50 protein-coding genes, 3 pseudogenes, 3 riboswitches and 1 other annotated feature (2 of these 57 cut by a window edge) are annotated in these 57,671 nt (G+C 35.4%); of the genes and pseudogenes, 38 read left to right on the top strand and 15 right to left on the bottom strand.

The window, feature by feature from the left end; translation table 11 throughout:
• Positions 1 to 200: pseudogene (locus DN393_RS32625) on the top strand (methyl-accepting chemotaxis protein) (its annotated part extends 373 nt beyond the left edge of the window); the annotation flags it as partial.
• A 31-nt stretch (positions 201 to 231) separates the two neighbouring features.
• Here the strand turns inward: DN393_RS32625 and DN393_RS23965 are convergent.
• Positions 232 to 1,566, bottom strand: coding sequence for an FAD-binding oxidoreductase (locus tag DN393_RS23965; RefSeq protein WP_064477215.1), 1,335 nt, complete (start codon positions 1,564 to 1,566; stop codon positions 232 to 234).
• Positions 1,567 to 1,810: 244 nt separating this feature from the next.
• Here DN393_RS23965 and DN393_RS23960 point away from each other — a divergent pair, with 244 nt between their 5' ends.
• The 4 genes from DN393_RS23960 (at position 1,811) to DN393_RS23940 (ending at position 9,246) form a co-directional block, all read left to right on the top strand.
• The gene (locus tag DN393_RS23960) at positions 1,811 to 3,475 is read left to right on the top strand and encodes a glycoside hydrolase family 13 protein (protein ID WP_141537826.1); all 1,665 of its coding nucleotides are present in this window, start codon (positions 1,811 to 1,813) and stop codon (positions 3,473 to 3,475) included.
• A 205-nt stretch (positions 3,476 to 3,680) separates the two neighbouring features.
• The gene (locus DN393_RS23955) at positions 3,681 to 5,318 is read left to right on the top strand and encodes a PTS transporter subunit IIBC (RefSeq protein ID WP_064477217.1); all 1,638 of its coding nucleotides are present in this window, start codon (positions 3,681 to 3,683) and stop codon (positions 5,316 to 5,318) included.
• Positions 5,319 to 5,322: 4 nt separating this feature from the next.
• On the top strand, positions 5,323 to 6,114 hold the full coding sequence (locus DN393_RS23950; RefSeq protein ID WP_064477218.1) for an endonuclease/exonuclease/phosphatase family protein: 792 nt from the start codon (positions 5,323 to 5,325) through the stop codon (positions 6,112 to 6,114).
• Positions 6,115 to 6,420: 306 nt separating this feature from the next.
• Positions 6,421 to 9,246, top strand: a complete 2,826-nt coding sequence (locus tag DN393_RS23940) for a YhgE/Pip domain-containing protein (protein WP_098111292.1) — start codon at positions 6,421 to 6,423, stop codon at positions 9,244 to 9,246.
• 40 nt (positions 9,247 to 9,286) lie between these two features.
• On the opposite strand, the gene topB is transcribed toward DN393_RS23940, so the two are convergent.
• Positions 9,287 to 11,476 carry a DNA topoisomerase III gene (topB, locus tag DN393_RS23935; RefSeq protein ID WP_064477220.1) on the bottom strand — a complete coding sequence of 730 codons (2,190 nt, stop codon included), beginning with the start codon at positions 11,474 to 11,476 and terminating at the stop codon, positions 9,287 to 9,289.
• Between the two features lie 276 nt (positions 11,477 to 11,752).
• Positions 11,753 to 11,862, top strand: a riboswitch (TPP riboswitch).
• A gap of 63 nt (positions 11,863 to 11,925) precedes the next feature.
• Between topB and thiM the strand changes: the two genes are divergently transcribed.
• Positions 11,926 to 12,741 carry a hydroxyethylthiazole kinase gene (gene thiM / locus DN393_RS23925; RefSeq protein ID WP_339328658.1) on the top strand — a complete coding sequence of 272 codons (816 nt, stop codon included), beginning with the start codon at positions 11,926 to 11,928 and terminating at the stop codon, positions 12,739 to 12,741.
• A 16-nt stretch (positions 12,742 to 12,757) separates the two neighbouring features.
• Positions 12,758 to 13,417, top strand: coding sequence for a thiamine phosphate synthase (gene thiE / locus DN393_RS23920; protein ID WP_064477222.1), 660 nt, complete (start codon positions 12,758 to 12,760; stop codon positions 13,415 to 13,417).
• Between the two features lie 115 nt (positions 13,418 to 13,532).
• On the opposite strand, the gene DN393_RS23915 is transcribed toward thiE, so the two are convergent.
• Complete coding sequence (locus DN393_RS23915) at positions 13,533 to 14,846, bottom strand: anaerobic C4-dicarboxylate transporter family protein (RefSeq protein ID WP_088046926.1); 1,314 nt, start codon at positions 14,844 to 14,846, stop codon at positions 13,533 to 13,535.
• A gap of 283 nt (positions 14,847 to 15,129) precedes the next feature.
• Positions 15,130 to 15,214: riboswitch (cyclic di-GMP riboswitch) on the top strand.
• 143 nt (positions 15,215 to 15,357) lie between these two features.
• On the opposite strand from DN393_RS23915, the gene DN393_RS23910 reads away from it, so the two are divergent.
• From DN393_RS23910 to DN393_RS23880, 7 genes are all read left to right on the top strand, one after another.
• A complete protein-coding gene (locus DN393_RS23910) occupies positions 15,358 to 17,097 on the top strand; it encodes a methyl-accepting chemotaxis protein (protein WP_064477223.1) in 1,740 nt (579 codons plus the stop codon).
• A 61-nt stretch (positions 17,098 to 17,158) separates the two neighbouring features.
• Positions 17,159 to 17,260: riboswitch (TPP riboswitch) on the top strand.
• Positions 17,261 to 17,360: 100 nt separating this feature from the next.
• Entirely contained in the window at positions 17,361 to 17,681 is a 321-nt protein-coding gene (locus DN393_RS23905) for an MTH1187 family thiamine-binding protein (RefSeq protein WP_000082897.1), read from the top strand.
• Positions 17,653 to 18,426, top strand: coding sequence for an ABC transporter permease (locus DN393_RS23900; RefSeq protein WP_001057159.1), 774 nt, complete (start codon positions 17,653 to 17,655; stop codon positions 18,424 to 18,426). The genes DN393_RS23905 and DN393_RS23900 overlap by 29 nt, the downstream gene beginning before the upstream one ends.
• Positions 18,423 to 19,421 carry an ABC transporter substrate-binding protein gene (locus DN393_RS23895; RefSeq protein ID WP_046958852.1) on the top strand — a complete coding sequence of 333 codons (999 nt, stop codon included), beginning with the start codon at positions 18,423 to 18,425 and terminating at the stop codon, positions 19,419 to 19,421. Before DN393_RS23900 ends, DN393_RS23895 begins: the two co-directional genes overlap by 4 nt.
• Positions 19,418 to 20,167, top strand: a complete 750-nt coding sequence (locus DN393_RS23890) for an ABC transporter ATP-binding protein (protein ID WP_098110763.1) — start codon at positions 19,418 to 19,420, stop codon at positions 20,165 to 20,167. Before DN393_RS23895 ends, DN393_RS23890 begins: the two co-directional genes overlap by 4 nt.
• A gap of 66 nt (positions 20,168 to 20,233) precedes the next feature.
• Positions 20,234 to 21,007: a hypothetical protein gene (locus tag DN393_RS23885; protein ID WP_088046928.1), complete on the top strand. Its 774-nt coding sequence runs from the start codon at positions 20,234 to 20,236 to the stop codon at positions 21,005 to 21,007.
• Positions 21,008 to 21,312: 305 nt separating this feature from the next.
• Positions 21,313 to 22,857 (top strand): ABC-F family ATP-binding cassette domain-containing protein, encoded by a 1,545-nt coding sequence (locus DN393_RS23880; protein WP_098110762.1) that lies wholly within the window; start codon positions 21,313 to 21,315, stop codon positions 22,855 to 22,857.
• A 446-nt stretch (positions 22,858 to 23,303) separates the two neighbouring features.
• On the opposite strand, the gene DN393_RS23875 is transcribed toward DN393_RS23880, so the two are convergent.
• The gene (locus tag DN393_RS23875; RefSeq protein WP_098110761.1) at positions 23,304 to 25,328 is read right to left on the bottom strand and encodes a glycosyl hydrolase family 18 protein; all 2,025 of its coding nucleotides are present in this window, start codon (positions 25,326 to 25,328) and stop codon (positions 23,304 to 23,306) included.
• Positions 25,329 to 25,700: 372 nt separating this feature from the next.
• Here DN393_RS23875 and DN393_RS23870 point away from each other — a divergent pair, with 372 nt between their 5' ends.
• From DN393_RS23870 to DN393_RS23835, 8 genes are all read left to right on the top strand, one after another.
• Complete coding sequence (locus tag DN393_RS23870; RefSeq protein ID WP_088046931.1) at positions 25,701 to 26,072, top strand: DnaJ family domain-containing protein; 372 nt, start codon at positions 25,701 to 25,703, stop codon at positions 26,070 to 26,072.
• A 10-nt stretch (positions 26,073 to 26,082) separates the two neighbouring features.
• Positions 26,083 to 26,397 carry a thioredoxin family protein gene (locus DN393_RS23865; protein WP_064477227.1) on the top strand — a complete coding sequence of 105 codons (315 nt, stop codon included), beginning with the start codon at positions 26,083 to 26,085 and terminating at the stop codon, positions 26,395 to 26,397.
• A gap of 13 nt (positions 26,398 to 26,410) precedes the next feature.
• Positions 26,411 to 26,662 carry a hypothetical protein gene (locus DN393_RS23860; RefSeq protein ID WP_064477228.1) on the top strand — a complete coding sequence of 84 codons (252 nt, stop codon included), beginning with the start codon at positions 26,411 to 26,413 and terminating at the stop codon, positions 26,660 to 26,662.
• A gap of 127 nt (positions 26,663 to 26,789) precedes the next feature.
• A complete protein-coding gene (locus tag DN393_RS23855) occupies positions 26,790 to 26,933 on the top strand; it encodes a hypothetical protein (RefSeq protein WP_000817976.1) in 144 nt (47 codons plus the stop codon).
• An 80-nt stretch (positions 26,934 to 27,013) separates the two neighbouring features.
• A complete protein-coding gene (locus tag DN393_RS23850) occupies positions 27,014 to 27,595 on the top strand; it encodes a TetR/AcrR family transcriptional regulator (protein WP_064477229.1) in 582 nt (193 codons plus the stop codon).
• A 67-nt stretch (positions 27,596 to 27,662) separates the two neighbouring features.
• On the top strand, positions 27,663 to 28,880 hold the full coding sequence (locus tag DN393_RS23845; protein ID WP_149173996.1) for an MFS transporter: 1,218 nt from the start codon (positions 27,663 to 27,665) through the stop codon (positions 28,878 to 28,880).
• Positions 28,881 to 28,951: 71 nt separating this feature from the next.
• The gene (locus tag DN393_RS23840; RefSeq protein ID WP_002070345.1) at positions 28,952 to 29,203 is read left to right on the top strand and encodes a helix-turn-helix transcriptional regulator; all 252 of its coding nucleotides are present in this window, start codon (positions 28,952 to 28,954) and stop codon (positions 29,201 to 29,203) included.
• 12 nt (positions 29,204 to 29,215) lie between these two features.
• Complete coding sequence (locus tag DN393_RS23835; protein WP_064477231.1) at positions 29,216 to 29,488, top strand: hypothetical protein; 273 nt, start codon at positions 29,216 to 29,218, stop codon at positions 29,486 to 29,488.
• Between the two features lie 44 nt (positions 29,489 to 29,532).
• Here the strand turns inward: DN393_RS23835 and DN393_RS23830 are convergent, their stop codons facing one another.
• Both DN393_RS23830 and DN393_RS23825 read right to left on the bottom strand, forming a co-directional pair.
• Entirely contained in the window at positions 29,533 to 30,816 is a 1,284-nt protein-coding gene (locus DN393_RS23830; RefSeq protein WP_000738835.1) for an MFS transporter, read from the bottom strand.
• A gap of 108 nt (positions 30,817 to 30,924) precedes the next feature.
• Positions 30,925 to 32,238, bottom strand: coding sequence for an alkaline phosphatase family protein (locus DN393_RS23825; RefSeq protein WP_098110757.1), 1,314 nt, complete (start codon positions 32,236 to 32,238; stop codon positions 30,925 to 30,927).
• A 154-nt stretch (positions 32,239 to 32,392) separates the two neighbouring features.
• On the opposite strand from DN393_RS23825, the gene DN393_RS23820 reads away from it, so the two are divergent.
• Positions 32,393 to 32,686, top strand: coding sequence for a YesK-like family protein (locus tag DN393_RS23820; protein ID WP_064477233.1), 294 nt, complete (start codon positions 32,393 to 32,395; stop codon positions 32,684 to 32,686).
• A gap of 93 nt (positions 32,687 to 32,779) precedes the next feature.
• Positions 32,780 to 32,986, top strand: a binding site (T-box leader).
• A 46-nt stretch (positions 32,987 to 33,032) separates the two neighbouring features.
• On the top strand, positions 33,033 to 34,463 hold the full coding sequence (gene proS / locus DN393_RS23815; protein WP_098110756.1) for a proline--tRNA ligase: 1,431 nt from the start codon (positions 33,033 to 33,035) through the stop codon (positions 34,461 to 34,463).
• Between the two features lie 114 nt (positions 34,464 to 34,577).
• Here the strand turns inward: proS and DN393_RS23810 are convergent.
• Positions 34,578 to 35,346: pseudogene (locus tag DN393_RS23810) on the bottom strand (LPXTG cell wall anchor domain-containing protein).
• A 307-nt stretch (positions 35,347 to 35,653) separates the two neighbouring features.
• Between DN393_RS23810 and DN393_RS23805 the strand changes: the two are divergent.
• From DN393_RS23805 to DN393_RS23775, 7 genes are all read left to right on the top strand, one after another.
• Entirely contained in the window at positions 35,654 to 36,523 is an 870-nt protein-coding gene (locus DN393_RS23805) for an ROK family protein (protein WP_064477236.1), read from the top strand.
• A 137-nt stretch (positions 36,524 to 36,660) separates the two neighbouring features.
• Positions 36,661 to 37,257 carry a TerD family protein gene (locus tag DN393_RS23800; protein WP_064477237.1) on the top strand — a complete coding sequence of 199 codons (597 nt, stop codon included), beginning with the start codon at positions 36,661 to 36,663 and terminating at the stop codon, positions 37,255 to 37,257.
• Between the two features lie 23 nt (positions 37,258 to 37,280).
• A complete protein-coding gene (locus tag DN393_RS23795) occupies positions 37,281 to 37,865 on the top strand; it encodes a TerD family protein (RefSeq protein ID WP_000146727.1) in 585 nt (194 codons plus the stop codon).
• Positions 37,866 to 37,947: 82 nt separating this feature from the next.
• Positions 37,948 to 38,526 carry a TerD family protein gene (locus DN393_RS23790; protein ID WP_048559725.1) on the top strand — a complete coding sequence of 193 codons (579 nt, stop codon included), beginning with the start codon at positions 37,948 to 37,950 and terminating at the stop codon, positions 38,524 to 38,526.
• Between the two features lie 73 nt (positions 38,527 to 38,599).
• Positions 38,600 to 39,391 carry a TerC family protein gene (locus DN393_RS23785; RefSeq protein WP_064477238.1) on the top strand — a complete coding sequence of 264 codons (792 nt, stop codon included), beginning with the start codon at positions 38,600 to 38,602 and terminating at the stop codon, positions 39,389 to 39,391.
• A gap of 111 nt (positions 39,392 to 39,502) precedes the next feature.
• A complete protein-coding gene (locus DN393_RS23780; RefSeq protein WP_064477239.1) occupies positions 39,503 to 41,134 on the top strand; it encodes a YceG family protein in 1,632 nt (543 codons plus the stop codon).
• 18 nt (positions 41,135 to 41,152) lie between these two features.
• On the top strand, positions 41,153 to 42,235 hold the full coding sequence (locus DN393_RS23775; protein ID WP_001064414.1) for a toxic anion resistance protein: 1,083 nt from the start codon (positions 41,153 to 41,155) through the stop codon (positions 42,233 to 42,235).
• An 82-nt stretch (positions 42,236 to 42,317) separates the two neighbouring features.
• Here DN393_RS23775 and DN393_RS23770 read toward each other — a convergent pair whose 3' ends face one another.
• A complete protein-coding gene (locus DN393_RS23770; RefSeq protein ID WP_064477240.1) occupies positions 42,318 to 44,984 on the bottom strand; it encodes a cation-translocating P-type ATPase in 2,667 nt (888 codons plus the stop codon).
• Between the two features lie 192 nt (positions 44,985 to 45,176).
• Positions 45,177 to 45,401, bottom strand: a complete 225-nt coding sequence (locus DN393_RS23765) for a DUF1128 domain-containing protein (protein ID WP_000366197.1) — start codon at positions 45,399 to 45,401, stop codon at positions 45,177 to 45,179.
• Positions 45,402 to 45,575: 174 nt separating this feature from the next.
• Here DN393_RS23765 and DN393_RS23760 point away from each other — a divergent pair, with 174 nt between their 5' ends.
• Genes DN393_RS23760 through DN393_RS23750 form a run of 3 tightly spaced genes read left to right on the top strand, consistent with a single transcriptional unit; the run spans position 45,576 to position 47,485 of the window.
• Positions 45,576 to 46,040, top strand: coding sequence for a low molecular weight protein-tyrosine-phosphatase (locus DN393_RS23760; RefSeq protein ID WP_000250910.1), 465 nt, complete (start codon positions 45,576 to 45,578; stop codon positions 46,038 to 46,040).
• A gap of 53 nt (positions 46,041 to 46,093) precedes the next feature.
• The gene (locus tag DN393_RS23755; RefSeq protein ID WP_016133535.1) at positions 46,094 to 46,609 is read left to right on the top strand and encodes a DUF4075 domain-containing protein; all 516 of its coding nucleotides are present in this window, start codon (positions 46,094 to 46,096) and stop codon (positions 46,607 to 46,609) included.
• 6 nt (positions 46,610 to 46,615) lie between these two features.
• On the top strand, positions 46,616 to 47,485 hold the full coding sequence (locus tag DN393_RS23750; protein ID WP_001226522.1) for a YihY/virulence factor BrkB family protein: 870 nt from the start codon (positions 46,616 to 46,618) through the stop codon (positions 47,483 to 47,485).
• A gap of 184 nt (positions 47,486 to 47,669) precedes the next feature.
• Here the strand turns inward: DN393_RS23750 and DN393_RS23745 are convergent, their stop codons facing one another.
• Positions 47,670 to 49,595: a heavy metal translocating P-type ATPase gene (locus tag DN393_RS23745; RefSeq protein WP_088046939.1), complete on the bottom strand. Its 1,926-nt coding sequence runs from the start codon at positions 49,593 to 49,595 to the stop codon at positions 47,670 to 47,672.
• Between the two features lie 269 nt (positions 49,596 to 49,864).
• On the opposite strand from DN393_RS23745, the gene DN393_RS23740 reads away from it, so the two are divergent.
• Positions 49,865 to 50,815, top strand: coding sequence for a DMT family transporter (locus DN393_RS23740; protein ID WP_064477242.1), 951 nt, complete (start codon positions 49,865 to 49,867; stop codon positions 50,813 to 50,815).
• Positions 50,816 to 50,937: 122 nt separating this feature from the next.
• Entirely contained in the window at positions 50,938 to 51,618 is a 681-nt protein-coding gene (locus DN393_RS23735; RefSeq protein ID WP_064477243.1) for a lysoplasmalogenase, read from the top strand.
• Positions 51,619 to 51,673: 55 nt separating this feature from the next.
• Here the strand turns inward: DN393_RS23735 and DN393_RS23730 are convergent.
• A pseudogene (locus tag DN393_RS23730) lies at positions 51,674 to 51,958 on the bottom strand (hypothetical protein).
• A 188-nt stretch (positions 51,959 to 52,146) separates the two neighbouring features.
• On the opposite strand from DN393_RS23730, the gene lepB reads away from it, so the two are divergent.
• Positions 52,147 to 52,683 carry a signal peptidase I gene (gene lepB / locus DN393_RS23725; RefSeq protein WP_064477244.1) on the top strand — a complete coding sequence of 179 codons (537 nt, stop codon included), beginning with the start codon at positions 52,147 to 52,149 and terminating at the stop codon, positions 52,681 to 52,683.
• A 41-nt stretch (positions 52,684 to 52,724) separates the two neighbouring features.
• On the opposite strand, the gene DN393_RS23720 is transcribed toward lepB, so the two are convergent.
• The gene (locus DN393_RS23720; RefSeq protein WP_064477245.1) at positions 52,725 to 55,487 is read right to left on the bottom strand and encodes a tetratricopeptide repeat protein; all 2,763 of its coding nucleotides are present in this window, start codon (positions 55,485 to 55,487) and stop codon (positions 52,725 to 52,727) included.
• A 429-nt stretch (positions 55,488 to 55,916) separates the two neighbouring features.
• Here DN393_RS23720 and DN393_RS23715 point away from each other — a divergent pair, with 429 nt between their 5' ends.
• On the top strand, positions 55,917 to 56,510 hold the full coding sequence (locus DN393_RS23715; protein WP_048559737.1) for a DedA family protein: 594 nt from the start codon (positions 55,917 to 55,919) through the stop codon (positions 56,508 to 56,510).
• An 11-nt stretch (positions 56,511 to 56,521) separates the two neighbouring features.
• On the opposite strand, the gene DN393_RS23710 is transcribed toward DN393_RS23715, so the two are convergent.
• From DN393_RS23710 to DN393_RS23700, 3 genes are all read right to left on the bottom strand, one after another.
• Positions 56,522 to 56,950, bottom strand: a complete 429-nt coding sequence (locus DN393_RS23710) for an EamA family transporter (RefSeq protein WP_000100307.1) — start codon at positions 56,948 to 56,950, stop codon at positions 56,522 to 56,524.
• A 156-nt stretch (positions 56,951 to 57,106) separates the two neighbouring features.
• Positions 57,107 to 57,253, bottom strand: a complete 147-nt coding sequence (locus tag DN393_RS23705) for a BH0509 family protein (protein WP_064477246.1) — start codon at positions 57,251 to 57,253, stop codon at positions 57,107 to 57,109.
• Positions 57,254 to 57,407: 154 nt separating this feature from the next.
• Positions 57,408 to 57,671 carry the 3' portion of a pyridoxamine 5'-phosphate oxidase family protein gene (locus DN393_RS23700; RefSeq protein ID WP_048559739.1) on the bottom strand. The gene runs 153 nt beyond the window's last position, so only the last 264 of its 417 coding nucleotides appear in the window; its start codon lies off the right edge, out of view — the gene reads right to left on this strand; the stop codon is at positions 57,408 to 57,410.

Genomic DNA, 57,671 nt, shown 5'->3' with positions numbered 1-57,671 from the left:
AAGTGAGGCACATTCATCAAACAGGAGCACAAACAAAGGCTGTAGCAGCAATTGCTGAAGAAACATCAGCTGGTTCACAAGAAGTAGCACGTGTGACGTTGCAACAATCTAAAAATATGGTAGTAATCGATCAATTGTTAAAGGATTTAGAGAAGCAAGCAGCAGACTTGAAACAAACAATTGAACGATTTTCAATGTAAAAAGGAAGAACAGTATTCTGTTCTTCCTTTTTTACGTATGAAAAGGAGGGATACTTTGTTGAAAACGAAAAACATTGCAAGGATCATATATGGTTTTCACTTTACGCAATCTTTGAAAGTTAGAACCATAATAACTAGTTTGCCAATTTATAATATCGATATCGGGCCAATTGACATAGTCACCTAGTGTATAAGGATCTAAGCTTTCTCGTAAATCTTTAACCCAGCGTATATTGCGATTTTCTTCATCATCGCATTTCCAAGAGGTAATGTATTCTTGTGCAATAATTGCTTTACGATGGAAATAAGCTGTTTCAGTAGGGGTAATATTTTCAACAGCACCTACGAGCGATTGGTGCCAAATACTTGCATCTTTATTTGGTGCATGAGAAAGAAAATATTTCATGATTTGAAGGCCTTTAAGAGGGATAGGTTCATATACGTAGGAACCGGAGCGCTTAAAGTTTTCAGGGATATTCCCACTGTTAAAAAATTCAACAGCTTTTATATAAGGAACTTCATCTATAAAGAGAGAGGGGGTACCAGTTTCAAGAAGAGGAGATAATAAGGAATGGAGTTCAGAGGGAGAGCCAACAAATTCACCTTTTACTTCAATTTTATTTCGTTGCTTTGCGAATAATTCAATTGATGAAGTGAGACGTTTGTCTATATAAGGCGCCCAGTTTTGCCACGCTTGAAATGCAGCGATAAACTCTTCCCATTCCCATGTAATTGAGAAGATTGATACATTTTTTATAGGATGCATTCGAAAAGTTAAAGAAGTAACAATTCCGAAGTTTCCACCACCACCACCGCGGCACGCCCAAAACAAGTTATGGTTTTCATGTTCGTTTGCGCGAATGATTTTTGCTCCGAATTTACCGCATGCTTGTACCATTTCGACTTCTACTAATTGATCACATGTTAATCCAAATAAGCGTGAAAGCATACCGATGCCACCGCCAAGTGTTAATCCAACAATTCCAACGCTTGCGCTTGTACCAGCCGGTATTGTCACACCATAATTCCAAAGCTCTTTATAAACAGTGCCAAGGTTTGCACCAGCTTCAATTGTTGCTGTTAATTTATCTGTATTAACAGTAATGCGATGCATTTCACTCACATCAATAATAAGTCCTCTATTTAGAAGAGAAAAATTTTCATAGCTATGACGTCCGCTTCTTAAGCGAAATGGTATATGACGTTCACGTGCCCATTTTAAGGCGTTACACACATCATTTTTATTTTGGCAAAAAACAATAATACAAGGGAGTTTTGGAATACTTAAATTTAAATTCATTCGGGCTACGTCATAGTCAGGATCTGAAGGAACAACGATACGACCTGTTAATTTTGTTTGTTTCAATTGATCACTCCTTTCTAAAATAAGCAGTTCTTTTTATTAATATATGAAAATCGTATGTAACCTGTGTGGACAAGAATAGGTGAGGAATGAGATTTGCCTTTGTGAGAAATAAATAAAGCATAAGAATGAGGAATCTACATAGAGTTCAATGAAAACAGTTGCAAACTATTCATATTTTGTTATGATAGTGTTACGAAAACGTTTGCATAAAATTTCCGATGGGATGCAAAAGGAGAGAAGGACTATGAATAAGACATGGTGGAAAGAAGCAGTTGCTTATCAAATTTATCCACGTAGCTTTATGGATTCAAATGGTGATGGTATTGGAGATTTACAAGGTATTATTGCGAAACTGGATTATTTAAAAGATTTAGGTATAGATGTAATTTGGATTTGTCCAATGTATAAGTCACCTAATGATGATAATGGTTATGATATTAGTGATTATCAAGATATCATGGATGAGTTTGGTACGATGGAAGACTTTGATGCGTTACTAGATGAAGTTCATAAGCGTGATATGAAGCTTATTATTGATTTAGTTATTAATCATACAAGTGATGAACATCCATGGTTTATTGAGTCTCGTTCATCTAAAGACAATCCGAAGCGTGATTGGTATATTTGGCACGATGGTAAAGATGGTGCGGAACCAAACAACTGGGAAAGTATTTTTAATGGGTCGGCATGGGAATATGATGAAGTAACAGGACAATATTATTTACACTTATTCTCACGTAAACAACCAGATTTAAACTGGGAGAATAAAGAAGTTCGCGAAGTTTTATACGATACAGTTAATTGGTGGCTTGATAAAGGAATTGATGGTTTCCGAGTGGATGCGATTAGCCATATTAAAAAAGAAGATGGCTTCAAAGATATGCCAAATCCAAAAGAATTAAAGTATGTACCATCTTTTGATAAACATATGAATGTGGATGGTATTCAGCCTTTATTAGAAGAGTTAAAAGAGAATACGTTTTCTAAGTACGATATTATGACTGTTGGTGAAGCGAATGGCGTTAAGATTGAAGATGCTGAGCTTTGGGTTGGAGAAGAGCAAGGCAAGTTCAATATGGTATTCCAATTTGAACATTTAAGTTTATGGGATGCAGAAAAGAAGAAAGATCTTGATGTTGTAGGGCTGAAAAAGGTATTAACGAAATGGCAAAAAGGGTTAGAAAATAAAGGATGGAATGCTTTATATATTGAGAATCACGATAAGCCACGTATCGTTTCAACTTGGGGAGATGATAAACAATATTGGCGTGAAAGTGCAACAGCTCTTGGAGCAATGTACTTCTTTATGCACGGTACACCGTTTATTTATCAAGGACAAGAAATTGGGATGACGAACGTTCAATTATTAAATATTGAAGATTATGATGATGTAGCAATTAAAAATTTATATCGAGAGAAAATTGCAGAGGGCGTACCACATCAAGATATGATGGAAATTATATGGGCTTCTTGCCGCGATAATTCTCGTACACCTATGCAGTGGAACGATGAGATGAATGCTGGCTTTACAGCAGGTGCGCCTTGGTTTAGTATGAATCCAAACTACAAAGAAATTAATGTTGAAAAGCAAAAGAATGAAGAAAACTCTATTTTCAATTTCTATAAGAAAATGATTGCCTTGAAAAAAGAGCACGATGTACTGAATTACGGTACGTACGATTTACTTCTAGAAGACGATCCGCAAATTTATGCATATACACGTACATTAAACGATGAAAAAGTCGTTGTAATTAGCAATATCTCAAAAGAGGAAGCTGTGTATAATGAGGGTTCATTCGCACTAGAACGCAAACGTTTGCTTTTAAATAACTATAAAGTTGCGGAAAATGAACAAGTAACTTCAATCACGTTAAAGCCTTATGAAACAAGGGTTTATCGTATTTCATAATAAAAAAGGATGCTCTTAGAGCATCTTTTTTTATGAAAAAAAATAAATTTCTATTGCAAAGTGAAAACGCTTTTATTAAAATAGATTTATGAAAACGGTTGCGTAAAGATAAAAATAAAGTAACATAAGGAATCGTTTTCATAAGAGAAACAGAAATTATAATTTAAATCATTATGTTGTTATAAATAAAGGGGAGGAAGAACAGATGAAAATTACGTCTTTTGATTTTTGGCAAAAGTTCGGAAAAGCATTATTAGTTGTTGTAGCTGTAATGCCAGCAGCTGGTTTAATGATTTCTATCGGTAAGTTAATTGGGATGTCTGCTGGGGATATTAACGCAGTTCATACAATCGCTCGCGTAATGGAAGACATAGGTTGGGCAATTATTACAAATCTACACATCTTATTTGCAGTAGCAATTGGGGGATCTTGGGCGAAGGATCGCGCAGGTGGTGCATTTGCAGCGCTATTAGCATTCGTCTTAACAAACAGAATTACAGGAGCTATATTTGGCGTAAACGCTGAAATGTTAGCGGATTCAAAAGCGAAAGTTTCTTCAGTATTAGCAGGAGATTTAGTTGTAAAAGATTACTTTACTTCTGTACTTGGTGCACCAGCATTAAACATGGGAGTTTTCGTAGGGATTATCACAGGTTTCTTAGGAGCTACTTTATATAACAAATATTATAACTATAATAAACTGCCACAGGCATTAGCATTCTTTAACGGAAAACGATTTGTACCATTCGTTGTAATTGTTTGGTCTACAGTCACTGCAATTGTATTATCACTTTTATGGCCGTTCATCCAAAGTGGATTAAATGAATTCGGTCGCTGGATTGCAGCATCTAAAGATAGTGCACCAGTTGTTGCACCGTTTGTATATGGAACGTTAGAGCGTTTACTATTACCATTCGGTTTACATCATATGTTAACGATTCCGATGAACTACACAGAGCTAGGCGGAACATATACGATGTTAACTGGCTCAAAAGTTGGACAAATTGTAGCAGGACAAGATCCATTATGGCTTGCATGGATTACAGACTTAAATAATTTACTAGCAAATGGAGATACGAAAGCATATAACGATTTATTAAATAACGTTGTACCAGCTCGTTTCAAAGCTGGACAAGTTATTGGTTCAACAGCAGCGTTAATGGGTATTGCTTTCGCGATGTTCCGTAATGTTGATAAAGAAAAACGTGCAAAGTATAAACCAATGTTCTTATCGGCTGCATTAGCAGTATTCTTAACAGGTGTAACAGAACCAATTGAATTCATGTTCATGTTTATTGCTCCAGTATTATATGTTGTATATGCAATTACAACAGGACTTGCATTCGCATTAGCAGATTTAATTAACTTACGTGTTCACGCATTTGGATTTATTGAATTAATTACTCGTACACCGATGATGGTTAATGCAGGACTAACTAGAGATTTAATCAATTTCGTTATCGTTTCATTAGTATTCTTTGGTCTGAACTTTACATTATTCAATTTCTTAATTAAAAAATTCAATTTACCAACACCAGGACGTGCAGGTAACTATATTGATAATGAAGATGAGTCATCAGAAGGAACAGGAAATGTACAGGATGGTTCATTAGCAACAAAAGTTATTGATTTATTAGGTGGTAAAGAAAATATTGCTGACGTAGATGCTTGTATGACGCGTTTACGTGTAACAGTAAAAGATTTAGATGTTGTTGCACCAGAAGCACAGTGGAAACAAAATGGTGCTTTAGGACTTATCGTAAAAGATAAAGGTGTACAAGCAGTATATGGTCCGAAAGCTGACGTATTAAAGTCAGACATTCAAGATATGTTAGGTGCGTAATAAGATGAAATTGCTAACTTTAAACTGTCACTCTTGGCAAGAAGAGAATCAAATGGAAAAGATAAAATATCTTGCTAAAGTCATTCAAGAAGAAGAGTACGATGTCATCGCATTGCAAGAAGTAAGTCAGTCGATACAAGCTGAAAATGTATGCGGTAACAAGAAAGAAGATAATTTTGGACTTTTACTATTAGAAGAGTTAAAAGCGTTACATGTAAAAGATTACAATATTACTTGGGATTTCTCTCATATTGGTTATGATGTGTATGAAGAAGGATTAGCGATTATAACGAAGCATAATGTTGTAAAAGAAGATACGTTCTTTATTTCAGAAAATAAGGATACAACGTATTGGAAAACACGCAAAATTGTAAGTGCGACAATTGCTTATAATGATAAGAACATCACGTTTTACTCTTGCCACCTCGGTTGGTGGAATGATGAAGAAGAATCATTCAAAGATCAAGTTAATCGTTTGATGGGGCGTGTAGACAGTAATGAACTTTCCTTCTTAATGGGTGATTTTAATAATAACGCTCGTTTACAAGGTGAAGGCTATGAATATATGATGCAAAAAGGTTTGTATGACACATATGAGCTAGCAATAGAGAAGGATGAAGGAACAACTGTCCAAGGTGAGATTGCTGGTTGGGATGAAAATAAACATAACTTACGAATCGATCTAATATTGTGTAACCAAAGTGAAAAAGTTCGTTTTTCAAAAGTCATTTTTAATGGTACGAACAGAAATGTAATTTCAGATCATTTCGGTGTAGAAGTACAAGTAGATATATAATAGAAGAAATCCTCACAGATGATGAAAAGCTGTGAGGATTTTTTTGAGGAATACAAGTATTTCCAAGAGAAAATACTTGTATTTTTTATGACATTTCCTATATATTTGTTATTATTGAATGTAAAACTAATTTGGTCATTTTGTATGCATACTTTTTTTACTTCGTTATATAATGAAGTAAGTGAAATATTTAATGGGAAAAATAGTGTATTTTCGTTTAATCCACGATGTAGAAAGTGATATAATTGCAAAATGTATGTATCATTTTCTAAAGAAGGAAAAATATATAATTAGGTGATAACTTCTATGAAACAAATTTGGCGTATTTATAAGACAGATTTACGGAATGTAGCTAAACATTGGGCTGCAATTGTTATTGTTTTAGGATTAATGATTTTACCATCTTTATATGCATGGTTTAACATTAAAGCTTCCTGGGATCCGTATGGAAATACAAAAGAGGTTCCCATTGCAGTTTCTAACCAAGATGCAGGATCTAATTTAAGAGGGAAAGATATTAATATCGGTGAAGAGATTGTAGATTCTCTTAAGAAAAACAAAAATCTTGGTTGGAAATTTGTAGATGAAAAACAAGCAATTCACGGAGTTGAGCGCGGAGATTACTATGCAAGTATTACAATTCCAAAAGATTTCTCTGAAAAGATTGCAACTGTTCTGGATGAAAATCCGCAGAAACCAGAACTTGATTACTATGTAAATGAAAAGGTAAATGCGATTGCACCGAAAATTACAGCAAAAGGTGCATCAGGTATTACAGAAGAAATTAGTAAAAACTTTGTTAAAACAGCAAACGGTGAGATTTTTAAAGTTTTTAATGATCTTGGAATCGATTTAGAAACAAACTTACCAAGTATCGAGAAAGTAAAAGATCTTGTATTTAAGTTAGAAGCGCAGTTCCCAGAAATGAATACACTGATGGATAAGGCGTTAGATGATGCGACTCGAGCAGAAGATGTTGTGAAGGTAGCACAAAAAGAGTTACCGGTTGTAGAAAGTGTTATTAATGATGGGCAAGAAGCGTTAGGGAATTTAGATAAATTCTTTGCAAACAATGATCAAACATTGCAAAATGCACCTGGGACGATACGAAATCATTTGACAGCAGCTAAAAATGTAATGGATAAAGCTAATGCTTTTACAGATTTTTTAATGCACCCGGGAATAGACTTTTCTGGTATGAAAGGGTTGCCTGAGTTTCCAGCACGTCCGGATCTTTCAAAGTTGAACGATGAAGGGTATAAAAATATTGCAAGAAATATTAATCAAACAGTGAATAACGTTTTAAACTCGGCACGTGCAGGAACAACATACGGGAAAAGTGTTGTAAACGGATTGCAAAATGGTCAATTTGATCCAGAAAAGGCAAAAAAAGATCTTAATGCGGTTTCTGAAAATCTTCAAGGTCGTACAGATAGTATTGCATATCTTATTAATGTATTTACTGAGCTTCAAAAATCGGCGACGACTGATTTTGGTCAAAGCTTTTTCCAAGGGCGAGTGGATCGCTTAACTAAGCTTAAAGGTAGTATGGAAAATGCAAATAACGGCATTAAAGATATTGTAAATGTTATCGGTACAGGACAAGAAGTAAAGAAAGATGTAACAGATGTAGCAAATCAAAAATTAGATGCAGCAAATGGATTAATTGATCAAGCAGAAAAAGATTATAATGAAACGTTTGTAGCAGATTATAAAAAAGCAGTTAGCACAGTTGATCAAGCTAAAGTTGATGCAAATGAAGCATATGATAGTGTGAAAAATGAATATGATAAGTTTAAAAATGGTGTTGAAGATGCTAAGGCAAACATATCAAATAAAGGTGTTACTGATTTAGAGTGGGCAAAAGTATCTTTAAACGATTTAAATGGTCAATTACAAGCTACTAATAATCTAATTGGTGATGCGATTCCGGTTCTAGAAAGCACAAATAAGGTATTAGCAGATGTAAATAGCGGAAAAAACCTTAATGGTGGAATTGCAAAATTGAACAAAATACAAAATTCTGTTCAAAAAGGTATAGATGCAACGAATAAAGCAACTACACTAATTAACAATGGACAGAAGCCTACAAAAGAGGTTGTAGAAAGTATTAATGAAGCTACTAAAAATGCTTCAGCTCAATTAGGCGATTTCTTAGCAACGTATGATTCGGAAATCGTTCCAAACTTTAACACAGCAATTGAACGTACGAAACGTATGTCTAAAAACACATCTCAAATTTTAAAAGAAGCAGATAAAAAGCTTCCAGATGTTAAAAAGTTACTAGAAGATTCATCAAAAGGCTTAGTAGACGGTAAAAAGAAATTAACAGACATTAAAGCTGACATGCCGGAAACTGAGAAAAAGATTAAAGACTTAGCAAATAAAATTCGTGATTTTGAATCTGAAGAGGATATAAAAGACATCATACGCTTATTGAAAAATGATGTTGAAAAGCAAAGTGATTACTTCGCGAATCCAGTAAATTTAAAAGAGAATAAATTATTTGCGATGCCAAACTACGGGTCAGCGATGTCACCATTCTATACAGTGCTTGCATTATGGGTAGGCGCATTATTAATGGTTTCATTATTAACAGTAGAAGTACATGAAGAGGGCGCGAATTATAAGAGCCATGAAATTTACTTCGGACGTTTATTAACATTCTTAACGATAGGTCTTTCACAAGCGTTTATCGTATCAATGGGAGATATATTCTTACTCGGTACGTACGTAGTCGATAAGTTCTGGTTTGTGTTATTTAGTTTATTTATTGGTGGAGTCTTCGTTTGTATCGTATACTCACTCGTTTCTATTTTCGGAAACGTTGGGAAATCGATGGCGATCATTTTACTTGTACTGCAAGTAGCAGGATCGGGCGGAACATTCCCAATTCAAATGACACCAGCGTTCTTCCAAGCAATTTATCCGTTCTTACCGTTCACATACGCAATTAGTGCAATTCGTGAAACAGTAGGCGGAATGCTTTGGGATATCGTAACGCGAGATTTACTTGTGTTAAGTGCTTTCGTAGTAGTTATGATTGTCGCTGCGTTATTACTGAAAACACCAATTAACAAATCGAGTGAAAAGTTTGTTGAGAATGCAAAAGGAAGTAAAATCATTCACTAAAATAAAAGGTTCCTACCGAGAGAGGTAGGAACCTTTTTGTTTAATCAAATTTTAATTTTTTTAATGCCTCTGCGAACGGGTTGTTTAATGGTTCTTCTTCTTTGTTCTGTTGTTTCATATATTTTTGAACGTCGCGCTTATCAGCTTTGTTTCCAGATTCTTTTTTACGTCTCTCTTGGAACGTGGAAAGTTTTTCGCGATAGCCACATTTACATGCGAAGATTTGGCCTGCACCTTCACCACGTAATTCTAATTTCTTCTTACATTGCGGACAGCGAGCGTTTGTTGTACGAGATACGTTTTTACGATGACCACATTCACGATCTTGGCAAACGAGCATCTTTCCTTTTTTACCGTTTACCTCTAGCATTGGTTTCCCGCAGTCTGGACAAGACTTCGTTGAAATGTTGTCATGTTTATATTTTTTATCACTCGATTTAATTTCAGAAACAATTTCTTTCGTATAGTTCTTCATTTCTGAAATGAATACTTCTTTTTTTAGTTTACCCTTTGCAATTGCTTCGAGTTTTTGCTCCCATTCACCAGTTAGTGTAGGAGATTTCAGTTCTTCTGGCACTAAATCAAGTAACTGACGGCCTTTTGAAGTAATGTGAATATCTTTACCACGTTTTTCAAGTAAGAACGAATTGAATAACTTGTCGATAATATCAGCTCGTGTCGCTACAGTACCTAATCCACCAGTTGATTTTAAAGTATCAGCAAGTTGTTTATTTTGCGTATCCATATATTTCGTAGGATTTTCCATTGCTGAAAGTAAAGTCGCTTCGTTAAATCGTGCAGGTGCTTTTGTTTGACCTGATGTTTGCATAATTAACTTTACAGTTAATGTATCGCCTTTTTCAATGTGAGGTAGAAGTTGTTCTTTTACGTCATCAGTTACATCATCATCTTCAAAGCGATTTTCATATACTTCTTTCCAACCGGCATGCAGAATAGTTTTTCCGCGTGCAATGAATGTTTCATTACCAACTTTTGTGCGTAACGTTAGTTGCTCGTACTCGAATGCCGGGAATAAAACTGCTAAGAAACGTTTTACAACTAAATCATAAATTTTACGTTCTTTATCTGTGAAGGCCGAGAAGTTAACGTATCCTTCTGTCGGAATAATTGCGTGATGATCACTTACTTTACTATCATCAACAAATGACTTATTAGACTTGATAGGCTTTTGTAATACTTTATGTGCTAAAGGACGGTACTCTCCAACGCCACATGCTTTTAGACGTTCTGGAAGTGTTCCAACGATATCAGATGAAATATAGCGTGAATCTGTACGAGGGTACGTTAGCACTTTATGTTGCTCATACAATTTCTGCATAATGTTTAACGTTTCTTTCGCAGAGTAACCGAACTTTTTATTTGCATCACGTTGTAATTCAGTTAAATCGTAAAGACCAGGAGAGAATGACTTCTTCTGTTTTTTATCAATTTCCACAACAGTAGCATTGTGTTTATCTAAACCTCTTACGATGCTATCAATTTTTTCTTTATTAAAACTGCGGCTATTACCATTTGCATCTTGCCAAGTTAGTTTTAACTGATTCGTTGTTTGTGCTTCGATGCCATAGTAAGTTTGAGATTTGAAGTTCTTTATTTCATCTTCACGATTAGCGATCATAGCGACAGTAGGTGTTTGTACACGGCCGCAATTCAGCTGGGCGTTAAAGCGAGTCGTTAATGCTCGAGTCGCGTTAAGGCCGATATACCAGTCAGCTTCTGAACGTGCAACTGCTGAAGCGTATAAATTGTCGTAGGCTTTACCTGGTTTTAAATTTGCAAAACCATCTTTAATTGCTTTATCAGTAACAGATGAAATCCATAAACGCTTAATAGGTTTCTGTATTTTAACTTTATCGATAATCCAACGAGCGACTAATTCTCCTTCACGCCCAGCATCTGTCGCTACAATAATTTCATTTACATCTTTTCTAAGTAGCTGACTTTTTACAGCATTAAATTGTTTCCCTGTTTGTTTAATCACCGTTAATTTCAAACGCTCTGGTAGCATCGGTAAATCTTCTAAATTCCACTGCTTATACTTCACATCATAGCTTTCTGGATCTGCTAATGTAACAAGATGACCTAAAGCCCAAGTTACAATATATTTACTACCTTCAAGGTAGCCATTTCCTTTTTTATCGCACTTAAGTACACGCGCAATATCACGTGCAACGGAAGGCTTTTCAGCGATTATAACGCTTTTTGACATATTTAAAACATCCTTTCAAATTTCCATACGTTAACTATAGCATACATCTTCTTGAGATTCAGTTTCGCTCCAAATTTGAATGTTTCTTAGTGGAGTGAACGAAATCTGTTTGAAATCAAATGATGGCGATAGAACATAATATGCACAATGATGAGACTATGAAAAATAGATACTTATTTATTATGCGTATTGTTTTATCAGTTGCTTCTATATGAAATAGAAAAGTAAAGAACTTGTTATTTTAGTAGAATAAGAGTAGACTTTGAAGTAGATGAATACTAAACACATGGGAGTTTGTGGAGACAAACTGAGAGTATGACTAATCCGTCATTGACCATTTGAACCTGTTGGATAATGCCAGCGTAGGGAGAGTGTAAAAGCACATGTTCAGGCACTTTGCATACGCGCAAAGTGTCTTTTTGTGTATCTCCCATCACTATAGTTAGGGGATGAGAAGGATGAATATGAAAGAAATTAGTAAAGTAGTGGATTTGGTGAGAGAATCTAATCCGCTCGTTCATAATATTACAAATGTTGTTGTAACAAACTTTACAGCTAACGGTTTGTTAGCGTTAGGGGCATCGCCTGTAATGGCGTATGCAAAAGAAGAAGTAGCAGAAATGGCTAGCATTGCTGGAGCGCTAGTATTAAATATGGGGACACTTCGTCCTGAAGAAGTAGAAGCGATGTTACTTGCGGGTAAATCAGCAAATGTGAACGATGTACCAGTACTGTTTGATCCAGTTGGTGCAGGAGCAACATCGTATCGAACAGAAGTTGCGAGGCATATTCCGGCTGAAATTGATTTAGCGATTATCCGCGGAAATGCAGCTGAAATAGCGAACGTTATTAATGAGAGCTGGGAAATTAAAGGGGTAGACGCCGGTGCTGGAAATGGCAATGTCGTAAGTATTGCAAGGCAGACAGCGGATGAATTAAATACAGTAGCGGTGATTACTGGAAAAGAAGATGTTGTTACAGATGGAGAGCGAACGATTCTTATTCGAAATGGTCACTCTATTTTAACGAAGGTTACGGGAACTGGTTGTTTACTAACTTCTGTAATAGGAGCATTTGTAGCAGTAGAAAAGGATTATGTAAAGGCAGCGGTAGCGGCATTAACGTTTTATGGTGTAGCTGCGGAACTGGCAGCTGCTAAGACAGTGGAAAAGGGACCTGGTAGTTTCCAAATTGAATTTTTAAACCAGTTAGCAAATACAACTTCAGATGATATTGAGAAGTATGGGAAGATTGAGCTTATATAGTAAGGAGGGGAACTAGATGTCACGTATTACAAAGGCTGAAATGTCTAGATTACTATCAGTATATTTTATTATGGGAAGTAACAATTGTGCGAAGGAGCCACTACAAGTATTGAGAGATGCACTTGAAGGCGGTATAACAATTTTTCAATTCCGTGAAAAGGGGGAAGACGCTTTAACGGGCGAGAAACGTATTTGTTTTGCAAAAGAACTACAAGCAATTTGTAAGGAGTACGGTGTACCATTCATCGTAAATGATGATGTGGAACTAGCTCTCGAGTTAGATGCAGATGGCGTGCATGTTGGCCAAGATGATGAAGGAATTACTTCTGTTCGTGAAAAAATGGGAGATAAAATTGTTGGTGTATCTACCCATACAATTGAAGAAGCACGCTGGGCAATTAAAAACGGAGCTGATTATTTAGGTGTTGGGCCTATTTTCCCAACGAGTACGAAAAAAGATACGAAAGCTGTGCAAGGAACGAAAGGTTTAGCTCATTTTAGAGAACAAGAAATTACAATACCAATCGTTGGGATTGGTGGCATTACAATTGAAAATACCGCTGGGGTTATAGAAGCCGGTGCGGACGGTGTTTCTGTTATTTCCGCGATTAGTTTAGCTGAATCTCCGTATGAAAGTACGAAGAAGCTAGTAGATGAAGTAAATAGGAGTTTGTAGGAAAAGGGAACTTCACAAAAATAGTAAAGAACATAATGGATGGTTAAAAATATTTAAACAAACGTTTGATTAAAAAAGCACAAACCCTTTAAAATTGTAGGTTTGTGCTTTTTCTTTAAAACATAATTGATATTAAAAGCATTCCAATTCCGATAGAAGTGAATGTTGCGATTAGGCCTGGAATCATAAAGCTATGATTTAAAACATATTTACCAATACCTGTTGTACCAGTGCGATCAAAGTTAATGGCAGCAACGATTGTTCCATAGTTTGGAATAAAGAAGTATCCATTTACTGCAGGGAACATCGCGATTAGTAGTGCTGGTGGAATACCGAGTGATAATCCTAGAGGCATTAAAGCACGTACTGTTGCTGCTTGGCTATATAGTAAAATAGATAGAATGAATAATGCGATGGCAAATAGCCATGGTGCACTTGTTACTAGGTGTTGAATTGATCCTTGAATCATATTTAAGTTTCCGTTAAAGAAAGTATCTCCCATCCAAGCGATACCGAAAATAGCAACAACTGCTGTTGCCCCCGCTTTAAAGACGTTACCAGACACGATGCTTTCTACATTTGGTTTGCAGAAAATAATAATAAGAGCTGCGATAGTTAACATAACCATTTCAATTGTGTTTGGCATGGAAAGACGAACTAACTTCCCGTCAACCATCCATCCTGGCCGAAGTGCTTCAAATGAACCGAGAAGGACGACAAGGAAAGTTCCTACTAAGAAAAGGATAACGGATAGTTTAGCGCCCTTTAAACCAACAAATTCTTTCTTCTCTTCAATTTTAGGAATCATTCCTTCTTTTAAACGTTTCAAGTATTCAGGGTCTTCATTTAATTCTTTCCCCATTTTGCTAGCAATAAATGCAGCTACCATACAAGCGATGAAGGTAGAAGGAATACTGACTTTTAAAATATCTAATAAGGTGATTTTATAGTCAGCTAGCATTGCTAAAAGTGCAACTGTTGCAGCTGATATAGGACTAGCTGTAATTGCTTGTTGGGAAGCGATTACGGCAATTGACATTGGTCGTTCCGGTCTAATCCCAGATTCGCGAGAGACTTCTGCGATAACAGGAAGTACAGAATAAGCAACGTGACCAGTTCCTGCGCACAGTGTAAATAAATAAGTAACAATTGGAGCAAAGAATGTAATGCGCTTTGGATTTTTTCGTAATGCTTTCTCAGCCAGATGAACAAGGTAGTCCATTCCTCCAGCGGCTTGCAGTGCACCGGCAGCTGTAATTACTGCTAAAATCATAAGCATTACATCAATAGGAGGAGCTGTAGGTTGTAAGTGAAAGACGAAAACAAGTATTGCCATACCAACGCCACCCATTACTCCTAGACCAACTCCGCCTAAGCGTGCGCCAATAAAAATGCAGAGTAGTAACGTAAGAAATTGTAGCCAAAACATGATAAACTACCTCCGAAATTCATTAGTTAAGATATATTCGAATAATTTAATTTGAATGAAAATTAAAATAAATACTCAAAATAATCCTTGTGTTATATACATTTTTTATTATATAACACAAGAAATATAACATTCACGTACTTTGTTAAATTATTTCGAAAAAATAATCCATTGAAACTTTACATTTGCATCTCTAAATAGGTAGACATTTTAATTCTTATGTTGTAATCTTTGATAGAGAATAATTTAATTCTCATAGAACTCCCATATCGTTCAACTCGTTCAGCGAGAAAGGCAAACTGATGGAAACATTAGGACGCAAAACTAAAGGAGCTAAGGCCGAAAGGCTATGCTAGCCAGTTACCGGACGGATAGGGTTGGTCTTGACCAATGCTCTTTTCATTGGTCTTTTTTTTATTTATAAACAAATGAGAACTTTTATCGATTGTTAATGAGGTTTATATTTTAATAGTTTTACTTTATATTAAGTTAATTAAGAAAGGTGATGTTAATGAAAAAATATTGGCACAGGTTATCATTTCTTCAAAAAAATGTATTGTTAACTGTGTTAGTTATTTTAACGCTTGTTGGTACTATGGGAGCATTAAGTTTTAACATGTTTCAAAATAGCATGATGTCTATATTTGAAAGGCACTCTTTTGAAACAGGAGATACGGTATTACATAAATTAGATGAAGAAATATTAAGAGATGTTGCAAAAGACCCAACGGCAGAAAGAGAAAAGAGAGAGAAGTTAACAGAGAAATTAGATGAATCAACGGAAGAATTGAACAGTGTTGGACAAACGTATATCGTTGGAGCGAAAAAAAATGAAAAAGGTGAGCTGCAAATCATTGATTTGTCTACAGGTTTAGCAAATGTTGTTGAAGTAAGGCCGGGAGAATATTATAAACAACCAGATCTTTGGATGAAAGCATATGATAAAGTAATGAGCACGAAAAAAGCAAACATGACAGAAATATATGAAGACGCATTAGGAACATGGGTAACGATATTAGAGCCAATTAAAGATGGAGAAGGTAACATTGTGGCACTAGTTGCAGCAGATGTAGATGCCTCTATTGTTCCTAGTACAAAGGAAAAGTTCATTATACAAGGTTTAATGTTTATTTGTATTTCTGTTTTAATTGCAACTGTTGTTCAATTCTTAATTGTACGTAACGCGCTTGCTCCATTGCGGGATTTACGTGAAGGATTGCGCAGAGTTGGTAAAGGTGATTTAAGTATTAAATTAGAGGAAAGACCAGATGATATTGGTATTATTAATGCGTATTTTAATAATACCATCGAGAAGTTTAAAGGAATTATAGATAAAGTGAAACAGACAGCAGAACAGGTTTCCTCATCTTCACAAGAATTGTCAGTGAGTACGAAAGAGAATAGCATGGCAGTCCAAGGAATCGTAAGTTCTATAGTTGAGTTAAGGGCTGGCGTTCAATCACAAGAAACTTCAGTACCAAAATATTTAAGTATTGTATATGAAATGGAAGATAGGATGGAAGAGATAACTAATATTGCAAAACAAATGGCAAAAGAGTCTGAAGGTACGAAGCATCATTCAGTAAAAGGAAATGGTGTTATTGAACAGGCGATTAATCAGATGAACATAATACAAAATGCAGTACAAGATTTATCTTCTATCATTCATTCTTTGGAAACAAGATCAAAAGAAATTAGTGATATTGTAAACGTAATTACAGGTATTTCAAATCAAACGAATTCGCTAGCTTTCAATGCTTCTATTGAAGCTTCACGTGCTGAGGCAACCGGAAAGGGATTTGCCGTTGTTGCTGATGAAGTGCGTAAATTAGCAGAGCAGACGGAAGCATCAGCAAAAGATATAGCGAAATTAATAGGGGAAACACAAGTTGAAACGGAAGAAGCTGTTGTTTCAATACAAAAAGCTTCAAAAGAAGTAGAATCCGGAATTAAACTTTTTCAAAGTAGTGGTGCTTTCTTTGAAAAAATTTCAAAATCAGCACAATCTGTTACAAATCAAGTTAGAGTTGTTTCTAGCAATTCAAGTGATATATTGCAAAATAGCCAAAATATTGTTCGTGTTGTAAATGAACTATCACTTATTGCAAATACGTATGCAAATAGTAGTAATAATATTGAAGAAAGTATGAAAGAGCAGGAAATGTCTGTACAAGATATTGCTGAATTAGCTAGTTCTTTAAGCTGGCTTTCACAGGAGTTACAAGAGTTAATAGGGGAATTCAAAAGTTAAATGAAATGATTATACGTGCTTTTGTTTGTTCAATAAAATAAATCATGCTACAATGAAAACGAATTAAGGACCGGGGAGCCAATTGGCTGAGAGGATGTAAACAAACATCGACCCTCAACCTGATCTGGATAATGCCAGCGTAGGGAGTTACTTAAAGTGATGTAGCATATGTTATTCTATAATAACTTGCATACAAGGCTTTCCTACGCAGTAGGAAAGCCTTTTCTTGTTTTAACATTTCATTTTATAAGGGGGATTTTACTATGTCACAACAAGTTACGATTTCATTTTCAGTAGTACCACAAGCGAAGAACAAAGATGTGTATTCTGTTGTCGATAAAGCAATTGAAGTTGTACAACAATCGGGAGTTCGTTATGAAGTAGGGGCAATGGAAACAACGCTGGAAGGAGAATTAGATGTACTTCTTGATATCATTAAACGTGCGCAACAAGCTTGTGTGGATGCTGGAGCAGAAGAAGTGATTACTTCTATTAAAATCCATTATCGTCCAAGCACTGGTGTAACGATAGATGAAAAGGTTTGGAAGTACCGTGATGAATATGCAAAACCAGAAGCAATCTAAAATAATTACAACAATTTGGCTTATCCTTCTCATAGCGATATGGGAAGGATCTGTTTCATTATTTAAAATTGAACCGTGGATTTTACCGAAGCCTTCTGCCATTGTTCAAGAATTAATTGGAATGAAAGATTTACTATTACCGAATACGATGCAAACGTTACAAGAGGTTCTAATCGGACTGTTTTTTGCGATTTTAATTGGGACAAGTATTGCAATTATTATGGATGTTATCCCCTTATTTCGTATTTTAATAAATCCGTTGCTTGTTATTTCACAAACGATTCCAATCGTTGTACTTGCACCGTTATTTATTATTTGGTTTGGATATGGAATGCTACCGAAAGTAATGGTAGTAATACTTGTTTGTTTCTTCCCAATTGCGCTTAGCATTTTAGAAGGTTTTCAAACGGTAGATAAAAATATGTTGAAGTTGTTGCAAACGATGAAGGCAACGAAATGGCAAGTTTACCAGAAAGTAAAGTTTCCAGCAGTGCTGCCATACTTTTTCTCAGGTTTAAAAATTGCAGTTACATATAGCGTAATGGGAGCAATTATTGGGGAATGGCTCGGTGCAAGCGAAGGATTAGGAGTTATGCTTACAAGGGCTACAAAATCCTTTTTAACAGCCCGAGTATTTGGTGTGGCAGCAATTATTGTTATGGTGACATTATGTCTGTATTTTATCGTGGAGTTTATGGCAAGAATAACAGCACCATGGATATATAGAAAGGACGGCAGAAAATGAAAAAAGGTTTAAAAGTTATGTTGGCTGCCTTATTAGCAGTAGGTGTGGCTGGATGTAATCCGGCGAAGAAAGAAGAAAGTGCAAGTAAAGATCAAAAAGTAAAAGTAGTATTAGATTGGTTTCCGAATACGAATCATACTGGCCTATATGTAGCGCAAGCGAAAGATTATTATAAAAAGCAAGGCCTCGATGTAGAAATTATTCAGCCTGGTGATAATGTGACAGCGGAGCAAATGATAGCTTCTGGAAAAGCCGACTTCGCAATAAGCGCACAAGAAAATGTAACGTTGGCTCGTGTGGAAGGTATTCCTGTTGTATCTGTAGGAGCAATCATCCAACATAACACTTCAGCTTTTGCATCACTTAAAAAAGATAATATGACGTCACCAAAAGATTTTGAAGGTAAACGTTACGGTGGCTGGGGAGGACCAGCAGAAGAAGCAACGCTGAAGACAATCATGGAGAAGCATCAAGCTGATTTTAATAAAGTTGAAAAAATCATCTTAGGACAAACAGATTTCTTTAAATCAATCGGTCGTGATGCAGACTTTGAATGGATATATTACGGATGGGATGGAATTGAAGCGAAGCGCCAAGGAAAAGAGTTAAATACGATTATGGTGAAAGACTTAGACCCAGCGCTTGATTTCTATAGCCCTGTTATTATTACGAGTGAAAAACATACGAAGCAAGATAAAGACTTTGTGAAAAAGTTTATGAGTGCAACGACAGAAGGTTATAATTTTGCAATTAAAGAACCGAAAGAAGCTGCTGATATTTTAATTAAAGCAGTTCCAGATGTGAATAAAGAATTAGTACAAGAAAGTCAAAAATGGTTAAGTACGAAGTATCAAGATGATGCAAAAGCGTGGGGAGTACAGAAGGAAGAAGTTTGGACGAATTACATGAATTTCTTATATGATAACAAAGTTATTAAGAAGAAAATTGATGTGAAAGATGCCTTTACAAATGAGTTCCTTCCAAGTGAAAAATGAGTGGATTACAAATAAAAGAGATTGTAAAAGCTTTTGATGGAAAGAATGTATTGGCAAATATTAGTGCTTCTATACGAGAGGGAGAGTTCGTTTCCTTTGTAGGACCGAGTGGTTGCGGGAAAAGCACATTATTAAATATAATTGCAAATGTTGAAAGCCCAACAAGTGGGAATGTAACGTATAAGGATAGGCACGTACAAGAGCAAGATGTTGTAAGTTATATGCCGCAACAAGATTTATTATTACCTTGGCGATCAGCTTTGCAAAATATAGTTCTTCCATTGGAAATCGAAGGGAAACCGAAAAAACAAAGGCTGACAGAGGGAATGGAAGCATTAAAGCAATTTGAACTAGATGAATATGCAGACCATTATCCAGATGAATTGTCTGGTGGTATGCGTCAAAGAATTAGTTTTTTGCGCACATATTTATGTGAAAAGCCAATTATGCTACTTGATGAGCCTTTTGGAAAATTAGATGCCTTTACAAAAATGGAAGTACATAGCTGGCTTTTAAACTCTTGGCACCAAGAGAAGCAAACAATCGTTATGGTTACACACGACCTAGATGAGGCAATCTTGCTTTCAGATCGCGTATTTATTTTATCTCAAAGACCAGCCTCAATAGTTGGTGAGGTACAAGTGAAATTACCTAGACCGAGAACGATGGATATGTTAACATCACTTGAGTTAAAGAAGGATAAGGAAGAAATTCTGAGAGTATTAGCTCCTTATATGAAAAAATAGAAAAAGTCTTTTAACAGTTTTTGGTATAATTACTGTTAAGAGGCTTTTTTATATAGGGGGAGAAAGATGAAATCTATAGAGAAAATAGTTGATTCATTAACGCCGGACAATCTTGAAGAAGGAAAGTCCTTATTAAAAAATCATATTTTATTAATGAAGTATGGTATGGAACATCATGAATTAAAAGAAGAAGAGATGTCAGAAGTTTTAAAGTGGGTTCAAGGCCGGAATCAATTGAGAGAAGATGTTCCAGAATTACGCGATTTACATTTAATTAAAAAGTTTCAAGTGGTATTAGATGAATTTATTCATTCTATAATTTCAAATGGTTATGTGGAAGATGCGGTAGAAGTTTTAGAGAGTGTATTAAAAAGTATGGGAGCAGTCGCTCATATTGTAAAAATTATGTTTGTTGGCAAAAGAAAAGTTAATAGAAATTCTTTAGAAATGGTAGAAGGGTTAAAACGAGAGTGCTACAACTTAATGGAACAGCGTGCTGCTGTCGGGTTGCATGCTCAAATCTTTCATGTTTTAGGTTTTGTTCATTCCATTCAGTTTGATTTAGAAGAAAGGTCGCAGGAACATGGACGAACTGTAATAGGCCTTTTAACGGATTTTAAGACGAAGGAATTGAAATCTGTACAACAATTTCAAAACGAAGAACATATTCCAGAAGTGAAAAATATGGTTAGTAAAGAGTATGGGGTAGAACTACAAAGAAGAATTTATATTTGGAAATCGTTAACGCTCATCTTTACAAGTCCATATGCATTAGAAAAGATGTATAAAGAAATTTACGCAGAAAATGAAAAAGCGGAGAAGGAACAAAAGAAAAAATAGAGAATAAAATATAACAGAGTAGTTTATACTCTTAATATAACAAATGTTAAAGGAGTGAAAGGATAAAATGACTTTATCAACTGTTCTTCAAATGGTTTTAGCTTGATGCGGGAGAAGTCTGCCCATTTTTAACGATTAAGCTAAATTGAAGACAGCAGGTAAAGAACCTTAATCCTTTTTTACTATAATATGTAATGGGTAAGGTGTATTCACCTTACCCATTTTTTATATATACAATTAAATAAGGCTTTATACTGTTGCTCTCTCTATTTAGCTTATGAACTATAAGTAGAGGAGAGAAAAAAATGAGTATATTAACAGTAGAAAATGTAAGTCATTCGTATGGTGAGAAAACCATTTTATATAATGCGTGTTTTCGACTATTAAAGGGCGAGCATGTTGGGTTAGTTGGGAAAAATGGAATTGGAAAATCAACATTGTTAAGGATTTTAACAGGAGAACTTATACATGATGACGGAAACATTGAATGGTTTCCACATGTGAAGGTAGGTTTTTTACAGCAGCATATGGATTTACAAGAAGGAATAACAATTGAGGGATACTTACAAAGTGCATTTTCTAATTTGTATGCGGTTGAATGTGAAATGTTAAAAATTGCTGAAGAAATGAATGGAGCAGGAGAAATAGAAAAGTTGTTAGTAAAGTATGGAGAATTACAAACTATATTGGAAAGTTCTAATTTCTATCAAATTCATACAGAAATTGAGGAAGTAGCAATCGGTTTAGGTTTATTTGAAATGGGGCTTAAAAAGGATGTTTCAAAGTTAAGTGGAGGACAGCGAACAAAGTTATTACTTGGGAAGCTCCTTTTAGAAAAAGCTGATGTTTTATTGCTAGATGAGCCAACAAACTATTTAGATACAGCCCATATAGAATGGTTGCAATCGTATTTGAGACTGTATGAAAAAGCTTATGTAATCATTTCACATGACGAAGCATTTTTGAACAATATTACGAATGTTATTTATCATCTAGAAGAACGGAAAGTGAAGCGGTACGTAGGAAATTATGAAAAATTTGTGCAAAGTTATCAATTGCAAAGGAAACAATTACAATCGGCGCATGCGAAACAACAAAAAGAAATCTCTCAGTTAGAAACATTTATTCAAAAAAATAAAATTCGAAAAGCGAAACAGGCTAAAAGTCGAGAGAAAGTATTGGAGAAAATGCAAAGGATTGAAAAGGTTAATCATGTACCTCGATCCCGTTTTGATTTCAATGTTTATGAGGAGCCAGTTAGTCGCATATTACAGGCTGAAAAACTAAGGATAGGATATAGTTCTCCGTTATGTCCAGAATTGAATTTGCAAGTAAAAAAAGGAGAAAAGATAGCGATTGTTGGTCATAATGGGATTGGAAAAACGACAATGTTAAAAACGTTATTAGGTCAAATAAAGCCGCTAAGCGGTTCAATTTCTGTTGGAGAACGAGTAAATCCTGCTTATTTTGCGCAGGAGGAGTTTGCTTCAGAAACAACACCATTAGAAAAAGTTTGGGCAGAACGACCAGATATGACAAAGAAAGAAGTACGCCAAGTATTAGCAAAGTGTGGATTGAAAGAAGAACATGTATTAAAACCTATTCGTTTATTAAGCGGCGGGGAACAAACGAAAGTACGTTTATGTGAACTTATCGTAACGAAAAGCAATGTTTTAATTTTAGATGAACCGACTAATCATTTGGATATAGAAACAAAGAAGTCTTTGCAGGAAGCGTTACAACAATATAAAGGAACAGTTTTACTTGTCTCACATGAGCCTTCTTTCTATGAAGCATGGATAACAAAAGTATGGAATATAGAAGAATGGGACGCTGAACGATATGAATAAAGAAAAGGCATTAGCTTGTATAAGCTAATGCCTTTTCTTTGTGATTAACATGATTTTCGAGAACTCTTACATGAGAATTGTATGAAGAAGCACTCTTATGGTGCGCTTATAAGCGTGCTTTTTCTTATGTTATGTTTATATTTAGATGCCTTTCCCTAACAGGCGACTATCTTTCTTTATATATATAGATAGTTTGAAATGGAATGAAAATAATTCCTATATGTAAAGAATAATGTGATTAGTATAGGAAGACAATAGAACTTAAAGGAAATTCATGTAAAATTCAGATGAACTTCACATGAACTTCATATTAGAAACTAAATATGATTATAATAGGTTATTATAATATCAATTTGTGATTTTTCATAAAATTAAAAGTTTGAATTTAGGATAGAGCACTCAAACCTAAATTCAAACTTTAGTGAAATAATTAATGGAGGTTACGTTTAGTTTTCGCTAATAGATGCATTTAAAAGTTCGGCAGGATTGCCTGTTCCTGCCCCTCCGATTGTAATCGATCCACCAGGAGGAATTTCACCATTCCATCCTGCATTCGTAATTACGTAATGATTATTTGTTTTACTACTAATTTTAGAATCCCAAACTTGTGTTAAATTGCCGTTATAATCAAATTCTAATTTCCAGTTTTTAATAGAGGTCGTTCCACTATTTTTAATTACAATCGAGAAGTTGTAACCACTTCCCCAATTTGAAGTGACTGAAAAGGTAGCATTCCCATTTCCACCAGGAGGTGTTGTGTTAGTATCGTCTGTTTTTACAATAATAGAAGTAGGCTGTGATTTATTCCCAGCAGCATCCTTTGCTATTACTGAAAATGTGTATTCTATATTAGATTTTAAATTTTTAATTGTAATGCTATTTGTTGTTGTACTCCATTTCTCTTCTCCGGCAGTAATTTCATATTCCGTAACTCCTACGTTATCAGTAGATGTAGTCCAGTTTAATTGAACGGAGTTTGAATTTTTATTTGTAACAGCAATATTTTTTACGTTTGTTGGTGGTTCAGTATCTTTTTGAGTAATAGGTCCACCAAGTAATTCTTTTACTAGCGTATCAAGTAATTTTGGCCCACTACAACTATATTTTGGACTTGTACGGCAATCCCCGCTTAGTTCCCAAAACATTGCGCCACTTAAACCCTTTGTCTTTATATAGTCTGTTTTATATTTCATAGATTCGTTGTCATCATAGCTAATAAACGTGCCTGTAGTCGCATTATATAAATAAGGTACTTTCGCTACATCGTTCCAGTGGCGAACAAAACCATTTTTATTAACATAATTAGCTGCTAAATCACCGTAATCGTACACACCTGTGTCACCGGTAGAGTAATCATCCCAAGTACCTTTAGAAGCGAGCTTTCCATCACTACCTGGTTTACAAGGTTGGTATTGCCCGTTATTTTCTTTTCCGCAATTTTTCCATCCACGTCCGTAAAAAGGTACACCTAATACGAGTTTATCCGCTGGAACCCCTTCATTTGTATAAATGTCTATTGCACCATCTACGTAAAATTTCGTATCTGCTGCTGGGTCATTTGGATCTTTGTATAGAGCTGCATTATGGTTAGAAGTAGCTTCCCATCCACCGTGGAAATCATATGTCATAATATTAATCCAATCCAGTATTTGAGAGATTTTCTTTAGCTCTGTATGATCAGCATAACGTTGGCTTGCACCTGATGCGATTGTTAGTAAGTATTGTTTACCATCTTCTGCACCAGCTTTCGTTAATGCATTTCGAACATCTTGAAGGAGTAGGGTGAAGTTTTGCTTATCTTCAGGACGATAACTACCACCAGGAATCGTTTCTACACCCGGATATTCCCAGTCTAAATCAACGCCGTCAAATCCATATTCGCGAAGAAAAGCTACTGTAGATTCAGCGAATACTTTTCTTGTTTTTTCATCAGCGGCCATATCAGAAAAACGGTTAGACCAAGTCCAGCCACCAACGGAAATAATTGTTTTTAAGTGAGGAAACTTAGCTTTTAATCGTTTCAGTTCTCCGAAATTTCCACAGCGGGCGTATTTATCACAATCTTCCCAAGTTGTACCTGATCCCGGATAAGATTTTGTGACATCAGCCCATGGTTCACCGAGTACGAGAGTACCATTAGGGACCTCTTTATTTTGCAGTGGTACACCAGACTCTTTACAGTTCCACGTTTGTTTATTCGGATTATCAGGGTGAGTAGAAGGGTTTCCATGTTTTCCATTCCAGCAAATATCAGCGAAAGCATAGTTTAAATGAGTTAGCTTGGATGCATCAATGTCTGCAACTTGATAATTGCGTCCGTAAATACCCCATGAAGGAAAATACCCAACAATTTTTTGACCTTGCTTTGGTGAATTTGCTAATGCAACATTTGGAGTAATAAAGTTTGTGAGAAAAAGAGGTAAGAAGAGTAGTAGAGATAGTAATAGCAATGTGAATTTTTTGGAGCTCATAGTCATTTCTCCTTTCAAAATAAAAGATATATTTAAAGGCGTACGCCAGTAAACCAAAGTGAATCTAGACGTATGAAACGTCTAGATAAAAATGATCAGACATCACGAAGTCTATACAAGGGAGCTGGGGGTGATTAAATCGTAGCAAATGTAAGATTTAGTGTAAACGCTTTATTTGATTCGGAAAGATTTTCTCAATATGAAATGGCTCTAACACAGACTACACATGAAAATAAAATATTGATTAGGGAGGAAAAGGCTCCTTGTAATTAAATTTGAGAAAAAATTGTATACAGTCAATTTGTAATAGCGTAGCAAGATGAGAAAATATCATGTAAAATAATAGTAAAAATATGTAAAGGAGCGAATGGTGTGGATGTCTTTTTGAACATTGCTGAAGAAAAAATTCGACAAGCAATACGGAATGGAGACCTTGATCATATTCCGGGAAAAGGAAAACCACTACAATTAGAAGACCTTTCAATGGTACCTCCAGAACTTAGAATGAGTTATAAAATCTTAAAAAATGCGGGTATGATTCCACCAGAAATGGAACTACAAAAAGATATATTAAAAATAGAAAACTTAATTGCATGCTGTTATGATGAAGTAGAGAGAAAAGAATTACAAGAAGAGTTAACAGCAAAAACGCTGCGTTTTCAGCAGGTAATGGAAAAGAGAAAGATTAAAGATAGTTCAGCTTTTCGTATGTATCAGGGTAAAGTATTTCGTAAATTACGCTAAGAGGGATAAGATGAATACATTTGAAACGATAGAAGAATTAGCGACATATATTGAAGGACAACAATTAGTACTGCTGTTTATTAAAACGGAAAATTGTGGTGTTTGTGATGTTATGTTAAGAAAAGTAAATTGCGTATTAGAGAATTATGATTACGTAGAGAAAGTAGAAATATTACTACAAGACATGCAAGAGATCGCAGGGCGATATGCAGTATTTACAGGACCAACAGTTTTATTATTTTATAATGGAAAAGAAATTCTTCGTGAATCGCGCTTCATTTCACTTGAAAATCTAGAAAGAACCATTCAATTATTCAAAGATTAAGGGAGGCTTTTATATGGAATTTATTATTGTCATATTATTATTTGTTGTAGTTGGAACGATCGTAACAGCAGTTCGATCAAACAAAAAGAAGGTAAATCTTACAAAACAAAATAACATTCATAATTCATCCAACAGCTCATCACCATTATTTTTCTTTGCTGGATCGGATAATGATGGCTCGCACGATGGAGGTTCACATGATTGCGGAGGTTCTTTTGGTGGAGATAGTGGAGGTAGCTGCGGTGGTGGAGGCGGCGGTGATTGATGAGAATACGCCCTATAGGGGGGCGTATTTCTTTTTAAACAAACGTTTGATTAGTTGGCTTACATATGCATAAAAACAGTTAAACAAACGTTTGATTAATATTTTTAATGTAATAAGGGGAATAGAAATGAAAAGGGAACCGAAAGTGAAAAATAAGGGGAAAGTAATGTTATTTTTATTAGCTGCGGGAGGCGTATTTCTTGTTAAATTAGGATTTAAAATTGGAATAATACATATGATTCGAACGTGGTTTGAAAGTACGTTTTCTTAAATAAGGAATATAGCCTCTTGCGATAGAGGTTTTTTATTTGTTATTATTAGACTGAACGGTCGGTTTAAAGAGGTGTAAATATGAGAAGAAGTACAGAAGAGATAAAGAAAGAAATTGCTTATAAAGCAGAAAGTCTGTTTTCACAGAAGGGTTATGCAGCTACATCTATGGAAGAGATTTGTGAAATTACAGAGCGAAGTAAAGGAAGCATTTATTATCACTTTAAAAGTAAAGAAGAATTATTTTTATTTGTAGTAAAACAGCATACGTATGATTGGCTTGAAAAATGGAATGAAAAAGAGAAGTTGTATAGTACGAGTACTGCAAAACTATATGGTCTCGCGGAATATTATGTAGAGGACATACAGCAACCCATTTCAAATGCAATAGAGGAATTCTCTATGAGCCAAGTTGTAAGTAAAGAAATTCTGGATGAACTGTTAGCTTTAACTAGAGAATCATATGTTATGTTTGAGAAACTAATTGAAGCAGGCATACAGTCTGGAGAGTTTCGTGAAGATAATACGCGCGATCTTATGTATATTGTGAATGGATTATTATCAGGGCTTGGAGTACTTTACTACGAGTTAGATTATAAAGAACTGCAACGTATCTATAAAAAGGCAATAGATGTATTGTTAAAAGGAATGGCAGCTGAATAATAGGTCAGTTGCTTTTCTTACAAAATAAATTAGACCGAACGGTCGGTTTATGAAAGGGGGAATGAAAATGAACGCTTTATTTAAAAACCGAGCATTTATGCTCGTTATGGCATCTGATATTTTACAACAATTTGCAATTTGGATCAGAAATATGGCTCTTTTATATTTCATAATGGAGCGAACGAATAATGATCCAGTTTCAGTTTCGTTGTTATCGGTTATGGAATATGCACCTATTTTTATTTTCTCGTTTATCGGTGGTGCACTAGCTGATCGCTGGAATCCGAAAAGAACGATGGTTGCTGGAGACGTATTAAGCGTACTGTCTATTATAGGAATTGTCTTGTTGTTAAAGCTGGATTATTGGCAGGCTATATTTTTTGCAACACTCATTTCCGCGATTGTAGGTCAGTTTTCTCAGCCATCATCTTCGCGTATATTTAAGCGCTACGTAAAAGAAGAGCAGGTAGCAAATGCGATTGCATTTAACCAAACGTTACAGTCATTATTTCTGATTTTTGGGCCAGTAGTAGGATCGCTTGTGTACACACAACTTGGTTTATTTACGTCACTATATAGCTTAATCATTTTATTTTTGTTATCTGCTATAGCCCTTTCATTTTTACCAAAATGGGTGGAACAAGAGCAAGTGGCGAGAGGTTCATTAAAAAATGATATAAAAGAAGGATGGAAATACGTTCTTCACACGAAAAATTTACGTATGATTACGATTACTTTCACCGTTATGGGCTTAGCTGTTGGACTAACGAATCCATTAGAGGTATTTCTTGTAATAGAGCGCCTTGGAATGGAAAAGGAAGCAGTTCAATATTTAGCCGCAGCTGATGGAATCGGTATGTTAATCGGTGGTATTGTTGCTGCAGTTTTCGCTTCAAAAGTGAACCCGAAAAAGATGTTTGTATTCGGTATGAGCATATTAGCAATGTCATTTTTAGTAGAAGGGCTATCTACATCATTTTGGATTACTAGTTTCATGAGGTTTGGAACAGGTATTTGTTTAGCTTGTGTTAATATAGTCGTCGGTACGCTTATGATTCAACTTGTACCAGAAAATATGATTGGAAGAGTAAATGGAACAATTTTACCACTGTTTATGGGGGCAATGTTAATCGGAACTTCACTAGCTGGAGGATTGAAGGAGATGACCTCACTAGTTACTGTATTTTGTATAGCAATGTCACTTATTTTGTTAGCAATAGGTCCGGTTTTACGTATGCAAATAAAGAAAGAAGATATTGTGAATCGAGAGGAAATGACGAATTGATTAGTTTCGAAATAGCTATTGTAAGGGAGCAGAATTGCTCCCTTTTCTTGCGGCAATCTTTTGACAATGATATGCCCCAACTATATACTGATGATGTAAAAACGATTTTACAGGTTAGGAGAAATGGTGTGAAAAATCAAATCTATGAATTACGCACTGAAAACAATATTTCACAAGGTGCATTGGCTGATAAGTGTAAAGTTTCTAGACAGACGATAAATGCAATTGAGAATAATAAATATGATCCAAGCTTAGCGTTAGCATTCCGTTTAGCTGAAGTATTAGGAACAACTGTTGATAAACTATTTTTGTACAAGCTGTAGGGGGAGTAGTTGTTGGGGAAAGAGAAAATAAGTCTTGTAGTTACGGCATTAGTAGCTATAAGTACGTTAGTGTTTGCACTTTATTATTGGTTAACTGAACTTCAAGTAAACTGGTATGCACTATTTATTTGTAGCATCGCATTACATTATATGTTTAAAAGTTTGGCATCGGTAGGTTTTAATAAATGGGTTGATTTTCATAACATACCTCTTTTGTTTGCGTTATGCGCTGCGATAGTTGTAAAGCCGGCTGTAGAATTTTTAATTGTAAGACGTTATCGCTAAAACTAAAGAAAAGATCCTCTTCTCATGAGAAGAGGATCTTTTCTTTATAGCGTTTTAGTTTTTGGACTAGGTGGTGTAACGGATGTATCATTTTCGGGAACCCTAGTTAGTAAGAATCCACCGATAACGAACAGTACAATAATACTAAGGACACCAGCGTTGGTTTTTCCTGTTAATTGCGTTGTAACACCGACTAATACTGGCCCCATAATTGCCGCGAATTTACCAAAGATATTATAAAATCCGAAGAATTCATTTGCAGATTCTTTTGGTACCAGTTTTGCAAAATAGGAACGACTAAGTGCTTGAATACCACCTTGAGAAGTGGCAACTAACATTGCTAAAATCCAGAAATCGAGTGTCGTTTTTAAGAAATAAGCATATATGCAGATAATGATATAAATAATAATGCCGACGTATAGCATTTTTTTACCTGTAAATGTTTCTGATAACTTTCCGTATAATAAGGCGAATGGACAAGCTACAATTTGTGTGACAAATAAGATGATTAATAGATTCGTTGCACTAATACCGAGATCTGTTCCGTAAGCGGTAGACATAGTAATAATTGTATCGACCCCGTCAATGTAGAAGAAGTAAGCGATTAGGAACATAAATACAGTTTTATATTCTTTAATATTTTTAAAAGTATCAGCAAGGCGTTTGAAGCTCATTGCAATTGGTCTTGGATGACGTTCAATGTAATGTGTTTGCTCTACATTTTTTAACATTGGAATTGTAAATAATCCCCACCAAAGAGCTGTTATTGCGAACGAAATTTGACTAGCAATGCCGACTGATAAAGGGATAGTTCCTTTTTGAGCAAGAATAATAAGAGCGATACAACCGATAAAAGGAATTGTGCTCCCAATATAACCTAATGCAAAGCCCCTTGTAGAAATTCGGTCCATTCTATCTTTAGAGGTAACATCTACTAAAAATGCATCATAAAAAATGTTTGCTCCCGCAAAACCGACTAATGCGAGCATATAGCAGCCTAGTAATAAGTACCACTGAGATGTTGGGACGACTGCTAGCATACTTGTAAATACGATACCGAGTCCAAAGAAGAATGTGAAAAATCGTTTTTTAAATCCTTTATAATCAGCAACTGTGCCGAGAATAGGAGCAAGTATAGAAATTAAAAGTGTAGCGAAAGAGTTCGCATATCCCCAATATGCCGTTGAAGTTGCACCAGATAGTCCGGCTTCTTTTGCAGCTGCTTTAAAGTAAATTGGAAATAATGCAGTGGTAATGACGAGCGAATATACCGAATTCGCCCAATCGTATAATATCCAGCTTTTTTCTTGTCTGGACATTTTTTTCATATAATGTTCCCCCTTAAATTTGTTCTACTAACAGTGTACAAAAATAAAAATTATAAAAAGAGAAACAGTGATGATTTTTACATAACTTTTACATATATACACAGTTCTTTACAATTGAAGTAAATCCTCTACAATTGATCCGTCTGTTTCACCTAAGTGTAAACCGAGTAGTCTAGCGATAGTTGGACCTTCATCAATAAGTCTCATATACGGAATGGTAACGCCGCTTTTTATCCCTTTCCCAGCAGCGATAAAAATTGTTTCATAGTTAGGTTTTGTTGGAGAGTATCCATGCGTACCAAATGTATATTTTTTACTAGGCGTAACATCTTTTTCAGTAATTTCTTTTATAAAATCGCCTGTATAGTTTTCAGTGAAATAATATCCTTCTTGTGCTTCCAACATAAATAAACAATTACCATCTGCACCGCAGTCTTTTGCAGCTTCATCATGAAGCATAAATTCAATACCGTTTTGTTTATTTTGAAGTAACTCTTCAAGTAGTAGTTGTACTTTTTGAATTGTATCCGTATCATTTTTGTCCTTCACATATACATAGGCAGAGCCGTCGCAACTTTGGCAATAGACCTTCCAGTCTACTAATTTTCCTTTTGAATTTATAGATATAAGCCCTTTTTGATGAAATAGTACATTTAATTGAATGGCTTTGTTTTCACTTAAGGCGCTATGATCACCGAGAGCGATAATTGTACTTTCTTCGTATAGGTCACTGTCTTTTAAAGCTTGAATAATTTTTCCTAGCCGTTCATCATGTCTATAGATAGCAGCTATTGTTTCGTTAGATTCAAAGCCGTGATAGTGTCTTTGAGTGTCTAAATCGGTGAAATGTACAAACATGACATTAGGCTTCTTCGTCTGGATTGTATGCACAGCAGAAGCAAGTACGAAATCATCGAGTTCAGGTTGTGACAGCCCATTTCGTATATGGCCGAAGCGCTGATTTAAATCTAATTGATATAGCGGGCTACCGCTAAATAATGAAACTAAGATTTGATTTTGCCACGGTCTATTTGGAAAGATTTCTGGTAAATTGTAATCAATATTTGCTCTGCCGGTAACAGGCCATAGAAGGGCAGCTGTCGTTAAATTTGCTTTACGTGCTTCATCGTATAACGTTGTTCCTTTAATGGATTTTCGGTACCAATGCCAATCTGGTGACTCGCGTCCAGGTTGAAGTAACGTATTGCTAACTACACCATGTTTATTAGGGTAGTTTCCAGTAACGATTGTTGAGTGACTTGGATATGTTACAGAAGGATAAATAGGTTCCACTTTTCTCGCAATCGCGCCCTTATTTATTAATGTTTGGAAATTAGGAAGTTTTTGTAATATAGGAAAATCTAAAGCTGATAAGCAATCGAAAGATAAAATAATGACGTGATTTGTTAATGCTTTATCCATAAAGTTCCCTCCTGATTATATAAAACCTATTCTTATATATTACTATTAATACCTAGTAATAAAAATATATTTCTAGGTAAAAATTTATTATTTATTTTCAGAAAAATTAAACATATAATTAAGTATAAGGGAATGAATGGAAGGAGGGAATACTATGGAGTGGCTAGATGGATTTAGTATCTTTTACATCATTGGCGGAATTACGATTATCCTTGTATTTGCTATTTCGTATTTACTAAAGAAACGGTTTCCAAACAAACAGTTCGATATTATATTTGCACTTAGTTTAATACTTCTGTGTTTAGCATCTTTTCCCGTTACAATGATGGTGATTGGTGGATGGGAAGGAATGGGATATGGATTTATTGGTTTCTTCGTTCTACTTGGTACACTTATCGGTATGATTGCACATCAACTTGTAAAAATCTCGCGAAAAAGCTACGTATAAAACTGCAGAAAATGAAAAGAATATATAAAGATGAGAAAATTAGCTATTGTTTTAAAAAAGAATTTATATTATGATAATCAACAAATTTATTTCGTTATAACGATGAAAAAGGACTAGTACATGTTCAATCTTTTTAGCAGAGAGAGAATCCGTCAGGCTGAAAGATTCTTAAAAAGGCGATATGGAACCTACCTTTGCGTTCTGCATATGCAGCGGGAATTTCCCGTTATCAAAAAGAGAGCATGCGCAATTTTTGTGCATGAATCAGGGTGGTAACGCCGGCAAAGCTCGGTCCCTATTTAGGGACACGGGCTTTTTTGTATTTTCAAAAGGAGGAAGACTGACTATGGCAAAAGAACAAGTACAAGCGATTACGAAGATGGAAGAGGACTTTGCACAGTGGTACACAGATATTGTAAAAAAAGCAGAACTTGTTGATTATTCAAGTGTAAAAGGATGTATGATTCTACGCCCGTACGGTTATGCCTTATGGGAAAATATGCAGAAAGTTATGGATGAGAAGTTAAAAGCAACTGGTCATGAAAATGTGTATATGCCAATGTTTATTCCAGAAAGTTTATTGCAAAAAGAGAAGGATCATGTAGAAGGATTTGCTCCTGAAGTAGCATGGGTGACACATGGTGGGGATGAAAAGTTAGCGGAGAGACTTTGTGTACGCCCTACATCTGAAACTTTATTTTGTGAGCATTTTTCAAAAATTGTGCAATCCTATAATGATTTGCCAAAGTTATATAATCAGTGGTGTTCAGTAGTTCGTTGGGAGAAAACAACGAGACCATTCCTTCGTACAACGGAATTCTTATGGCAAGAGGGTCATACAATTCATGAAACAGCAGAAGAATCGCAAGCTGAAACGTTACATATTTTAAATCTATATGCTTCTTTCTGTGAAGATTACTTAGCGATACCAGTAATTAAAGGGCAAAAAACAGAAAAAGAAAAGTTTGCAGGAGCAAAGGCAACTTATACGATCGAAAGTTTAATGCATGATGGGAAAGCACTTCAAACAGGAACATCCCATAACTTTGGAACGAATTTCTCTGAAGCATTTGATATTAAATTTTTAGATCGCAACGGTAAGTGGCAATATGTACACCAAACATCTTGGGGTGTATCAACAAGAATGATAGGTGGACTTATTATGGTTCATAGCGATAATAATGGTCTTGTAATGCCTCCTAAAGTCGCACCAGTACAAGTTGTTATTGTGCCGATTGCTCAGCATAAAGAAGGAGTTTTAGCGAAAGCAACAGAGTTACAAGAACATATTCAAAAGGTTGCACGAGTAAAAATAGATGCTAGTAATAAAACACCAGGCTGGAAATTTAATGAGTATGAAATGAAGGGCATTCCAATTCGATTAGAAGTTGGTCCTAAAGATATTGAAAAGAATCAAGTTGTACTTGTTAGAAGAGATACGAAAGAAAAAGAATTTATATCAATGAATCAATTGGAAAAACGTATTCCAGCACTACTTGAGGAAATTCATAATTCTTTATTTAATAAGGCAAAAGTATTCCGCGATGAGAATACGTATAGTGCGACGAATTTCGAAGAGATGAAAAAAGTAGCTGATGAAAAGCAAGGATTTATTAAGGCAATGTGGTGCGGAGAATTAGCTTGTGAAGAGAAGCTAAAAGAAGAAGTTGGAGTATCTTCTCGCTGTATGCCTTTTGAGCAAGAGCATTTAGCTGACCAATGTATTTATTGTGGTAAAGAAGCTAAACAAATGGTGTATTGGGGAAAAGCGTATTAATGCTTTTTTGATAGATGATAAAAAGGACTTTGGGCTGCATAATAAAATGCAATCCAAAGTCCTTTTTAGTTTTGCAATTTGTTTCATGTATGTTTTAGATGGAAGGATGTGTTTTTATTTTGCGTTTTTACGGCGAATAAATAGTAACATACCGATTAGGAATGTTGAAAGTCCCATTAAAATAGATGCAGGATAATGCGTTGCCGTATTAGGTAACTTATCGCCTTCTTTTTTCACATTATCTTTTACATTCCCACCTTGGGATCCGTTGCCACCTTGAGAACTGCTATCGCTTTTAACGCGGTTGCCGCCTTGTGAGCCATTCCCACCTTGAGAACTGCTATCGCCTTTAACACGGTTACCACCTTGAGAACCGTTGCCGCCAGAACCGTTACCACCAGAACCGTTACCACCAGAACCGCTGCCACCAGAACCGTTACCACCGGAACCGTTGCCGCCGGAGCCATTGCCACCAGAACCACTGCCACCGGAACCCCAGCACCCGGACCCCCTGCACCATTGCCACCAGAACCGTTACCACCAGAACCGTTACCGCCGGAGCCATTGCCACCAGAACCACTGCCATCAGAACCACTGAACCGTTGCCACCAGAACCATTACCACCGGAACCATTACCACCAGAACCACTGCCATCAGAACCGTTACCACCGGAACCATTGCCACCAGAACCACTATCGTCCTGAGAACCACTGTTTCCTGGTGGCTTATTATTATCTTTTGAGTTGCCTTCTGCTAAATGATCGTTATTTTGTACAATTGCGTTTGCTGCTGGAGAGAAGTTTTCCGTTGTTGCATTACCGATATTTAAACCGCTAAAAAAAGATAAAGAGAGTGTTGATGCTAAAATGAAGATTTTCGTCATTGTTTTCCTCCTAAGAAATTAATATTCCATCTAAAATACATCCCTTTGTAATATTTCTTAGGAAAAAGAGTTTTATGCAAAAAAAACTATATATAGAAAAAGGTGGTGTGTTTTTGAAGAGAGAAAAGAGTTAATGTAAACTCTTTATCCCGCTATTTGACGGGTAGTAAGATCCCCACCTGAAAATTCAGCGAAAGCAAAGAATTTAGGTGGGGGATGAACAAAACCCCACTGATTAAAGTTTCACTTTATAAATAGTGGAGCAGTGAGAATTTTACACTCATTACAGTAGAGGAAGTGACAGCAGATGAAAGAATATATTGCATTTGATATTGGTGGTACACAAATTAAATATGGAATTGTTTCAGAAACAGGGACAGTACTAAAGCATAAAACAGTTCCAACAGAAATTCATTTGGGTGGGGAACAAATCATTCAAAAACTTATTCTTCTATCCCGAAAATTAATGAATGAACATACGATTTCGGGAATTGGCATTAGTACTGCGGGAATTGTTAATATTCATAAAGGGGTTGTAACGGGAGGGGCGGAGCATATTCCGAACTACGCGACTATTCCTATTATTGATAGATTGCAAGGGGGATTACAAGTTCCTGTATCCGTTGAAAATGATGTGAATTGTGCAGCTTTGGGTGAGAAGTGGAAAGGTATTGGAAACGGAAAAAGAAATTTTATTATGCTTACTCTTGGAACTGGTATTGGAGGAGCGATATTTATAGATGGAGAGTTATACAGAGGACATTCTTTTAGTGCTGGTGAATGGGGAAATATGTTAATAGAAGGAAAGCAGTTTGAAGAGGTCGCTTCCATTTCAGGGTTAATTCGTCTTGTGCGAAAATATAAAGGTGAAAGTGATTGGAATGGAAAAACGATTTTCGAACTGTATGATAAAGGAGATAGAGAAGTTACGCAAGCAGTTGAGGTTTTCTTTAAACATTTAGCGATTGGAATTAGTAACCTTGCTTATATTTTTAATCCAGAAATGATTGTTATAGGTGGAGGAATTACTGGTAGGGGAAATCAGTTCTTAAAAGAAGTAAAAAGAGAAGTAGAAAAATATTTAAATAAAGAGATTTATAATAATTGTGAGATTGAACTTGCACAAAACGGAAATTGTGCAGGAATGGTTGGTGCTATTTACCACTTCTTACATTAGCATAAATAAGTTATATGAATGTTTTCATATAACTGAGAATTTATCCTTTTTATCACTAGGTAAATAATGCTACAATATAAGGGAAGAATACAATATTTTCCGATTTGGAAAATGCTTTGTAGAAAGGAAGAAACTTCATGCCTATTATTTTAGAAAAAGGTCAAAAGATCGATTTAACGAAAGGACAACCAAAAGTAGCAAAACTACAGGTTGGCTTAGGCTGGGATCCAATTGGACAATCAGGTGGGTTTCTGTCTTCATTATTTGGAAGTAAACCAAGTGTAGATTGTGATGCATCTGTTGTTATGTTAGAAGGGGATCGCTTTTTAAACAAAAACGATTTAGTTTACTTCGGAAACAAACTTTCTACTTGTGGTAGTATTATTCATTCAGGAGATAATTTAACAGGTGAAGGCGCTGGTGACGACGAAACAATTTTCGTAGAATTACATAAAGTTCCGAGCCGTATTAATCGTTTAGTATTCGTTGTAAATATTTATGACTGTGTAAATCGTCGTCAAGATTTCGGGATGATTCGTAATGCATATATTCGTATTCAAAACCCGCAAACTGGTGAAGAATTAGCACGCTATAATTTATCGGATAATTATGCTGGCAAAACGACTCTAATTGCAGGTGAAATGTATCGCCACGGAAGTGAATGGAAGTTTTCAGCTGTTGGAGAAGGCACACAAGATAAAAACTTAAGTGAGATTGTATCACGTTATCAATAAAATAAACCGAGGAGGAATTGAATATGGCATCAATTTCATTGAAAAAAGGACAAAAGGTAGACTTAACAAAAACAAATCCAGGTCTTTCAAAAGTTCTTGTAGGACTTGGTTGGGATACGAATCGTTATGACGGACAAAACGATTTCGATTTAGATGTTAGTATTTTCTTAGTAGGTGCTAACGGTAAAGTTTCAGGTGCAGAGGATTTCGTCTTCTATAATAATCCAAAAGGTGCGAATGGTGCTGTCGAGCATTTAGGAGATAACCGAACTGGCGAAGGTGAAGGCGATGACGAATCGATTAAAGTAGATTTAAAAAATGTACCTGCACATATCGAGCGTATTTGTTTCTCAATCACAATTTACGATGGAGAAGGTCGTAGCCAAAACTTCGGACAAGTTTCTAACTCTTTCGTACGTATTTTAGATGAAGAAAAGAATGCAGAGTTAATTCGTTACGATTTAGGAGAAGATTTCTCTATTGAAACAGCTGTTGTAGTAGGGGAATTATACCGTCATGCAGGTGACTGGAAGTTCAATGCAATCGGAAGTGGGTTCCAGGGCGGATTAGCGTCTCTATGTAATAATTTCGGTTTAGATGTAGAGTAATAGATTTTATATATCCATCGGTGAAACATATGTTTACTGATGGGTATATTTTTTAAGATATAAAATATAGAGGTGAATGTAAATGGTTATTCAATTGCAAAAAGGACAGAAGATTGATTTAGGTAAGACAAGCCCTGGCTTAACAAAAGCAGTAATTGGTCTTGGATGGGATATTAAATCTTATGACGGTGGATCAGATTTCGATTTAGATGCATCAGCATTCCTATTAGATGCGAATGGAAAATGTACGAAGGAAACTGATTTTATTTTCTATAATAATTTACAGTCTCCTTGTGAATCTGTTCTACATACAGGAGATAACCGCACAGGTGAAGGTGAAGGCGATGATGAACAACTTGTTGTAGACTTGAAGAAAGTTCCGGCAGATGTGCACAGAATTGCTATTACAGTTACAATTTATGATGGAGAAGGCCGTAATCAAAACTTTGGACAAGTTGGAAACGCATTCGTTCGTTTAGCAAATGAAGAAACGAATGAAGAAGTTCTTCGTTTTGATTTAGGGGAAGATTTCTCCATCGAAACAGCAGTTGTCTTTTGTGAATTATACCGTCATAATGGACAGTGGAAGTTTAATGCAGTAGGAAGCGGTTTCCAAGGTGGATTAGGTGCGCTTGTAAGAGCGTATGGCTTGGATGCATAAGAAGGGAAACGATATTCGTTTCCTTTTTTTGACCTTTCTATAAATCTAGCAAAGAATAGGGGATAAAGGTAAGATGAGTATTTTGCAAGGAATCCTTGATACGTATGCTCAGTTTTTCGACTTGGACATGTGGATTAGAGTGTTGCAAGATCCAGTATCTTGGGGATTAATAGGTACACTTGTTGTACTTGAAGGGTTGTTATCTGCTGATAACGCACTTGTATTAGCGGTAATGGTAAAACACCTTCCGGAAGAAAAGCGTAAAAAAGCATTATTCTATGGACTTATTGGAGCTTATGTATTCCGTTTTATTGCGATTGGAATTGGAATGTTCTTAATTAAATTAGCGTGGGTAAAAGTGTTAGGTGCACTTTACTTAGCTTGGCTTTCGGTTAAATACTTCATTGATAAAAGAAAAGGTAACGCAGAAGAAGAGGAAGCTCATGGTATGAACCAAAACAGTATTCTCTTCAGAATGTTTGGTGTCTTTTGGGGAACAGTTGCGATGGTGGAATTAATGGATATCGCGTTCTCTGTAGATAGCGTACTTGCTGCATTTGGTGTATCAAATCAAGTTTGGATTCTATTATTAGGCGGAATGCTTGGTATTTTAATGATGCGCGGTATCGCTGGCGTATTCTTAAAATTGTTAGAGCGTATTCCAGAACTTGAAACGACAGCATATATTTTAATCTTAATTATTGCAGCAAAAATGTTATTGTCTGTTATTCATATTGAAGTAAGCCATACGCTATTCTTTATTATTTTAGTTGTAGCATTTGGAGCAACGTTTATACTTCACTACATGAAGAATTCTGGACAAGCTAAAGAAGAAGTTGCAGCTACTAAAAATAATCATAAATAATTGAAATGGGTTTGCTCGTTATGCGAGCGCCCATTTTTTATAACTAAAAATAGTTTATAATAGAAGAGAGACTTTATAAAAAAAAGTAAATGTTTTTGGAGGTGAACTGTTGTGTTTTCACGTTTTACACTTCAACCATGTGCATTAAAAGACGAATCAGATTTAAAGCAATTTGAAGCGCTTTTAGAAAAACGCCCACAATATGAACTGACAGAGAATGAGATGAAGTTTAGTTATATAGCAACTCGTATTCTTGGTGTTCCTAATGATGTAGATGAATATTTCAATGAGCTATTTGATTATAGTGAAGTAAAAGGGATTGTGGTTTTGCATGAACAAAATTTAAATAAGGTGATTGATCCCGAAAAACTGCGCCATATCCAAGAGGTTTTTACATTACATCAAGAAGCACCGAATGGCCTTACAGTAAATAGGCTTGTCGCCCATCTGTCTGGAAAACAACTATTACCACAAGTAGACAATCCTGACTTACAGCATTATATACATACGACGTTTATTTCTGTATTGAAATTGTATGAAAAACAACATAACCAATCATTAAAAACAGAAGGATTCCGTCGTTTCTTAATCGATATGATTAAGTTAAGTGACAATTACGTAGCGAAGTGGTTCTCTACGATTAATTATAAGAAACAAATGCCACGCATCATTTGGTACGGTGATGCACAGGAAAGCCGTATATATTTCTTATACTTTCTTATTATGCTCGGTTGCGATGTACTTTATTATCACCCAGAAGGAAAAGATGGATTTGAGAATGTTGATGAGGAAGGAAGAAGTTTTGTTGTGTCTTATCCAAGTCGGATTTCTCTTGAACCATTTCCAGATCGCCGCCGTGAGCGAGTTGCGACAGTAGCGTATCAGGCTTCAAAAGAAATTGAACAAGTACTTCACCACGATAACTCACTGCTGTACAAGCCATGGCAATTTCGTTCCTATACGCCTGTAGCTCGTACGCTCAAAACAACGTATGATGAACTCTTTTTAATTACGAAAGAAAAGGCATTTGTGCGTCCAACATTCTTTGTTGAAAATAAACACATTTATATCCCTTCTTTATTTGCGAAAATATCAGGTGTCTCAAAAAATGATAAAGAATATTTTCAGCGATTAAAGGCTGTTACATCGTTTGATAACAGTTTATTAATTAATACATTCCCGTTTACGAAAGAACAAAAAGCGAATTTCCAATATCATTACCGAGATGCGTTAGACCGCGGGGGGAAATTACACCCTGATTTAATTATGAACAGTCATTGGTGGCCACATAAACGTTTGCCAGAAGGATTGCAACATGGTATTGCAGAGGCGATCATCCATACGTGCGAAAGTGAAATGTGTAAACCCATTGCGAAAGAGACGAAACAAGATGTAGCACTGTATGTTTTCGCACAGCTTTCTCAAATACCACCGAACATTTTAGAGCAACTTGAGAAATTTGATTACTCGCAAGAAGTACCTAAAATTGTTATATTTAATAATGAGAAGAGCGGAGAATTAAGCCGTTCGGATGCTGTTTTATTACTATTTTTAAATCAAATAGGAGTAGATGTATTCCACTTCAATCCAACGGGACGAAATGATATTGAACCGTATATTGATGCAGCAGCATTTGATTCGCATTGGCTTGAAGAAGTTAATTTCGATCTTGAGTTTCATAGTTCATCAGCCTATAAAAATTTATCACAAACAATAAAAGGACTATTTCGTCCATTTTTATAAGGAAAGGGAGAATACCATATGAATAACCCAGTCGTACTAGATTCGAAAACAGAATTAAATGAGCAAACAGCACAAGATGTTCGCTTACAACTTAGACAAGATGCAGATGTGCAACGTATTTATAATTCGGTAGATATTAAAGATCAATTAGAATTAATTGAACTTGGAAAAGAACCATCTATGGAAATTTCACGTTTCGCTGATCAAATTTTACATACAATGTCTTTATCAAAAATAGAAGACTCTGGAGAATTATTAAAACAGCTTGGTAAAATTATGGATAGATTCGATAGCAAAGACTTTGCGGAAGAGAAAAGCGGTTTCTTCTCACGTATGTTCAAAAAAGCTGATAAAATGATTGAACAAATTTTTAGTAAGTACCAAACAATGGGTCGCGAAATGGATAAAGTATACGTAGAAATTACAAAGTATCAAGATGAAATGAAAAAATCAATCGGTACGTTAGATGGTTTATATGAGCAAAATTTAAAATATTATTTAGACTTAGAAAAGTATGTAGTAGCAGGGGAAATGTTATTAGAGCGTTTAAATACAGAGTTGGTTCCAATGTACGAAGAACGTGTGCGTAACAATGACCAATTAGCAGGTATTGAATTAGAATCACTGAAAAACTCTGTTGAAATTTTAGAGCAGCGTATTGATGATTTAGAAAAAGCACGTATGGTTGCGCTACTTACAGCACCACAAATTCGTATGGTTCAACGTGGTAATAATAAATTAATTGGTAAAATCAATACAGCATTTATTACAACGATTCCTATCTTTAAAAATGGTATTATTCAAGCGGTAAATGCGAAACGTCAAAAGCTTGTTGCAGATTCTATGGCTGAACTTGATCGCCGCACAAATGAATTACTTAAGAAGAATGCACAAAATATCGCAACGCAAAGTGTGGAAGTAGCGAGATTATCAGGTTCTTCTAGTATTAAGATGGAAACACTTGAGGAAACTTGGAACATTATTTCAAGAGGTATGCAAGAAACACAACAAATTGAAGAGCAAAATAAACGTGAGCGTGAGGAAAGCCGCAAGCGTATGGCTACGTTAACAGAGAACATAAAAAAAGAATTACAAGGATAAAGTGAAACTTTAATCGGCGGGGACATCTCCCACAAATAGTGAAATAGGTGAAAAGGCAATGAGGAATAATCCTCATTGCCTTTTAGTTTCTCTTTACTAATTTAATGATCTCATTCACAACAAGTGGAATAATACTTAATAAGAGAACAAATCCCCAATCTCGCATCGTTAATGCATGTACACCGAATATATTTGCAAGAGGTGGGATGGAGATAATACAAACTTGCATAAGAACACCGATAAGAAGGGAGAAGACTAAATATTTATTTGTAAAAATCCCAATTGAAAAAATGGATTTCGTTCTTGAACGCAAGTTAAATGAATGAACGAGCTGAGAAAAACTAAGAACGACAAATGCCATTGTTTGAGCGTGTAATAGAGCATCTTCATCAATTTTCTCTGGGAAAAGAGGAAATAAATTTGTATCTCCGGTATAGAATTTTGCCCCGATGATAAAGGCTGTTAGCGTTAAAAGTCCAATGACAGCCCCATTGAAAATAAGAAAAGGAACGCTACCACTAAATAAGCTTTCTTTCGCATGTCGTGGTTTTTCTTTCATCACATCTGGATCTTCAGGATCAACCCCAAGTGATAATGCAGGTAGTGTATCTGTAATCAAATTGACCCACAAAATGTGAATAGGGCGTAGTGGTGTTGCCCAGCCGAGTAAAATCGCTAAAAATAAAGCGATAATTTCTCCAAAGTTACAAGAGAGTAGGAAGAGAATTGATTTTTTTATGTTACGATAAATATTTCTACCTTCCTCAACAGCTTTCACGATAGATGAGAAATTATCATCTGTTAACACTACATCCGCTGCTCCTTTTGCAACGTCTGTTCCTGTAATGCCCATCGCTACGCCAACATCAGCCTGCTTTAAAGATGGAGCATCATTGACACCATCACCAGTCATAGAAACGATATTTCCTTTTGCACGTAATGCTTTTACGATTTTTACTTTATGCTCTGGAGAGACTCTGGCGAATACATTTAAGTGATTAATTTTATTTGCTAGTTCTGTATCTGGAATGTTATCTAATTCAGTTCCAATCATAATTTCAGATATTTCTTTGGCAATACCAAGTTCTTTGGCAATTGCAAAGGCGGTATCTTTATGATCACCAGTAATCATAACTGTGCGAATACCTGCTTTTTTACATTCTGTAATGGAATCTTTTACTTCAGTTCGCGGTGGATCGATCATACCGACAAGACCAATAAAGATGAGGTTTTCTTCAAGATGATCTATATCCACATCGTTTGAATTGTATTGTTTAAATGCGAATGAAAGTACTCTTAAAGCCTCTTGAGACATTGACCCGGCAGTTTCTAATATTTGATTTTTATCAGCATCTGTTAGAACCTCGATCTTACCGTTTTTAAATATGTGGGTACATCGAGGTAAGAGTTTATCAATGGCACCTTTCGTCATGCTACAGTAGCTTTCATCGTATGTATGAACGGTTGACATCATTTTACGATCCGAATCGAAAGGCAGTTCGTTAACGCGTTCATGTATCTTTTCTAAATGATCTTTTTGCATATTAAAAGTGTTTCCGGCAACAAGAAGGGCGATTTCTGTAGGGTCCCCTGTTTGTGAGTCGGAACCGTAAGAAGCATCGTTGCATAGCACCATATTTTCTAACAATAAACGTTGTACATCATTATTTACATTTAAGTTTTCTAAGTGGTCGTATGTGTTATCACTATAAAAGTGAGTAACGGTCATTTTATTTTGCGTTAACGTACCTGTTTTATCTGAACAAATAATTGTGACAGAACCGAGAGCTTCAACAGCTGGTAGTTTACGAATGATAACATTTTGTTTAATCATTCGCTGCACACCAATTGCAAGAACGATGGAAACGATAGCTGGCAAGCCTTCTGGAATAGCTGCAACGGCTAAACTAATAGCAGTCATAAACATTTCTAACGTATCTCGTCCCTGTAAAAAACCGATGATAAACATAATGACGCAAATAGATACAGCGACAAAGCCTAAATACTTTCCGACTTGTGCTAAGCTCTTTTGAAGTGGTGTCATATCATCGTCTGCTTCATGTAAGAGGGTAGCGATCTTACCAATTTGTGAGTTCATTCCAGTTTCAACAGCGACACCGACTCCGCGTCCGTATGTTACTAGCGTTGACATAAAGGCCATGTTTTTTTGATCACCCAGTGGTACTTGCTCATCACTTTGCATAGAAGGATGGTAGATTGCATCTTTATCAACAGGGACAGATTCACCAGTTAGAGCAGATTCTTCAACTTTCAAATTTGCGGTTTCGATAAGCCGTAAATCACATGGGATATAACGTCCTGCATCCAGCATGACAATATCACCTGGAACGACTTGTTCAGATGGGATTTCTTTTAGTTCACCATTTCGCTTGACGATAGCTTTAGGTGTCGCCATCTTTTTCAATGCCTCTAAAGCTTGTTCTGCTTTTGATTCTTGGACGACACCGATAACAGCGTTTAAAACTACAACGAGCGCGATAATACTTGCATCAGCCCATTCACCTACAAAGGCAGAAATAAGGGCAGCAATAATAAGGACATATACGAGGACGTCATTAATTTGGGCGAAAATACGCTGCCATAACGTGCGTTTTTGTTTTGTAGCTAATTCATTGGAGCCGTATTGCTTTAAACGTTCACTTACAATTTCATCTGTTAAACCGTGTTGTTCGTTTGTTTCTAGGTCGATTAATGTTTGATCTTTCGTCTTACTGTACCAATTGCTCATAAGTAAGCACCTCCAGTAAAAACAGTTAGCAATGGTAGTGTTGCTATTATTTGTGAGTAGTATGTATGGAGAAAAAATCTAAGGTGAGGTTCTACTTCTATTGTACAATATTTTACAGTTAGTTGAAGGGAAGAGAAGAGTTGTCATGAATTTGTTGGAAATAAAAAGAAGCCTCATATAACGAGGCTTTTTTTACTTTTTAATTAATGTACCTAATTCTTCTGTAATAGCTTGCATTTCACTGATGCTGAATGTTTCACGTTTCATAACATGCTCATAAATGTCACGTAAGTCTTCGTACATTTCTTCATTAAAGCTAGCAGCTCTCATCGCTCCAGCATTAACCATACGTAATTTTTCTTTAATAGCTTCGACCATATATTCAACGTTTTCTTCTGACTTTACGGATAAATCCACCGAAGTGTCCCCCTTTAAAATAACATAAGGATATCTTAACATTTTTTATCATTTTCGTTAATGAATCTTTTCAATCCTATTAAATTAGTAGGGATTTCCTTTATAATTAATAATTGGTTGTTTATACTATAAGTATATATTAAGAAATGCACCAAGAAGGGAAGAAACAAATATATGGTTCAAGTATTGTTTGTTTGTCTTGGGAACATTTGCCGTTCACCGATGGCAGAAGCGATTTTTCGAGATCTTGTCGTAAAAGAGGGACTCGAGGAGAAAATTGTCATTGATTCTGCAGGAACTGGAGATTGGCATGTTGGCCATCCGCCACATAAAGGAACACAAAAAATTTTAAAAGAAAATGCAGTCACTTTTGAAGGAATTAAAGCAAGGCAAGTAGAAAAAGAAGACTTAACAAAGTTTGATTATATTATTGCCATGGACAACAAGAATATAGCAGATTTAAAAAGTTTAGGTAAAACTGGAGGCTATATTGGTAGACTGTCCGATTTTGTTCCAGACGGTGGCTGGACAGACGTTCCCGACCCTTACTATACAGGGAATTTCCAAGAAGTATATGACCTTGTAACAGAAGGGTGTGCAAAGCTATTAGCTTTCATTCGAAATGAACAAGGAATATGAGGAAGCTTAGAAAGAAATACTTTCTAATATAAGAAATGAAAGGGTGAAGGAATATGGCAAAGAAAAATAATATTGCTCGAAACATTGCGATTGGTGTAGCTGCAGGTGTAGCTGTATCTATGTTGAAGAAGGAAAACCGTGAAAAAGTAAAAAATACTGCGGAAAAAGCAAAAACAAAGATGATTGAAATCGGTGAAAATGCGAAGATAAAAGAAAAAGTGCAAACTGTTACAGATAAAGGACGCGAACTCGCTGACTTCAATGTAGTAAAAGCGAAAGTAGCAGAAATTAAAAAATTGACGCCGTCTGTTGTAGAGACGTTAAAAGAAACGAAAGAAATTTTTAGTAAGAAAAAGGTTGAGCCAGCAGAGAAGCCAGAAACGATTGAAATTCAAGCTGTATCTTCAAAGGTAGATGAGCTGAAAGCAGAAGAAGAGCCAGTAGTTGCTGAAGATGGCGGTATGAAAGAAGCGCGTGAACTATTTATGAAAGACTCAAATGTAGAGGAAAAAAAAACTGAAGCGTACATTGAGTTGAAGCAAGATAAAGAAGAGAAGAAAAGCGTTTAAACATATATGAGAAAAATTTTAGAAAAGGTGAGGAGACATCGTACTTATTCGTTTGGTAAAGACTTATATGACCGAACGATGCGCGATGATGTAGCGGGCTTGGCAGCACAGCTCGCTTATTTCTTCTTGCTTGCAATTTTTCCTGGGCTCGTTTTCTTAATTACGCTTCTTGGATTTATTCCCATTCAAACAGAGGATGTGCTTAGTTTATTAGAGGTTTATGTACCAGATGATGCAATGAACTTAATTGAGGTAAATGTAGATAAAGTTGTAAATCAGCAAAATGGTGGTTTATTATCATTTGGTTTATTATCCATGTTATGGTTTGCCTCAAATGGTGTTAATGCGGTTATGAATGCTTTTAACCGCGCCTATGACGTGAAAGAAACACGTTCTTTTATTACAACAAGAGCGTTATCAATTGTGTTTACATTAGCTATCATTTTTATGATTGTCTTTGCTTTAATTGTCCCGGTATTCGGACAAGTTATTGGAGCAGCCGTGTTTAAAGCACTCGGTTTATCAGATAGTTTCTCTTTCGTATGGAGCATTACACGCTTAGTAGCGAGTTTCTTCGTACTATTTGCCTTGTTTAGTTTCTTATATACATTTGCACCAGATCGAAAGTTAAAAAGAAGAGAAGTCATTTCAGGAGCAACATTTGCTACTGTAGGATGGATTGTGGTATCGTACTCATTTGCTTATTATGTAGATAAGTTTGCGAATTACGCCAATACATATGGTGGTCTCGGTGGTATCATTATTTTAATGTTATGGTTTTACTTAACTGGATGGGTAATTTTACTTGGCGGTGAAATTAATGGTTTACTCCATCATTATAGGACGGGTGACAATAATTCCCGTAATGAAAAATGACCTCTTGTTCCATAATAATAGGGAACAGGGGGGATATTTCATGAGTAATAATAAAAAGAACCACAACAACAAAAATAACAATAAACAAAAGAGCAGTTCGCATCCAAAGCATAAAACGAGTAGTAGTGCGAACGGGCATAATAGCTACCATTAAAAAAACGGGTCCTCTATGAGGGGCCCGTTTTTATTTGTTTCCTTTTAATAATCGTAAGCCATTTAAAATGACAAGAATCGTACTTCCTTCATGCCCAATAACACCGAATGGAAGAGCTAAAAATTGTAAGAAGTTTGAACAAATCAGCATTGCAATTACAGCTAGTGAAAAGATTACGTTTTGTTTTACAATACGGTTCATTCGTTTTGATAAACGGATTGCTTGGGAAAGGCGAGATAATTCGTTCTTCATAAGTACAACGTCTGCAGTCTCTAAAGCTACGTCTGTTCCTTCACCCATTGCTACACCAATGCTGGCAGTAGCGAGTGCAGGAGCATCATTTATACCATCTCCGACCATTGCTACTGTCCCATATTTTTCTTTTAGCTTTTTAATCGTTTCAACTTTTGTTTCTGGTAAGCATGATGCGTAATATTCCTTTATATTACTTTCAGAGGCAATTGCTTTTGCCGTTTCTTCATTATCTCCAGTAATCATAATTGCTTCGACACCAATGCTTTGTAATTCACGAATAGCAGCTATTGTTTCTTGGCGAAGCGTATCTTTTAAAGCGATAAGTCCAAGAATGCCTTTCTCATCACTAATATAAACGACAGTTTTACCTTCTTTTTCAAGGGAGGCAGAAATACCATTATGAAATGTCTTTGTTTCTTCACCGATAAAATCAGCTTTACCTATTTTATAAGCTTTGTTTTCAAATATTCCTTTGAGTCCAAAACCAGTTACATCTTCAACATTTTCTGGTTTTGTTAATGCAATGTCATACGCATGTTGTGCATATTTAACGATAGATTCAGCTAAAGGGTGTGTAGAGTGACTTTCAATTGATGCTGTAATAGAAAGTACTTCTTTTTCTGTCATACTTTCTCGAACATATACATCTGTTACGGTAGGTTTTCCTTCTGTTAATGTTCCTGTTTTATCAAAGGCGATCGCTTTTACTGAAGCGAGGCGTTCTAAATGTATGCCACCTTTAAAGAGAATTCCATTTCTTGCTCCGTTAGAAATTGCAGATAACGTTGCTGGTGTAATGGCAGCAACGAGTGCACAAGGAGATGCGACTACAAGTAAGATCATAGCGCGATAAAACGTTTCATTCCAGCTCCAGTCCAGTAAAAAATGGGGAACGAACATCATAAGCGCAACAACGAGTAGTACACCTTTTACGTATGTTCCTTCGAATTTTTCGATGAATAGTTGTGATGGTGATTTTTCACTTTGTGCACTTTGGACGAGACGGATAATCTTTTGGAATAATGTTTGATCGCTCGGCTTCGTAATTTTAACTTCGATAGCACCGCGTAAATTTACAGTACCGGCAAATACTTCATCGCCATGTTTTTTTTCATTTGGAATAGGTTCTCCAGTAATTGCTGCTTCATCGATATTTGTTTCACCGTTATGAATCGTACCGTCAGCAGGAACGCGCTCACCTGGCTTAATTAAAATAATGTCTTTAATTTGTAATCGTCCAACAGGAACACGTTCTTCGATTCCATTTGAAATACGTAATGCTTCTTCAGGTTGTAAATCAAGAAGCGCTGAAATTTCTTTTTGACTTTTACTCAATGTATAAGATTCCATCGCACCGCTTAGTGCGAAGATAAAGATTAAAATTGCACCTTCTGCCCAGTAGCCAATGATTGCAGCACCGATAGCAGCAAAGAGCATGAGCATTTCGACATTTAGCTCTTTCTCTTCAATGGTATCTTCAATACCTTCTTTCGCTTTTGCATATCCACCAACTATATAAGCAAGGATATAGCAAGTAATGCCTACATTCATTGCATCGTTCTTTGTGAATAACCAACCAGCTAAAATGAAAATACCAGATGCGATTGCAAATATAAGTTCATGATGTTTCTTTAATGTATCCCATAAAGAGGGATGAGAAATAGATTTTTGTACTTGTAATGTTTTTACTTCTGAGTTCATTACTACTCGCTCCTTCCAAATTCTTATTGAGAAAAAGAATCAAAATCGAAACCCCTATAAAACGACGAAAGCTGCCATCCATAATGGATAGCAGCATTTCTGTTGAACCTGATTTTAATAGTTATTATATTGTAATTATTCTATAGTATAGCATATTTTTTCGTTAGATGATATGTTTTGTTTGCGTATAAACTGAAAATTTGTGTTTTCACACTTCCTTTGGTATATATGAATATTGTTCATAAAAAGATCGGAAAGGAAGACAACAAGTGAAGACAGAGAAATTTTTTACCCATCCGATTGGCGTACTAATTGCTGCAATAGTAGCGACTTTTTTGTGGGGGAGCGCATTCCCATTTATTAAATTAAGTTACGCTGAACTTGGAATTCAGCCACAAGAAGTTGGGGAGCAAATATTATTTGCTGGTTATCGTTTCTTTTTATCTGGAGTCATGCTCTTATTATTCTTTAAAGTGTTAGGAAAAGATATGAGCTTCAAAAAAGGAACGGGGAAGCAGTTAGTACAAATTGGTTTATTTCAAACATTTCTTCAATATATATGTTTTTATATTGGAATGAGTTATAGTTCTGGCATTGAAGGAGCTATCATTTCAGGAACATCATCATTCTTTCAAATTTTACTTGCGCACTTTTTATATAAAGATGATGCGCTCAATATGAGAAAAATAATTGGGGTCTCTATCGGCTTTTGTGGTGTCATTTTAGTAAATGTACCGAGTGATGGTAGTTTGTCATTCCATTTCGGAATTGGTAGCTTATTACTTCTTAGTGCAGCAATGTTGTATTCATATGGAAACATATTGGCGAAAGAAGGTAGCAAAACATTAGATGTTGGTTATATGACAGCATACCAAATGATTTTTGGTTCTATCGGGCTATTATGTATAGGAGCTCTGCAAGTTGGAGTAATGCCATTTACATTTAGTGTACATGCAATATTTATGCTTATCTATTTATCTTTCTTATCCGCAGCAGGCTTTTGCATTTGGAATACAATTATGAAGTATAACAAGGTTGGAAAAGTATCAATGTACATGTTCTTTATACCTGTATTTGGTGTGTTATTATCGAGCATGATTTTAGGAGAAGCAATTCATTCATTTGTATTATTCGGTTTGGCATGTGTAGCCGCGGGAATTATCGTGGTGAATCGGACGACAGCTAAGCAGAAAAGGGCGAACGCAAAACAAGTAGCATAGATAACAGGAAAACGATTACAATGGAAGAACAGTACTGTTCTTCTTTTTTTATATAGAAAAAGGATAATAGACTAGGTGTAACGAAAAAAGATACAAAAAGCATTTATTGAGGAGAACATGTTATGAATCTACTTTACATGGTGTTAATTGGGCAAATCATTCTTTTTTTAATTGGTGCAATGTATGCAATAGGACAGACAAAAAAGACAAGAAATAATATGCCGTTACCTTTAGCAGTACGTCTTATTCTTAGCTTTTCTTTAACAGCAAGTGCAATTTGGATATGGTTACAAGATCCATCAGTAGCGTATAGTACGTGGGTTGCACTAGGTATGACGTTATCAACTGTAGGAGATTTATTTATGGCAGGTTTGATTCCAATTGGTCATCGATTAATTGGAGGGATGATTACTTTCGCGCTTGCGCATTGTTTTTATGTAAAAGCATTTTTGCAAACAGGCATCTCATGGAATGGTTTTTGGATTGGTTTACTCGTATACGGACTCTTTCTAATTATAGGATGGTTCTTTTTTATACGAAATGATAAACAAGATAAATTGTTTACGATAGGAGCTCTAATTTACGGATTGTGGGTTGGAGGAATGGCTTGCTTTGCATTCGCCCTATACTATGAGAATACAGGAATATGGTGGATACCGGCTTTTGGTGGTTTACTATTTGTGATTTCTGATTTTGTTATAGGCGTGACAGATATTGGAGGGCGCAAATTAAAGTATGAACCACTTTGGATTTGGTTTACATATGTAGCGGCTCAAATGTGTATTGTATATGTGGGAATATAAAAAGATACTCTCAAAAATAGTGGATAGACTATTTTGAGAGTATCTTTTTTTGTTACTATGCTACGATGTTTTTTTGTTGTAGAGCAGAAAGGCTATATTTATCAGCTGCTTTATAACCTTGAGCTAATAAATCATTGATGTAAAGCTTGTTGTAAATAAAGCAGAAGACTAGGTTAGAGAATCCGAACGTAAACATGCTAGCGATTAAAATAATTAAAAATCATTTCCAATCTCCATGGAATATAGCAGGGAAGAAACCAAAGAAAAATACAGTCCAACTAAAACCAATTTTTGCTTGTTTAATTTGGCCGGTATTTTCATTTTTAAGCATAACTTTCATAGAAAAAGTCCTCTTAAGTAAATATAAATATAAAATAATAAGTGTAAGATATATTATATGTAGATAATATATTTTTGAATATTATTATTTAAAAGTTTTTAATATTACGATTTTGCAATTTAGAATTTTATGGAAATTATACAGTTGAAGTCCTTATAATAAAAGTAAAAAGATGATGAGATGGTGGAATGATGCAAAAGAAAAAACGTTTGCGTGAATTCTTTGGAACAATTGCAATTGCATGTTTGTTGGTGTTTTTGGCAAAAATCTTTTTGTTTTTTCCTACGACTGTAAAAGGAGCATCCATGAAGCCAACGTTACAAGATGGGGATAAGCTGATTGTTAATAAGTTAGCAAAGCAATTTGAAAGTTATGGGCGAGAAGATATTATTGTTGTGAAGACGGATAATTTTTATGTGAAAAGGGTTATTGGTTTGCCTGGTGATGTCATTGAGGTGAGAAATGATCAATTATATGTGAATCATGAAGTGATACAGGAAGCGTATTTGTATAGTAATAAAAAACAAGCTGAAAAAAAACTTATGAATTTAACAGAGGACTTTGGACCAATTACAATTCCTAAAAATAAGATTTTTGTTATGGGGGATAATCGCTTAATAAGCAGAGATAGTAGAAATGGTTTGGGACTTATTGATAGAGAAGATGTATTGGGAGAATTAGCGGCGATTTATTATCCATTTGAACATATGAAAATAATGAATTAAAGTAAAAAACCAAGCAAATTTCATTTGCTTGGTTTTTTATGTTAAATCGTAGGAGACTCATTAAATTCATAGATGTTTTCATTGTTTTTGTTCGTACTTAAAACGAATTTGTGCTGCAATAGTTGCAGTTTAAAGAATGCTAACGGATCGTGATAAGTTTCTGGGTTGCTTCTTAACGTTGCTAATGTTTGCTCGTCTTCCTGTATTTCAAGTTGAGCTGATTCTACATTTTGTTTCAGTATGCTAAGTGGATCTTTAAAGAACATCATGATATCTCGTTCTAATGCGCCTTCAAATACTTCAAATTGAAGGAAGAATTGTTTTGAGATTGTTTGAGCAATTTCCGTATAATCTTCCGTTTCAATGTATTGTTTATATTTGTTTGCGAGCATAGATTGATTTTTTTGCATGTTACCAAATAGTTTTCCCGCACTCTTTAAGAAAAATTGTGTCGGTGTAAAGCGTAATAAAATATTGATGTTCGATACTGTAATTCGATTTGTCATACGTACAACATCTCGATGCCAATCATCTAGTAATTTGAAATCGCAAGGAAGTTTCATGCGTTCTTCTTTATATAATTTATTAAACGTTTCACTCATTTCATCTAAATAAGATTGAGCTTGAATAAATTCATTATGAGCTGTTTCAATCCACTCTTGAATAGAACCAGTAAATTTAGGAAGAAGCACTTGTTGTACATGTTTTTGAACTCGTTCGTTCATCGCAGTATTTAATTCTTCATGAACTAATTTGAAGTCGCTATCTTCTTGAACAAGGTCAGAACAACTCTGTAATAATTCAGGGATTTGAGAATGGATATCTCGTGTGATTTCTTCTTTCGTTAAAAGATAAGATTCTGTAATAGAACGAATTTTATCTTTTTCAAGAGCAGTAAGGTTGTTAATAAATCCATTTAATTTAACTGAGATATGTTTATTCCAGCGTACTGATTTCACTAATGTATTTTCTAACTCCACACGTTCATTTACAAGGTATGCGATTGTCTTTTGAGTAAACCATATTAGTTTTTCTATACGTTCTTGTTCCATGTTACGTTCTGCCAAATTAGAAAGAATAGACTCTGTCACGTCCCCAAGTTGTTGGCTACTCTCTTGTGAAGGAGAGTATGGGAAGAACTGTGCATTTGGGAAATGGACTTTAATCTTACTCATTAGTTTTTCATTATTGGTCGTATTATTTGTGTGTAATACGAAATGAATTTGTAAATTTGGCACTTGTTCCCGTAAATAAAGTAATGTATCAAGTTCTTCACCATGTAATGGTGAAGCAGAATTTAATACGTAAATAAGGCTATCTGCTGCTTGTAAGTATTCAAAATATGAGCTGTTTTTATCCACTTGCCCTTGAATGGATGGTGTAACAAGAAATGCAAACTTATTTTTTCTTAAAAATCTACTCGGTAACTTAATTTCTATACATTTTTTCTCAAGTTCTGACTGGGAAGATGTAGCCATTATTTGATGGAATTCATCAAAGTTCGGTATATTGTGTACATCTAGCGCAGTGAATTCTGTTATTTCAGTTTGGCTATCATCTTTAAATAGAATAGGAGTTGTTAAGGTCTTAGTTAAGATGTTCTCTCCTAATATTGAATTGATGAATGATGATTTATCATGGTCACTAGTTCCCGCTATTAGTAATTGTGTAACATTTAAATCACACAGTTCGTGAACGAGTAACGTAAATTGATGACTTAAATCCACATCATTTTTTTCAGCCCATACAGCAATCGTTTCGAATAAATGAGAAACTGTTTCCATATTTACATTTGTTTCAGCTGTTGAATTAGAAAGTAGGGCTCCAGCACTTTTTACGAGTAATGACTCTAAAGTTGTAGGTGAAACTTCATTCCATGCTAACACTGCAGCAGAGACAAATAGGGCATCTTTTGCTTTCGTTAAACTAAACCAATTTGTTAATAAATCTGGTACAAGTCCCTGCATTTCATGCATGAAATGCTCACCAGTAATTAACTCAAAGTACGTATTTTGATAGCGTTCAACAATTTCATGCCAATCGTCATTGTTGTCTGTTTCAATATGTAAGAATAAATGATTTATTGTTTGAACCCAAGGTAGATGCAAGTTTTCATTTTGATAGCTGTTCCAAAGCGCAATAACAAGTTCTTTAAATTGGACTTGATCAATGGCATATAAAGCTTTTAAAGATTCATAGAAATATTCTGGTTTGATTTGTTTCGTGAATCCTTGATTCACATAATTGATTAAAGTATCGAACCAGTGTAACGATTTTGTTCGAATTCCTTCTTGAACGGCAAGCTCGATAGCATTATTCCAATCTTTTTGTTTTTCATAGAATGAGCGAGCGATTGCAGTAATATTTGGATAGTCAGGTTGAAATGCAACAGCCTCACTAATCGTCTTAAATGCTAGACCTAAACGATCTTGTTCGATGTAAAGAGAAAGAAGTTGTAAGGAAACTTCCATTGTAAGAGCTGTATCTTCCGTTTGAATAGATTGATAAATTTCTTCTGCTTTTGGCAAGAATCCTAGTTCAAAATAAGAATCTGCAATATTTTTGGTTGCCCAAAGTGCAAGTTCGTTATTTACTTTCTCCCATTTAAATATCGCTGCTTCAAAGTCTTTATTTTGGTAATAAAATTCACCTTGAGCAAAGCGGATATTAGAAATGTTGGAGAATTCATTTGTGGATTCATTTATATATGCTTCACCGAGTACTTCTGATACTGGAGTAGAAGTTTCTTCTGTTAAAAATGTTTTATAGTAAACCTTTTGGATAAATTGATTTTCAATGGTCATGTTCGTTCCCCCTGTATAATTTAGAAAAATGATGTTGTATGTAAAGGGTGTATGTTCTTTTAATAGGTAGAAGTTGCATTATATCGACCAAACTATGTTTTTGCTGGATATATCATTTTTCCTGAGAGTTAAACCGTTGCGAAAAGTAACTTTCCTTTATTGTAACAAAAAAACAAGCATATGAATTTTTATTTTTTAATCCCGCCATTTGTGGGTAGTAAGACTAGCGCTTCAAAAATCGGTGAATATAAGGGAAGTAGGAGGGAGTTCGGCGCACAATTAATGGTTCACTTTCTTCCTGCTAAAGGAATGGATAGAAGTAGAGTTCATTATAAAAACAATGTATAGTGAATATGTATACCATGTTTGTCTGGAAGATAGAAAGGGCACAATGTGGAATAACGATCGTGCATAGGATGTGTTTTCCGAATGGAACAACATATTGGCGAGTTAATCGCGCATTATGGGTATTTTGGAATTATTATAGCGTTGGCCGGTGGAATTGTTGGATTACCGATACCAGACGAGTTTTTATTGACTTTCGTTGGTTATAATGTTTCTAAAGGAGTTATGTCAGGAACTGCTGCTTTTTTAAGCGGGATGGCTGGTGCGATGTTAGGTATTACATTAAGCTACATATTAGGTTTAAAACTTGGACTCCCTGTTTTAAAAAAATATGGACCGAAGATTAGAATTAAAGAACATCACATTGAAAAAACGCATATTTTATTTGAAAAGTATGGCCCCTTTCTTTTAATGATTGGTTACTTTATCCCGGGAGTACGTCATTTAACAGCCTATTTTGCTGGGATGTCGAATTTAACACTTTGGCGTTTTTGTTTGTACGCTTACGGTGGTGCGCTTATTTGGATAAGTGTTTTTATTGGACTTGGCTGGAAGTTAGGAGAGAAGTGGCGTTTCGTTGAGTATAGTCTACATCATTACGGAATATGGATTTTATGCATTTCAGTAGTTGTTACATGTATTGTATGGTTTTATATAAAGAAAAAGAAAAACCGCTAATAGCGGTTTTTTTAGCTGAAAGCAATAAATAATACACCAGCTGTAATAAAGACTACACCAACGCCAGTCATAAAGTTTAACTTTTCACCGAGTATAATCATCGCGAGAATGATAGAAAATACGACGCTTAATTTATCGACAGGAGCCACTTGTGAAACTTTCCCTGTTTTGAGGGCAAGAAAATAAAATAGCCATGACGAAGCACCTGCAACCCCACTTAATGTGATAAAGAGCAGTGCTTTTTTATTTAGCAGTACATCGCCGATATTTTGAAATTTACCTTGGATAATAATAACGCCCACCATAAATAATGCCATAATAATAGAACGAACCGTTGTTGCAACATTGGCATCGATTCCATCTAAACCAATCTTTCCAAAAATAGATACAAGGGCAGCAGCAATTGCTGATAATAGTGCGAATAAGAGCCATGAACTCATAGTAAAATTCCTCCAATCTTACATTATTATACATGAAAACCATTCTCACGTATAAAATGAAACTTTAATCAGTGGGATTTTACCGCCCCGTAAATAGCGGAATAAATAACGAAATAATCCCCACCTTATGTTGCTAATAAGGTGGGGACTATTATACTACTCTGCAATTTCCTCATAGAAAAAGTACGTTACATTATAAATATGTTCTACTTCATCGTCTGTCATAAACAATAATTCATCACGCTCAATCCCTTTTTTCTTTTCAATAAACTCAATCATGTTTTTGCGTTCTTCTCTTTTCATCAATTTTATTTCTCCCCTCAATCTGTTTTAATACAGTTTATTTAAGTTACTGCTATTATATAACAGAATCTTTAGAAAGTTCCACCTATTTTATTGTTTTTTTTAGAAGAACTTTTCGACAAAACAAGCCCACCTAAAGGGGGCTTGTTTTGTTTTATAGTCGTAAAAACTCGGGCTCCGTCGTACCAGCACCATCGATGTAATAAATTGTGTCAGGATTGATTTTTATTAATACGTAATTAGGGTCTTCAGGACCAAGTAACCAGCGTTTTAAGCTATTATTCCAAAACTTGTTTTTTAATGTGGAGTCTTCCTCGATGGAAGCTAAGCCTTCAACTTCAATATAATCTTCATCTAATTTTTTTCCTTCTCGTCCAAGTAGTACATGGACATTTGGATTGTTTTCAATGTCTGTTAT

The organism is Bacillus sp. BPN334 (genome assembly GCF_008368885.1).
GTDB classification, from domain to species: domain Bacteria; phylum Bacillota; class Bacilli; order Bacillales; family Bacillaceae_G; genus Bacillus_A; species Bacillus_A wiedmannii.
This window is presented reverse-complemented; position numbering and strand designations above follow the sequence as displayed.

Bases quoted from the DNA above. Each gene is read 5' to 3' on its own strand.
- DN393_RS23800 (WP_064477237.1), top strand. From the start codon at position 36,661: ATGCCTATTATTTTAGAAAAAGGTCAAAAGATCGATTTAACGAAAGGA.
- DN393_RS23785 (WP_064477238.1), top strand. From the start codon at position 38,600: ATGAGTATTTTGCAAGGAATCCTTGATACGTATGCTCAGTTTTTCGAC.
- DN393_RS23720 (WP_064477245.1), bottom strand. From the start codon at position 55,487: ATGACCATTGAAAATCAATTTATCCAAAAGGTTTACTATAAAACATTT.
- DN393_RS23795 (WP_000146727.1), top strand. From the start codon at position 37,281: ATGGCATCAATTTCATTGAAAAAAGGACAAAAGGTAGACTTAACAAAA.
- DN393_RS23960 (WP_141537826.1), top strand. From the start codon at position 1,811: ATGAATAAGACATGGTGGAAAGAAGCAGTTGCTTATCAAATTTATCCA.
- DN393_RS23865 (WP_064477227.1), top strand. From the start codon at position 26,083: ATGAATACATTTGAAACGATAGAAGAATTAGCGACATATATTGAAGGA.
- DN393_RS23705 (WP_064477246.1), bottom strand. From the start codon at position 57,253: ATGAAAAGAGAAGAACGCAAAAACATGATTGAGTTTATTGAAAAGAAA.
- DN393_RS23955 (WP_064477217.1), top strand. From the start codon at position 3,681: ATGAAAATTACGTCTTTTGATTTTTGGCAAAAGTTCGGAAAAGCATTA.
- DN393_RS23950 (WP_064477218.1), top strand. From the start codon at position 5,323: ATGAAATTGCTAACTTTAAACTGTCACTCTTGGCAAGAAGAGAATCAA.
- DN393_RS23770 (WP_064477240.1), bottom strand. From the start codon at position 44,984: ATGAGCAATTGGTACAGTAAGACGAAAGATCAAACATTAATCGACCTA.
- DN393_RS23745 (WP_088046939.1), bottom strand. From the start codon at position 49,595: ATGAACTCAGAAGTAAAAACATTACAAGTACAAAAATCTATTTCTCAT.
- thiM (WP_339328658.1), top strand. From the start codon at position 11,926: ATGAGAAGGATGAATATGAAAGAAATTAGTAAAGTAGTGGATTTGGTG.
- DN393_RS23890 (WP_098110763.1), top strand. From the start codon at position 19,418: ATGAGTGGATTACAAATAAAAGAGATTGTAAAAGCTTTTGATGGAAAG.
- DN393_RS23895 (WP_046958852.1), top strand. From the start codon at position 18,423: ATGAAAAAAGGTTTAAAAGTTATGTTGGCTGCCTTATTAGCAGTAGGT.
- DN393_RS23910 (WP_064477223.1), top strand. From the start codon at position 15,358: ATGAAAAAATATTGGCACAGGTTATCATTTCTTCAAAAAAATGTATTG.
- DN393_RS23860 (WP_064477228.1), top strand. From the start codon at position 26,411: ATGGAATTTATTATTGTCATATTATTATTTGTTGTAGTTGGAACGATC.
- DN393_RS23830 (WP_000738835.1), bottom strand. From the start codon at position 30,816: ATGAAAAAAATGTCCAGACAAGAAAAAAGCTGGATATTATACGATTGG.
- DN393_RS23710 (WP_000100307.1), bottom strand. From the start codon at position 56,950: ATGAGTTCATGGCTCTTATTCGCACTATTATCAGCAATTGCTGCTGCC.
- DN393_RS23820 (WP_064477233.1), top strand. From the start codon at position 32,393: ATGGAGTGGCTAGATGGATTTAGTATCTTTTACATCATTGGCGGAATT.
- DN393_RS23735 (WP_064477243.1), top strand. From the start codon at position 50,938: ATGAATCTACTTTACATGGTGTTAATTGGGCAAATCATTCTTTTTTTA.
- DN393_RS23855 (WP_000817976.1), top strand. From the start codon at position 26,790: ATGAAAAGGGAACCGAAAGTGAAAAATAAGGGGAAAGTAATGTTATTT.
- DN393_RS23775 (WP_001064414.1), top strand. From the start codon at position 41,153: ATGAATAACCCAGTCGTACTAGATTCGAAAACAGAATTAAATGAGCAA.
- DN393_RS23750 (WP_001226522.1), top strand. From the start codon at position 46,616: ATGAGAAAAATTTTAGAAAAGGTGAGGAGACATCGTACTTATTCGTTT.
- DN393_RS23880 (WP_098110762.1), top strand. From the start codon at position 21,313: ATGAGTATATTAACAGTAGAAAATGTAAGTCATTCGTATGGTGAGAAA.
- DN393_RS23825 (WP_098110757.1), bottom strand. From the start codon at position 32,238: ATGGATAAAGCATTAACAAATCACGTCATTATTTTATCTTTCGATTGC.
- DN393_RS23840 (WP_002070345.1), top strand. From the start codon at position 28,952: ATGCCCCAACTATATACTGATGATGTAAAAACGATTTTACAGGTTAGG.
- DN393_RS23905 (WP_000082897.1), top strand. From the start codon at position 17,361: ATGTCACAACAAGTTACGATTTCATTTTCAGTAGTACCACAAGCGAAG.
- DN393_RS23915 (WP_088046926.1), bottom strand. From the start codon at position 14,846: ATGTTTTGGCTACAATTTCTTACGTTACTACTCTGCATTTTTATTGGC.
- DN393_RS23940 (WP_098111292.1), top strand. From the start codon at position 6,421: ATGAAACAAATTTGGCGTATTTATAAGACAGATTTACGGAATGTAGCT.
- DN393_RS23715 (WP_048559737.1), top strand. From the start codon at position 55,917: ATGGAACAACATATTGGCGAGTTAATCGCGCATTATGGGTATTTTGGA.
- DN393_RS23760 (WP_000250910.1), top strand. From the start codon at position 45,576: ATGGTTCAAGTATTGTTTGTTTGTCTTGGGAACATTTGCCGTTCACCG.
- DN393_RS23875 (WP_098110761.1), bottom strand. From the start codon at position 25,328: ATGAGCTCCAAAAAATTCACATTGCTATTACTATCTCTACTACTCTTC.
- proS (WP_098110756.1), top strand. From the start codon at position 33,033: ATGGCAAAAGAACAAGTACAAGCGATTACGAAGATGGAAGAGGACTTT.
- thiE (WP_064477222.1), top strand. From the start codon at position 12,758: ATGTCACGTATTACAAAGGCTGAAATGTCTAGATTACTATCAGTATAT.
- DN393_RS23845 (WP_149173996.1), top strand. From the start codon at position 27,663: ATGAACGCTTTATTTAAAAACCGAGCATTTATGCTCGTTATGGCATCT.
- DN393_RS23755 (WP_016133535.1), top strand. From the start codon at position 46,094: ATGGCAAAGAAAAATAATATTGCTCGAAACATTGCGATTGGTGTAGCT.
- DN393_RS23885 (WP_088046928.1), top strand. From the start codon at position 20,234: ATGAAATCTATAGAGAAAATAGTTGATTCATTAACGCCGGACAATCTT.
- lepB (WP_064477244.1), top strand. From the start codon at position 52,147: ATGATGCAAAAGAAAAAACGTTTGCGTGAATTCTTTGGAACAATTGCA.
- DN393_RS23790 (WP_048559725.1), top strand. From the start codon at position 37,948: ATGGTTATTCAATTGCAAAAAGGACAGAAGATTGATTTAGGTAAGACA.
- DN393_RS23805 (WP_064477236.1), top strand. From the start codon at position 35,654: ATGAAAGAATATATTGCATTTGATATTGGTGGTACACAAATTAAATAT.
- topB (WP_064477220.1), bottom strand. From the start codon at position 11,476: ATGTCAAAAAGCGTTATAATCGCTGAAAAGCCTTCCGTTGCACGTGAT.
- DN393_RS23850 (WP_064477229.1), top strand. From the start codon at position 27,014: ATGAGAAGAAGTACAGAAGAGATAAAGAAAGAAATTGCTTATAAAGCA.
- DN393_RS23900 (WP_001057159.1), top strand. From the start codon at position 17,653: ATGAATATGCAAAACCAGAAGCAATCTAAAATAATTACAACAATTTGG.